The 55,589-nt window shown below is 67.9% G+C and carries 60 protein-coding genes and 1 tRNA gene (1 of these 61 running past the window's edge); 6 read left to right on the forward strand and 55 right to left on the reverse strand.

Annotated features, from left to right (window positions below; translation table 11 throughout):
* The 3 genes from O3X23_RS33650 to glmS all read right to left on the reverse strand — a co-directional run.
* Positions 1–1,401 (reverse strand): NAD(P)H-hydrate dehydratase (locus O3X23_RS33650; RefSeq protein WP_269276278.1); only part of this gene is annotated, 1,401 nt, incomplete at its 3' end.
* A 123-nt stretch (positions 1,402–1,524) separates the two neighbouring features.
* The gene (locus O3X23_RS33655; RefSeq protein WP_269276280.1) at positions 1,525–1,893 is read right to left on the reverse strand and encodes a holo-ACP synthase; all 369 of its coding nucleotides are present in this window, start codon (positions 1,891–1,893) and stop codon (positions 1,525–1,527) included.
* Positions 1,890–3,737: a glutamine--fructose-6-phosphate transaminase (isomerizing) gene (gene glmS / locus O3X23_RS33660; protein WP_269276282.1), complete on the reverse strand. Its 1,848-nt coding sequence runs from the start codon at positions 3,735–3,737 to the stop codon at positions 1,890–1,892. Before glmS ends, O3X23_RS33655 begins: the two co-directional genes overlap by 4 nt.
* A gap of 108 nt (positions 3,738–3,845) precedes the next feature.
* On the opposite strand from glmS, the gene coaA reads away from it, so the two are divergent.
* Positions 3,846–4,841 (forward strand): type I pantothenate kinase, encoded by a 996-nt coding sequence (coaA, locus tag O3X23_RS33665; protein ID WP_269276284.1) that lies wholly within the window; start codon positions 3,846–3,848, stop codon positions 4,839–4,841.
* A gap of 64 nt (positions 4,842–4,905) precedes the next feature.
* Here coaA and glmM read toward each other — a convergent pair whose 3' ends face one another.
* The 4 genes from glmM to O3X23_RS33685 form a co-directional block, all read right to left on the reverse strand.
* Positions 4,906–6,264, reverse strand: a complete 1,359-nt coding sequence (gene glmM, locus O3X23_RS33670) for a phosphoglucosamine mutase (RefSeq protein WP_269276286.1) — start codon at positions 6,262–6,264, stop codon at positions 4,906–4,908.
* A 118-nt stretch (positions 6,265–6,382) separates the two neighbouring features.
* Positions 6,383–6,931, reverse strand: coding sequence for a 30S ribosomal protein S9 (gene rpsI / locus O3X23_RS33675; RefSeq protein ID WP_138352923.1), 549 nt, complete (start codon positions 6,929–6,931; stop codon positions 6,383–6,385).
* Between the two features lie 42 nt (positions 6,932–6,973).
* Positions 6,974–7,417, reverse strand: a complete 444-nt coding sequence (gene rplM, locus O3X23_RS33680) for a 50S ribosomal protein L13 (protein WP_269276287.1) — start codon at positions 7,415–7,417, stop codon at positions 6,974–6,976.
* A gap of 265 nt (positions 7,418–7,682) precedes the next feature.
* Positions 7,683–9,302, reverse strand: a complete 1,620-nt coding sequence (locus O3X23_RS33685; RefSeq protein WP_269276289.1) for an ABC-F family ATP-binding cassette domain-containing protein — start codon at positions 9,300–9,302, stop codon at positions 7,683–7,685.
* A 124-nt stretch (positions 9,303–9,426) separates the two neighbouring features.
* On the opposite strand from O3X23_RS33685, the gene O3X23_RS33690 reads away from it, so the two are divergent.
* Complete coding sequence (locus O3X23_RS33690) at positions 9,427–10,632, forward strand: hypothetical protein (protein ID WP_269276290.1); 1,206 nt, start codon at positions 9,427–9,429, stop codon at positions 10,630–10,632.
* A 47-nt stretch (positions 10,633–10,679) separates the two neighbouring features.
* Here O3X23_RS33690 and truA read toward each other — a convergent pair whose 3' ends face one another.
* The 32 genes from truA to rpsJ form a co-directional block, all read right to left on the reverse strand.
* The gene (gene truA, locus O3X23_RS33695; RefSeq protein ID WP_269276292.1) at positions 10,680–11,525 is read right to left on the reverse strand and encodes a tRNA pseudouridine(38-40) synthase TruA; all 846 of its coding nucleotides are present in this window, start codon (positions 11,523–11,525) and stop codon (positions 10,680–10,682) included.
* 95 nt (positions 11,526–11,620) lie between these two features.
* On the reverse strand, positions 11,621–12,136 hold the full coding sequence (gene rplQ / locus O3X23_RS33700; RefSeq protein WP_269276294.1) for a 50S ribosomal protein L17: 516 nt from the start codon (positions 12,134–12,136) through the stop codon (positions 11,621–11,623).
* 152 nt (positions 12,137–12,288) lie between these two features.
* Positions 12,289–13,311, reverse strand: a complete 1,023-nt coding sequence (locus O3X23_RS33705; protein WP_033177813.1) for a DNA-directed RNA polymerase subunit alpha — start codon at positions 13,309–13,311, stop codon at positions 12,289–12,291.
* A 108-nt stretch (positions 13,312–13,419) separates the two neighbouring features.
* The gene (rpsD, locus tag O3X23_RS33710; protein ID WP_138352918.1) at positions 13,420–14,046 is read right to left on the reverse strand and encodes a 30S ribosomal protein S4; all 627 of its coding nucleotides are present in this window, start codon (positions 14,044–14,046) and stop codon (positions 13,420–13,422) included.
* Between the two features lie 26 nt (positions 14,047–14,072).
* Positions 14,073–14,477, reverse strand: coding sequence for a 30S ribosomal protein S11 (rpsK, locus tag O3X23_RS33715; RefSeq protein ID WP_138352917.1), 405 nt, complete (start codon positions 14,475–14,477; stop codon positions 14,073–14,075).
* Positions 14,478–14,576: 99 nt separating this feature from the next.
* Positions 14,577–14,957: a 30S ribosomal protein S13 gene (rpsM, locus tag O3X23_RS33720; protein ID WP_269276299.1), complete on the reverse strand. Its 381-nt coding sequence runs from the start codon at positions 14,955–14,957 to the stop codon at positions 14,577–14,579.
* Between the two features lie 172 nt (positions 14,958–15,129).
* Entirely contained in the window at positions 15,130–15,243 is a 114-nt protein-coding gene (rpmJ, locus tag O3X23_RS33725; protein WP_003956441.1) for a 50S ribosomal protein L36, read from the reverse strand.
* Between the two features lie 59 nt (positions 15,244–15,302).
* Positions 15,303–15,524 carry a translation initiation factor IF-1 gene (gene infA, locus O3X23_RS33730; RefSeq protein ID WP_014047798.1) on the reverse strand — a complete coding sequence of 74 codons (222 nt, stop codon included), beginning with the start codon at positions 15,522–15,524 and terminating at the stop codon, positions 15,303–15,305.
* Between the two features lie 148 nt (positions 15,525–15,672).
* Positions 15,673–16,509 carry a type I methionyl aminopeptidase gene (gene map, locus O3X23_RS33735; RefSeq protein ID WP_269276303.1) on the reverse strand — a complete coding sequence of 279 codons (837 nt, stop codon included), beginning with the start codon at positions 16,507–16,509 and terminating at the stop codon, positions 15,673–15,675.
* 89 nt (positions 16,510–16,598) lie between these two features.
* Positions 16,599–17,258, reverse strand: coding sequence for an adenylate kinase (locus tag O3X23_RS33740; protein ID WP_269276305.1), 660 nt, complete (start codon positions 17,256–17,258; stop codon positions 16,599–16,601).
* Positions 17,258–18,571 carry a preprotein translocase subunit SecY gene (secY, locus tag O3X23_RS33745; RefSeq protein WP_269276306.1) on the reverse strand — a complete coding sequence of 438 codons (1,314 nt, stop codon included), beginning with the start codon at positions 18,569–18,571 and terminating at the stop codon, positions 17,258–17,260. The genes O3X23_RS33740 and secY overlap by 1 nt, the downstream gene beginning before the upstream one ends.
* A gap of 316 nt (positions 18,572–18,887) precedes the next feature.
* The gene (gene rplO / locus O3X23_RS33750) at positions 18,888–19,352 is read right to left on the reverse strand and encodes a 50S ribosomal protein L15 (RefSeq protein ID WP_269276307.1); all 465 of its coding nucleotides are present in this window, start codon (positions 19,350–19,352) and stop codon (positions 18,888–18,890) included.
* Between the two features lies 1 nt (position 19,353).
* On the reverse strand, positions 19,354–19,536 hold the full coding sequence (gene rpmD, locus O3X23_RS33755; RefSeq protein ID WP_138352911.1) for a 50S ribosomal protein L30: 183 nt from the start codon (positions 19,534–19,536) through the stop codon (positions 19,354–19,356).
* Entirely contained in the window at positions 19,536–20,135 is a 600-nt protein-coding gene (rpsE, locus tag O3X23_RS33760) for a 30S ribosomal protein S5 (RefSeq protein WP_250989998.1), read from the reverse strand. Before rpsE ends, rpmD begins: the two co-directional genes overlap by 1 nt.
* A 43-nt stretch (positions 20,136–20,178) precedes the next feature.
* Positions 20,179–20,562 (reverse strand): 50S ribosomal protein L18, encoded by a 384-nt coding sequence (gene rplR / locus O3X23_RS33765; RefSeq protein WP_138352909.1) that lies wholly within the window; start codon positions 20,560–20,562, stop codon positions 20,179–20,181.
* A 2-nt stretch (positions 20,563–20,564) separates the two neighbouring features.
* Positions 20,565–21,104, reverse strand: a complete 540-nt coding sequence (gene rplF, locus O3X23_RS33770; protein WP_138352908.1) for a 50S ribosomal protein L6 — start codon at positions 21,102–21,104, stop codon at positions 20,565–20,567.
* 21 nt (positions 21,105–21,125) lie between these two features.
* Positions 21,126–21,524, reverse strand: coding sequence for a 30S ribosomal protein S8 (rpsH, locus tag O3X23_RS33775; RefSeq protein WP_138352907.1), 399 nt, complete (start codon positions 21,522–21,524; stop codon positions 21,126–21,128).
* A 220-nt stretch (positions 21,525–21,744) separates the two neighbouring features.
* Positions 21,745–21,930, reverse strand: coding sequence for a type Z 30S ribosomal protein S14 (locus O3X23_RS33780; RefSeq protein WP_073492416.1), 186 nt, complete (start codon positions 21,928–21,930; stop codon positions 21,745–21,747).
* 2 nt (positions 21,931–21,932) lie between these two features.
* Positions 21,933–22,490, reverse strand: a complete 558-nt coding sequence (rplE, locus tag O3X23_RS33785; protein ID WP_138352906.1) for a 50S ribosomal protein L5 — start codon at positions 22,488–22,490, stop codon at positions 21,933–21,935.
* Positions 22,490–22,813, reverse strand: a complete 324-nt coding sequence (gene rplX, locus O3X23_RS33790; RefSeq protein WP_138352905.1) for a 50S ribosomal protein L24 — start codon at positions 22,811–22,813, stop codon at positions 22,490–22,492. Before rplX ends, rplE begins: the two co-directional genes overlap by 1 nt.
* Before the next feature lie 3 nt (positions 22,814–22,816).
* Complete coding sequence (gene rplN / locus O3X23_RS33795; protein WP_269276314.1) at positions 22,817–23,185, reverse strand: 50S ribosomal protein L14; 369 nt, start codon at positions 23,183–23,185, stop codon at positions 22,817–22,819.
* Between the two features lie 97 nt (positions 23,186–23,282).
* A complete protein-coding gene (rpsQ, locus tag O3X23_RS33800) occupies positions 23,283–23,567 on the reverse strand; it encodes a 30S ribosomal protein S17 (RefSeq protein WP_138352904.1) in 285 nt (94 codons plus the stop codon).
* Positions 23,567–23,794: a 50S ribosomal protein L29 gene (gene rpmC, locus O3X23_RS33805; protein ID WP_138352903.1), complete on the reverse strand. Its 228-nt coding sequence runs from the start codon at positions 23,792–23,794 to the stop codon at positions 23,567–23,569. Before rpmC ends, rpsQ begins: the two co-directional genes overlap by 1 nt.
* Positions 23,794–24,213 (reverse strand): 50S ribosomal protein L16, encoded by a 420-nt coding sequence (gene rplP / locus O3X23_RS33810; RefSeq protein ID WP_138352902.1) that lies wholly within the window; start codon positions 24,211–24,213, stop codon positions 23,794–23,796. Before rplP ends, rpmC begins: the two co-directional genes overlap by 1 nt.
* 4 nt (positions 24,214–24,217) lie before the next feature.
* Entirely contained in the window at positions 24,218–25,057 is an 840-nt protein-coding gene (gene rpsC / locus O3X23_RS33815) for a 30S ribosomal protein S3 (protein ID WP_138352901.1), read from the reverse strand.
* Positions 25,057–25,404: a 50S ribosomal protein L22 gene (rplV, locus tag O3X23_RS33820; RefSeq protein WP_138352992.1), complete on the reverse strand. Its 348-nt coding sequence runs from the start codon at positions 25,402–25,404 to the stop codon at positions 25,057–25,059. The genes rpsC and rplV overlap by 1 nt, the downstream gene beginning before the upstream one ends.
* 43 nt (positions 25,405–25,447) lie before the next feature.
* Positions 25,448–25,729: a 30S ribosomal protein S19 gene (gene rpsS / locus O3X23_RS33825; protein WP_138352900.1), complete on the reverse strand. Its 282-nt coding sequence runs from the start codon at positions 25,727–25,729 to the stop codon at positions 25,448–25,450.
* Positions 25,730–25,741: 12 nt separating this feature from the next.
* Complete coding sequence (gene rplB / locus O3X23_RS33830) at positions 25,742–26,578, reverse strand: 50S ribosomal protein L2 (protein ID WP_138352899.1); 837 nt, start codon at positions 26,576–26,578, stop codon at positions 25,742–25,744.
* Between the two features lie 39 nt (positions 26,579–26,617).
* Positions 26,618–26,953 carry a 50S ribosomal protein L23 gene (gene rplW, locus O3X23_RS33835; RefSeq protein ID WP_138352898.1) on the reverse strand — a complete coding sequence of 112 codons (336 nt, stop codon included), beginning with the start codon at positions 26,951–26,953 and terminating at the stop codon, positions 26,618–26,620.
* Positions 26,953–27,630, reverse strand: coding sequence for a 50S ribosomal protein L4 (gene rplD, locus O3X23_RS33840; protein WP_269276322.1), 678 nt, complete (start codon positions 27,628–27,630; stop codon positions 26,953–26,955). The genes rplW and rplD overlap by 1 nt, the downstream gene beginning before the upstream one ends.
* Positions 27,631–27,634: 4 nt before the next feature.
* Positions 27,635–28,279 (reverse strand): 50S ribosomal protein L3, encoded by a 645-nt coding sequence (gene rplC / locus O3X23_RS33845; RefSeq protein ID WP_164297319.1) that lies wholly within the window; start codon positions 28,277–28,279, stop codon positions 27,635–27,637.
* A gap of 13 nt (positions 28,280–28,292) precedes the next feature.
* On the reverse strand, positions 28,293–28,601 hold the full coding sequence (gene rpsJ, locus O3X23_RS33850; protein ID WP_138352895.1) for a 30S ribosomal protein S10: 309 nt from the start codon (positions 28,599–28,601) through the stop codon (positions 28,293–28,295).
* Positions 28,602–29,079: 478 nt separating this feature from the next.
* On the opposite strand from rpsJ, the gene O3X23_RS33855 reads away from it, so the two are divergent.
* The gene (locus tag O3X23_RS33855; protein WP_269276327.1) at positions 29,080–30,660 is read left to right on the forward strand and encodes a N,N-dimethylformamidase beta subunit family domain-containing protein; all 1,581 of its coding nucleotides are present in this window, start codon (positions 29,080–29,082) and stop codon (positions 30,658–30,660) included.
* Between the two features lie 28 nt (positions 30,661–30,688).
* Here O3X23_RS33855 and O3X23_RS33860 read toward each other — a convergent pair whose 3' ends face one another.
* Positions 30,689–31,708, reverse strand: coding sequence for a hypothetical protein (locus O3X23_RS33860; RefSeq protein WP_269276329.1), 1,020 nt, complete (start codon positions 31,706–31,708; stop codon positions 30,689–30,691).
* Entirely contained in the window at positions 31,705–33,000 is a 1,296-nt protein-coding gene (locus O3X23_RS33865) for an MFS transporter (RefSeq protein ID WP_269276330.1), read from the reverse strand. Before O3X23_RS33865 ends, O3X23_RS33860 begins: the two co-directional genes overlap by 4 nt.
* A gap of 162 nt (positions 33,001–33,162) precedes the next feature.
* On the opposite strand from O3X23_RS33865, the gene O3X23_RS33870 reads away from it, so the two are divergent.
* The gene (locus tag O3X23_RS33870) at positions 33,163–35,217 is read left to right on the forward strand and encodes a PIG-L family deacetylase (protein ID WP_269276331.1); all 2,055 of its coding nucleotides are present in this window, start codon (positions 33,163–33,165) and stop codon (positions 35,215–35,217) included.
* A 90-nt stretch (positions 35,218–35,307) separates the two neighbouring features.
* On the opposite strand, the gene tuf is transcribed toward O3X23_RS33870, so the two are convergent.
* The 14 genes from tuf to O3X23_RS33940 form a co-directional block, all read right to left on the reverse strand.
* Positions 35,308–36,501 carry an elongation factor Tu gene (tuf, locus tag O3X23_RS33875; protein WP_269276332.1) on the reverse strand — a complete coding sequence of 398 codons (1,194 nt, stop codon included), beginning with the start codon at positions 36,499–36,501 and terminating at the stop codon, positions 35,308–35,310.
* A 182-nt stretch (positions 36,502–36,683) separates the two neighbouring features.
* Positions 36,684–38,819: an elongation factor G gene (gene fusA / locus O3X23_RS33880; RefSeq protein ID WP_269276333.1), complete on the reverse strand. Its 2,136-nt coding sequence runs from the start codon at positions 38,817–38,819 to the stop codon at positions 36,684–36,686.
* A gap of 38 nt (positions 38,820–38,857) precedes the next feature.
* On the reverse strand, positions 38,858–39,328 hold the full coding sequence (gene rpsG, locus O3X23_RS33885) for a 30S ribosomal protein S7 (protein ID WP_138352889.1): 471 nt from the start codon (positions 39,326–39,328) through the stop codon (positions 38,858–38,860).
* 2 nt (positions 39,329–39,330) lie between these two features.
* Positions 39,331–39,702, reverse strand: coding sequence for a 30S ribosomal protein S12 (gene rpsL / locus O3X23_RS33890; protein ID WP_138352888.1), 372 nt, complete (start codon positions 39,700–39,702; stop codon positions 39,331–39,333).
* Between the two features lie 289 nt (positions 39,703–39,991).
* The gene (locus O3X23_RS33895; protein ID WP_269276355.1) at positions 39,992–40,471 is read right to left on the reverse strand and encodes a DUF1707 and DUF4190 domain-containing protein; all 480 of its coding nucleotides are present in this window, start codon (positions 40,469–40,471) and stop codon (positions 39,992–39,994) included.
* Between the two features lie 197 nt (positions 40,472–40,668).
* Positions 40,669–44,568, reverse strand: coding sequence for a DNA-directed RNA polymerase subunit beta' (locus O3X23_RS33900; protein ID WP_269276334.1), 3,900 nt, complete (start codon positions 44,566–44,568; stop codon positions 40,669–40,671).
* Positions 44,569–44,725: 157 nt separating this feature from the next.
* On the reverse strand, positions 44,726–48,211 hold the full coding sequence (gene rpoB / locus O3X23_RS33905) for a DNA-directed RNA polymerase subunit beta (RefSeq protein WP_269276335.1): 3,486 nt from the start codon (positions 48,209–48,211) through the stop codon (positions 44,726–44,728).
* A gap of 535 nt (positions 48,212–48,746) precedes the next feature.
* The gene (rplL, locus tag O3X23_RS33910; protein ID WP_269276336.1) at positions 48,747–49,127 is read right to left on the reverse strand and encodes a 50S ribosomal protein L7/L12; all 381 of its coding nucleotides are present in this window, start codon (positions 49,125–49,127) and stop codon (positions 48,747–48,749) included.
* An 83-nt stretch (positions 49,128–49,210) separates the two neighbouring features.
* On the reverse strand, positions 49,211–49,771 hold the full coding sequence (gene rplJ / locus O3X23_RS33915; RefSeq protein ID WP_269276337.1) for a 50S ribosomal protein L10: 561 nt from the start codon (positions 49,769–49,771) through the stop codon (positions 49,211–49,213).
* Positions 49,772–50,201: 430 nt separating this feature from the next.
* Positions 50,202–50,924, reverse strand: coding sequence for a 50S ribosomal protein L1 (gene rplA / locus O3X23_RS33920; RefSeq protein WP_269276338.1), 723 nt, complete (start codon positions 50,922–50,924; stop codon positions 50,202–50,204).
* Between the two features lie 103 nt (positions 50,925–51,027).
* A complete protein-coding gene (gene rplK / locus O3X23_RS33925; protein ID WP_138352882.1) occupies positions 51,028–51,462 on the reverse strand; it encodes a 50S ribosomal protein L11 in 435 nt (144 codons plus the stop codon).
* A 145-nt stretch (positions 51,463–51,607) separates the two neighbouring features.
* On the reverse strand, positions 51,608–52,519 hold the full coding sequence (gene nusG / locus O3X23_RS33930; protein WP_269276339.1) for a transcription termination/antitermination protein NusG: 912 nt from the start codon (positions 52,517–52,519) through the stop codon (positions 51,608–51,610).
* A gap of 71 nt (positions 52,520–52,590) precedes the next feature.
* Positions 52,591–52,869: a preprotein translocase subunit SecE gene (gene secE, locus O3X23_RS33935; RefSeq protein WP_269276340.1), complete on the reverse strand. Its 279-nt coding sequence runs from the start codon at positions 52,867–52,869 to the stop codon at positions 52,591–52,593.
* 97 nt (positions 52,870–52,966) lie between these two features.
* Positions 52,967–53,039, reverse strand: a tRNA-Trp gene (locus tag O3X23_RS33940).
* 181 nt (positions 53,040–53,220) lie between these two features.
* Between O3X23_RS33940 and O3X23_RS33945 the strand changes: the two genes are divergently transcribed.
* Both O3X23_RS33945 and O3X23_RS33950 read left to right on the forward strand, forming a co-directional pair.
* Positions 53,221–54,459 carry a pyridoxal phosphate-dependent aminotransferase gene (locus tag O3X23_RS33945; protein WP_269276341.1) on the forward strand — a complete coding sequence of 413 codons (1,239 nt, stop codon included), beginning with the start codon at positions 53,221–53,223 and terminating at the stop codon, positions 54,457–54,459.
* A 125-nt stretch (positions 54,460–54,584) separates the two neighbouring features.
* Positions 54,585–55,589 carry the 5' portion of an adenosine deaminase gene (locus tag O3X23_RS33950; protein ID WP_269276342.1) on the forward strand. The gene runs 15 nt beyond the window's last position, so the window shows 1,005 of its 1,020 coding nt (coding positions 1–1,005); its start codon is at positions 54,585–54,587; the stop codon falls past the right edge of the window.

Consider the following 55,589-nt stretch of genomic DNA (forward strand, 5'->3'; position numbering starts at 1 on the left):
GTCCTGGGCCGAGATGGTGGCGGAGCCGGAGGCCAGACGGGCGGCGAGGCCGTGGAGGTGGGCGCCGACGGAGGCGGCGTCGCGGGGGGCGAGGCCGGCGGCCAGCAGGGAGCCGGTGAGTCCGGACAGGACGTCGCCGCTGCCGGCGGTGGCGAGCCAGGACGTGCCGGTCGGGTTCACCCGGACCGGCACCGTCCGCTCCGGGTCGGCCACCAGCGTCGTCGAGCCCTTGAGGAGCACCGTGGCACCGTACGACTCGGCCAGCTCCCGCACGGACGCCAGCCGGGCCGCCTCGACCTCCTCCCGGGACCGCCCCAGCAGCGCCGCCGCCTCCCCCGCGTGCGGGGTGAGGACGGTGGCCGCGGAGCGCGCCCGGACCTGCTCGCGGGAGAGCAGGCGCAGCCCGTCCGCGTCGACGAGGACCGGCACGTCGGACGCGAGGACGTCGTCGACCGACCGCCGCGCCTCCGAGCCGTCGCCGAGGCCCGGCCCGACCACCCAGGCCTGGACCCGGCCGGCTTCGGACGGCGGGCCCGTCGTGACGAGCGTCTCGGGGAAGCGGGCCAGCACGGCCTCCGCGCCGTGCCCGACGTACCGCACGGCGCCGGCGCCGCCGCGCAGCGCGCCCGCCACCGCGAGGACGGCCGCGCCCGGGTAGCGGGCGGACCCGGCGACGACGCCGACGACCCCCCGCCGGTACTTGTCGCTCTCGGCGGCCGGCACCGGCAGCAGCGCGGCGACATCCGCGAACTGCAGCGCTTCGAGCGCCGGGACCGGCAGATCGGGGCCGAGGCCGATGTCGATCAGGCGCTGAGCCCCGGCGTGGCCGGCCGCCGGGTCGATGAGCAGGCCCGGCTTGTAGGTGCCGAAGGTGACGGTGACGTCGGCGTGCACGACCGGTCCCTCCACCTCGCCGGTGTCGGCGTCGACACCGCTCGGCAGGTCCACGGCGACGACGGTGGCGCGCGATGCGCGCGCGGCCCGTGCGAGCGGCACGGCCGCCGGCCGCAGCCCGCCCTTCCCGCCGATCCCGACGATGCCGTCCAGGACGAGGTCGGCGCGGTCGATGAGGGGAAGCGCCGCGTCGGCGGCCACCGTGCGGCCGCCGGCCGCCCGCAGGTCCGCGAGCCCGCCGCCGTGCGTCCGGTCCGGCGCGAGCAGCACGGCGGTGACGCCGGCGCCGCGCCGGGCGAGCCGGGCCCCCGCGTACAGGGCGTCGCCGCCGTTGTCGCCGCTGCCGACGAGCAGGACGACGCGGGCGCCGTAGACCCGCCCGAGCAGCCCGGCGCAGGCGGCCGCCAGCCCGGCGGCGGCCCGCTGCATGAGCGCCCCCTCCGGCAACCGCGCCATGAGCGCGCCCTCCGCCGCCCGAACGGTCTCGGCCGTGTGTGCGTGCCGCATAAGTCGCCCTCTCTCGCCGAACCACCGCTCCCGCGCGTCACGGGCGTACCCCAGGAGCCGTACCCGCGACAGCGCCGTTGATCACCGGCCGCGGCCCGGTACCCACACCCCTACCCCGCCGCCCTACCCCTCCGCGATCACCACCGCGGACGCGATCCCCGCGTCGTGGCTGAGCGAGACGTGCCACCCCCGCACCCCCAGTTCCGCGGCCCGGCGGGCCACGGAGCCGGTGACGGTGAGCCGCGGCCGGCCGGTGTCCTCGGTCGTCACCTCGGCGTCGAGCCAGACGAGCCCGGCCGGGGCGCCGAGCGCCTTGGCCAGCGCTTCCTTGGCGGCGAAGCGCGCGGCCAGCGACGCCGTGCCGCGGGGTTCGCCGCCCGGCAGCAGCCGTTCGTTCGCGGTGAAGAGCCGGTCGGCGAGACCCGGCGTGCGCTCCAGGGACGCGGCGAAGCGCGCGATCTCGGCGACGTCGATGCCGATTCCGATGATCATTCGACGGTCACCGACTTCGCGAGGTTCCGCGGCTGGTCGACCTCGTTGCCCCGGGCGGTGGCCAGTTCGCACGCGAAGACCTGCAGCGGCACGGTGGCCACCAGCGGCTGGAGCAGCACCGGCGTGCGCGGGATGCGGATGATGTGGTCGGCGTACGGGACGACCGCCTCGTCGCCCTCCTCGGCGATGACGATGGTGCGGGCGCCGCGGGCCCGGATCTCCTGGATGTTGGAGACGATCTTGTCGTGCAGCACCGACCGGCCGCGGGGCGACGGCACCACCACGACCACCGGCAGGTCCTTCTCGATCAGCGCGATCGGCCCGTGCTTGAGCTCGCCCGCCGCGAACCCCTCGGCGTGCATGTAGGCCAGCTCCTTGAGCTTCAGGGCGCCCTCCAGGGCGACCGGGTAGCCGACGTGCCGGCCCAGGAACAGCACGGTGTTCTTGTCCTTCAGCGAGCGCGCGAGCTCCCGCACCGGCTCCATGGTCTCCAGGACCTGCCCGACCTGGGTGGAGATCTCCGACAGCTCGCGGATCACCCCGGTGATCTCGTCACCCCACTTGGTGCCGCGCACCTGCCCCAGGTACAGCGCGACGAGGTAGCAGGCGACGACCTGCGTCAGGAACGCCTTCGTCGAGGCCACGGCGACCTCGGGCCCGGCGTGCGTGTACAGCACGGCGTCGGACTCGCGCGGGATCGTGGAGCCGTTGGTGTTGCAGATGGCGAGCACCTTCGCCCCCTGCTCGCGGGCGTGCCGCAGCGCCATCAGGGTGTCCATCGTCTCGCCCGACTGGCTGATCGCGACGACGAGCGTGCGCTGGTCCAGGATCGGGTCCCGGTACCGGAACTCGCTCGCCAGCTCCACCTCGCACGGCATCCGCGTCCAGTGCTCGATGGCGTACTTGGCGATCATCCCGGCGTGGAACGCCGTCCCGCACGCGACGATCACCACCTTGTCGACCTCGCGCAGCGTCCGGTCGGGAATCCGCAGCTCGTCGAGTGTCAGCCGGCCGTCCGTGCCGATCCTCCCCAGCAGCGTGTCGGCGACCGCCTTCGGCTGCTCGGCGATCTCCTTGAGCATGAAGTAGTCGTAGCCGCCCTTCTCGGCGGCGGAGACGTCCCAGTCGACGTGGTACGGCCGCACCTCGGCCGGCTTGCCCTCGAAGTCGGTGACGGTCACGCTCTCCCGGCGCAGCTCGACGACCTGGTCCTGGCCCAGTTCGATCGCCTCACGGGTGTACTCGATGAACGCGGCGACGTCCGACGCCAGGAAGTTCTCGCCCTCCCCGACGCCCACCACCAGCGGCGAGTTGCGCCGCGCCCCGACCACCACGTCCGGCTCGTCCGCGTGCACGGCGACGAGCGTGAACGCCCCGTCCAGCTGCCGGCACACCTGCCGCATCGCCTCCGCCAGGTCCGCCGACGAGGAGAAGTACTCGGCGAGCAGGTGCGCCACGACCTCGGTGTCGGTCTCGGACTCCAGCGTGTGGCCGCGCTCGGCCAGCTCCGAACGCAGCGCGGCGAAGTTCTCGATGATGCCGTTGTGCACCACCGCGACCCGCCCCGCGTTGTCCAGGTGCGGGTGCGCGTTCACATCCGTCGGGCCGCCGTGGGTCGCCCACCGCGTGTGCCCGATCCCGGTTCCGCCGGCCGGCAGCGGCTGCTCCGCGAGCAGCGCCTCCAGGTTGGCGAGCTTGCCGGCCTTCTTGGCGGCGGCCAGACCACCGTCGGCCAGCACGGCGGTACCCGCCGAGTCGTAGCCCCGGTACTCCAGCCGCCGCAGCCCGGCGACGACGACATCGAGAGCGGACCGGCCGCCCACATACCCCACGATTCCGCACATGCCGCTCACCCTATGGCCGTAGCGCCCCGCCGTCCCAGAGGCACCTCCGACGGCCCGCCGGACGGGCCCGTGCCCCCCGAGGTGAGCCGGGCGCGGAGCGGCAGCACAATGGGGCGTGTGCCGACCACCGATCAGCAGCAGCGCCGACGCGCCGAGATCAGCCCGTACGTGGACCTCAGCCGCGCGGAGTGGAGCGCGCTGCGGGAGCGGACGCCCCTGCCGCTGACCGCCGACGAGGTGGAGCGGCTGCGGGGCCTGGGCGACGTCATCGACCTCGACGAGGTCGTCGACGTCTATCTGCCGCTGTCCCGGCTGCTCAACCTGTACGTGGCCGCCCACAGCGGTCTGCGGGGCGCCCTGAACACCTTCCTCGGCGACGCGGGCGGCGGGCACGGCGAGCAGCCGGGCACCCCGTTCGTCATCGGGGTGGCGGGGAGCGTCGCGGTCGGAAAGTCGACCACCGCCCGCATCCTGCGGGCGCTGCTGGCCCGCTGGCCCGAGCACCCGCGGGTCGAGCTGGTGACCACCGACGGCTTCCTGCTGCCCAACGCGGAACTGCACCGCCGCGACCTGATGTCGCGCAAGGGCTTCCCCGAGTCCTACGACCGGCGCGCGCTGACCCGCTTCGTCGCCGACGTGAAGGCGGGCAAGGACGAGGTGACCGCTCCCGTCTACTCGCACCTGATCTACGACATCGTCCCCGGTGAGCGCCTGACGGTGCGGCGGCCCGACATCCTCATCGTCGAGGGCCTGAACGTGCTGCAGCCGGCGCTGCCCGGCAAGGACGGCCGCACCCGCGTCGGTCTCGCCGACTTCTTCGACTTCAGCGTGTACGTCGACGCCCGCACCGAGGACATCGAGCAGTGGTACCTCGGCCGGTTCCGCAAGCTCCGGGAGACGGCCTTCCAGAACCCGTTCTCGTACTTCCGCAAGTACACGCAGGTCTCGGAGGCGGAGGCGCTGGAATACGCCCAGCTGATGTGGCGGACCGTCAACCGGCCCAACCTGCAGCAGAACGTGCTGCCGACGCGCAGCCGCGCCACGCTCGTGCTCCGCAAGGGCCCGCAGCACAAGGTCCAGCGGCTGTCGCTGCGCAAGCTCTGAACCGGCCCCGACGCAAGGGAGCGCGCCACCCGGACGGGCGGCGCGCTCCTTCACGTACGGGGTACTAGCCCAGGACGGACTTCACGACGTCGGCCAGCCGGCCCGCGACCGAGCGGGCGTGGTCGATGTCGGCGGCCTCGACCATGACGCGGACCAGCGGCTCGGTGCCGGAGGAGCGCAGCAGCACCCGTCCGGTGGTGCCCAGTTCGCGCTCGGCCTCGGCAACGGCGGCCGCCAGCTCGGGGGCGGTGTCGACCCGGCTCTTGTCGACGTCCGGCACGTTCACCAGCACCTGCGGGAGCCGCTGCATGACGCCGGCCAGGTCGGCCAGCGTGCGGCCGGTGGAGGCGACGCGGGCGGCCAGCAGGAGGCCGGTCAGCGTGCCGTCGCCGGTCGTGGCGTGGTCCAGCACGATGACGTGGCCGGACTGCTCGCCGCCCAGCGCGTAGCCGTGCTCCTTCATCGACTCCAGCACATAGCGGTCGCCGACCGCCGTCTCCACGAGGTTGATGCCCTCGCGCTCCATCGCCAGCTTGAAGCCGAGGTTGGACATCACGGTGCCGACCACGGTGTTCTCCCGCAGCCCGCCCCGCTCGCGCAGGTCCAGGGCGAGCACGGCCAGGATCTGGTCGCCGTCGACCTCGTTGCCGTCGCCGTCGATGGCCAGGCAGCGGTCCGCGTCACCGTCATGGGCGATGCCGAAGTCCGCGCCGTGCTCGACCACGGCGGCCTTGAGCAGTTCGAGGTGCGTGGAGCCGCAGCCGTCGTTGATGTTGAGGCCGTCGGGCTGGGCACCGATCGTGACGATCTCGGCTCCGGCCCGGGAGAACGCCTCGGGTGACACCCAGGCGGCGGCGCCGTGCGCCTCGTCCAGGACGATCTTCAGTCCGTCGAGGCGGTTCGGGAGCACGCCGATGAGGTGCGCGACGTACTGGTCGAAGCCCTCGGTGTAGTCCTTCACCCGGCCGACGCCTGAACCGGTCGGCCGGTCCCAGGGCTCGCCCGCGCGGTGCTCCTCGTAGATCCGCTCGATGCGGTCCTCGAGGTCGTCGTCGAGCTTGTGGCCGCCGCGGGCCAGGAACTTGACACCGTTGTCCGGCATCGCGTTGTGGCTGGCGGAGAGCATCACGCCGAGGTCGGCACCCAGCGCGCCGGTGAGATACGCCACCGCGGGGGTGGGCAGCACACCGACCCGCAGGACGTCCACACCGGCACTCGCGAGGCCCGCCACGATGGCGGCCTCCAGGAACTCCCCCGAAGCACGTGGATCGCGCCCGACCACGGCCACCGGCCGGTGACCCCGGAACGAGCCTGCCTCAGCGAGCACATGAGCCGCCGCGACGGACAGGCCGAGCGCGAGCTCGGCGGTCAGGTCCGCGTTGGCGACGCCGCGCACGCCGTCCGTGCCGAAGAGTCGTCCCACTGTTATTCCTCCGAGTATGGGAACCATGGGCGTTACCGACAGGTATACGCCCTGGGGGGTAAATAGCGAACGCCCCGGAGGCACACAAAGTGCCTCCGGGGCGAACGCCAAGCCGTGATTAGCGCTTGCTGAACTGCGGCGCCTTACGGGCCTTCTTCAGACCGGCCTTCTTGCGCTCGACCGCACGGTCGTCACGCGTCAGGAATCCGGCCTTCTTGAGGGCGGCACGGTTGTTGTCCGTGTCCGCCTCGTTCAGCGCACGGGCAACACCGAGGCGCAGCGCACCGGCCTGGCCGGAGATGCCGCCGCCACCGATACGCGCGATGACGTCGTAGCGGTTGTCCAGCTCAAGGAGCTTGAACGGCTCGTTGACTTCCTGCTGGTGCACCTTGTTCGGGAAGTAACCCTCGAGGGTGCGACCGTTGATCTTCCACTTGCCAGAGCCCGGCACGATGCGGACACGGGCGATGGACTGCTTGCGGCGGCCGGTGCCGGCTGCCGGCTGCGGGTCGCCGAAGCGGCCCGCGAGAGACTCGGAGGTGTACTCCTCCGGAGCCTCGGACTCCGAGGTGTACTCCGTAGGAGCCTCCTCGGACCCGAAGGCCTCGACGGTCTCGGTGGTGTCGTCAGCCTCGACGACGGGGGCCTCGGTAGTGGTCTCAGCCACGATTCTCCTCAGATGCTTTCTGCTGGTAGCTGGTGGCCGGGACTACTGCGAGACCTGGCTGATCACGAACGGGACCGGCTGCTGCGCAGCGTGCGGGTGGTCGGTGCCCGCGTAGACCTTCAGCTTCGAGAGCATCTGACGGCCCAGGGTGTTCTTCGGGATCATGCCCTTGATGGCCTTCTCGACGGCCTTCTCGGGGTTCTTGTCGAGCAGCTCGTCGTAGCGGACGGAGCGCAGACCACCCGGGAAGCCAGAGTGGCGGTAAGCCATCTTCTGGGACTTCTTGTTACCGGAAAGGTGAACCTTGTCGGCGTTGATGATGATGACGAAGTCACCGGTGTCAACGTGCGGGGCGTACACAGGCTTGTGCTTGCCCCGGAGAAGGTTCGCGGCCTGAGAGGCCAGACGGCCCAGGACAACGTCCTGCGCGTCGATGACGTGCCACTGGCGAGTTACATCGCCGGGCTTGGGGCTGAACGTACGCACGGTCGTAGCCTTCGCTTCTTCAGAGAGTGGAGTCCTGACAAGGCCACCCGGACGATCACGACAGTCTTGGCAGCACTCGGGGACGCAACCCGGTACTGCCGCTGGTGTTCGGCCCGGCGGACCGGCGTAAGGGCCTCTCACGTGAGAACGAGCAAGCCAATACGCATAACGAACTCGCAGAATACCCGGCTTCGACCGTACGGGTCAAAACGCGCCCCGATGCCCTGGTCAGGGCCCTTGCCGTCATCCCACCGTAACCCGGAGCTCACCGATTGCGCTCCACCCGTCGTTCATCCCAGACCGGCTCCGTCGACTCGCGGACGACACCGTCCGAGCCGAAGACCAGGTAGCGGTCGAAGGACCGGGCGAACCAGCGGTCGTGCGTCACCGCGAGCACCGTGCCGTCGTAGGCCTCCAGGCCCTCCTGGAGGGCCTCGGCGCTCTCCAGGTCCAGGTTGTCCGTCGGCTCGTCCAGCAGGAGGGCGGTGGTGCCCGCCAGCTCCATCAGCAGGATCTGGAAGCGGGCCTGCTGTCCCCCGGAGAGGCTGCCGAAGTTCTGGTCGCCCTGGCGCTCCAGCTCGTAGCGGCGCAGGACGCCCATCGCCCGGCCGCGGTCGTGCGCGTTCTCGGTCCACAGGATGTCGACCAGCGAGCGCCCCACCAGCTCCGGATGCGCGTGGGTCTGCGCGAAGTGGCCGGGCACCACCCGGGCGCCGAGCTTCCAGGAACCGGTGTGCCGGACCTCCTGGCCGGCGAGCAGCCGCAGGAAGTGTGATTTGCCCGACCCGTTGGAGCCGAGGACCGCGACCCGTTCGCCGTAGTAGATCTCCAGGTCGAAGGGCTTCATCAGACCCGTGAGCTCCAGCCCCTTGCAGGTCACCGCCCGTACCCCGGTACGGCCGCCGCGCAACCGCATCTTGATGTCCTGCTCACGCGGCGGCTCCTGCGGGGCACCGGCGTCCTCGAAGCGCTTCAGCCGGGTCTGGGCCGCGTGGTAGCGCGACGCCATGTCCGGACTGATCGCGGCCTGCTGGCGCAGCCGGAAGACCATCTGCTTGATCTTGGTGTGTTCTTCCTCCCACCGGCGCCGCAGCTCCTCGAACCGCGCGAACCGGTCCTTGCGCGCCTGGTGGTACGTGCCGAAGCCGCCGCCGTGCACCCACACGTCCGAGCCCGCGGGCCCGGGCTCCACGCTGACGATGCGCTCCGCCGAGCGGGCCAGCAGCTCCCGGTCGTGGGAGACGAACAGCACGGTCTTCTTGGTCTGCGCGAGCTGTTCCTCCAGCCAGCGCTTGCCGGGCACGTCCAGATAGTTGTCCGGCTCGTCCAGCAGCAGCACCTCGTCGGTGCCGCGCAGCAGGGCCTCCAGGACCAGGCGCTTCTGCTCACCGCCGGAGAGCGTCTTGACCTCGCGCCACTGCGCCCGCTCGTACGGGACGCCCAGCGCGGACAGGGTGCACATGTCCCACATGTTCTCGGCCTCGTAGCCGTGCGCCTCCGCCCAGTCGCTGAGCGCGTGCGCGTAGGCCATCTGCGCCGGTTCGTCGTCCTGCGCCATGATCGCCAGTTCGGCCGCGTCCACGGCCTTCGCGGCCGTCCTGATCCGCGCCCGCGACACGGAGACCAGCAGGTCCCGCACCGTCCGGTCGTCCCGGACCGAGCCGACGAACTGCGGCATGACGCCGAGCCCGCCGCTGATGGTCACCGAGCCGCCGTCCGGCTTGAGCTCTCCCGAGATCAGCCGCAGCAGGGTCGTCTTGCCCGCGCCGTTCGCCCCGACCAGAGCGACCTTGGCGCCTTCCCCCACCCGGAACGAGACGTCGCCGAGCAGCACCCGTCCATCCGGAAGGTAGTACTCCAGGTGTGCCGCCTCTACATGTCCCATAACTCTGGATTCTCGCCCCTGCCATGGCCCCGGCCCAAACCGATTTCCAGTGGCCGGACGCCGGCGACCGGAGCCACCGGGATCGGGCGTCCACCCCACCCGTTCGCCGAATATGATGCGCGTCATGACTGATGGGCCCACGCCTTCCCACGACCCGCGCCAGGGCTTGCCGGCGCCCACCCCGCCCGAGTCCGGGGGCGAGGGCCGGCGCGAGGTGCTGGAGGGACTCGTCATCCCGTCCCGGCCGCTCCCGTACCAGTCGGGCCCGCCCGCGGCGCCCGGCCCGCAGGCACCGCGGATACCCGACGGCACGGCTCCGCAGGACCCGTACGGCCAGGGCGCGCAGGGCCGGCCGGCCGCCGGCGCCCAGCAGCCCGCACAGGCCCAGCAGCAGCCCCAGCAGCCCGCACAGGGCGTCCCCGGCGCACCGCAGGCGCCCGCCTGGGCGCCGCCGACGAGCGGCCTCGCCGCCGGCACCCCGCCGTCCTTCCCCCAGCAGCCGCACGGCCCGGCGGCCGGTCCCGGCGCCTTCCCGCAGACCCCGCAGACCAACGCCCCCGACTGGGGAGCGCTCGCCGCGCAGCGCGAGGCCGCGGCGAAGCGCCGCAAGCTGTTCATGATCGGCGGCGGAGCGCTCGCCGCGGTGGCCGTCGCGGGCATCGTCGCCGCCGCCGTCGTGGCGTCCAACAAGAGCGACGGCAAGCCGAAGGCCGGCCCCACCACCACGGCGCCCTCGCAGCCCCTGCCGCCCGAGCCGTCGTTCTCCTCGGTCGCCCCGGCGCCGCCGAAGAACCCCCTCGACTACATCTCCACGGCCAAGAAGGACTCGGCCCCCATCAGCGCGGAGACCCTCTTCCCCGGCAAACTGATGACGATCGCGGGCCACACGTACACCAGGACCGCCGGCACCTCCACGACGACCTGCGCCGCGGCCGCCACCGACGGGCTCGCGGCGGCGCTGCCGCAGAACAAGTGCCGCCAGGTGGTCCGGGCGACCTACGTCCTGGGCAACTCGGCGGTCACCGTCGGCGTCGCGGTCTTCGACGGCAAGGCGCCGGCCGACAAGGCCAAGGCCACCCTGCACTTCCTGCTGCCGCTGAACGGCGGCGGCGTCACCGCGTTCTGCCACAACGTGTCCTGCTGGACGACCTCGAACTCGGTCGGCCGCTACGCCTACTACACGATCTCCGGGCCGAAGAACGGCACGACCGCCACCAACGCCGACACCGCGTCCAAGCAGGCCGGGGTCGACGCGTCGAACTTCGCCTTCGAGCGCATCGTGCAGCGCGGCAAGGACGCGGCGGCGCGCGACACGGCCGCGGGAAGCTAGGCCCCGCAGGACCCGGTGCCGATCCGGCACCGAGGCACCGGGGCACCTCAGAGGCAGCCGGGCAGCGTCCGCATATTGCGGGCCAGCAGGTTGCGGGCGGCGAGCTGGTCGTCGGCGGGGTAGCCGACCTCCTCCAGCGTCAGCCCGTGCGGCCGCACCACGTTCACCGCGGAATTGCGGACGCCCCCGGCCAGCACCTCGCCGGGGAACCCGGCCGGCCGGTGCCCGTCCCCGACCAGCAGCATGGAGCCGACCAGCGCCCGCACCATGTTGTGGCAGAACGCGTCGGCCCGGACCGTCGCGACGGCCACCCCGTCGGGCGTGCGCTCCCAGTGCAGCTCCAGCAGCCTGCGGATGGTCGTCGCGCCCTCACGCTTCTTGCAGTACGCCGCGAAGTCGTGCTCCCCGAGCAGCTTCTGCGCCGCCTCGTTCATCAGGTCCACGTCCAGCGGGCGGTCGTGCCACAGCACGTGGCCGCGCAGCAGCGGGTCGACCCCGGCCTGCTGGTCGCCGACCCGGTACGCGTAACGCCGCCAGATCGCCGAGAACCGCGCGTTGAAGGCCCGCGGCGCCACCCGGACCCGCCACACCCGCACATCCTGCGGCAGCTTCCCCGCGAGCCGCCTGAGCAGCTTCTCGCCGTGCTCGGCCCACACGTCCTCGGCCAGGTCCAGGTGCGCGACCTGACCGCGCGCGTGCACCCCCGCGTCCGTCCGGCCGGCCACCGTCAGCGAGACCGGCTCCCGCAGCCGCATGACGGTCTGCAGCGCCGCCTCCAGGTCGCCCTGCACGGTGCGCCGGGTCCGCTGCTTCGCCCAGCCGGAGAATTCGGCCCCGTCGTACGACAGGTCCAGCCGCACCCGTACGAACCCGGGCTCCACCTCGTCGCTCACCGTGCGGTCCTCTCGTGCTGAGTGCTGATCACGCGGAACGGGCCCGCCCCCAGAAGCTGGGAACGGGCCCGTCCGTAGTACGCCGAACGCCTGGATCAGGCGTCCTTCGACTCCTCGTCGGCCTTCTCGGCCGGCTTGGCGTCCTCGACGACCTCGTCGGACTTCGCCGGGGCGTCGTCCTTCTTGAGGGTGTCTTCCTTCACCGCGCGCTTCGTCGCCGCTTCGGCCTCACCAGTGGCGGCCTGGGCCACGGTCAGGGCCTCGACCAGCTCGATGACCGCCATCGGGGCGTTGTCGCCACGACGGTTGCCGATCTTGGTGATACGCGTGTAACCACCGGGGCGGTTCTCGTAGCGCGGGCCGATCTCCGTGAAGAGCGTGTGCACGATGCTCTTGTCGGTGATGGTGGCCAGCACCTGGCGACGGTTGTGGATGTCGCCCTTCTTCGCCTTGGTGATGAGGCGCTCCGCGACCGGACGCAGACGACGCGCCTTGGCCTCGGTGGTGGTGATGCGGCCGTGCTCGAACAGCGCCTTCGCAAGGTTCGCGAGCAGGTGACGCTCGTGGGCGGCGCTGCCGCCCAGACGAGCACCCTTGGCGGGCTGAGGCATGGTCTTTCTCCTTCTTTTCTGCACCGGCCGGATCAGGTACCGGTGTCAGTGTCCGACGGGCGTGTGCCTGCCAGAAGTCTTGACCGCACCGCGCGGAGGCGGCGACTCGCGGCGTGAACCGCGGTCGGGCCCGCCTCCGCGACGGAGTCGGATCAGTACTGCTCGGTCTCCACGAATCCGGCGTCCACGTCGTCGTCGGCGCCGAAGGCGTCGGCGGCGGCGGTCGGGTCGAATCCGGGCGGGCTGTCCTTGAGGGCCAGGCCCATGCCGGCCAGCTTCGCCTTGACCTCGTCGATCGACTTCGCACCGAAGTTGCGGATGTCGAGCAGGTCGGCCTCGGAGCGGGCGACGAGCTCACCCACGGAGTGGATGCCCTCGCGCTTGAGGCAGTTGTACGAACGAACGGTGAGCTCGAGCTCCTCGATCGGCAGTGCCAGATCGGCGGCCAGAGCGGCGTCCGTCGGGGACGGGCCCATGTCGATGCCCTCGGCGTCGACGTTGAGCTCGCGCGCCAGACCGAACAGCTCGACCAGGGTCTTACCGGCCGACGCCATGGCGTCGCGCGGGCGCATGGCCTGCTTGGTCTCGACGTCGACGATCAGCTTGTCGAAGTCGGTGCGCTGCTCGACACGGGTCGCCTCGACCTTGTACGTGACCTTGAGCACCGGGCTGTAGATGGAGTCGACCGGGATCCGGCCGATCTCCTGGCCCTGCTGCTTGTTCTGGACGGCGGAGACGTAGCCGCGACCGCGCTCGACGGTCAGCTCCATCTCCAGCTTGCCCTTGGCGTTCAGGGTGGCCAGAACCAGGTCGGGGTTGTGCACCTCGACACCGGCCGGGGGCGCGATGTCGGCGGCGGTGACGACACCCGGGCCCTGCTTGCGCAGGTACATCACGACGGGCTCGTCGTGCTCCGAGGAGACGACGAGCTGCTTGATGTTGAGGATGACGTCGGTCACGTCCTCCTTGACGCCCGGCACGGTGGTGAACTCGTGCAGAACGCCGTCGACCCGGATGCTGGTGACAGCGGCACCGGGGATCGAGGAGAGGAGCGTGCGGCGAAGGGAGTTTCCGAGGGTGTAGCCGAAGCCCGGCTCCAGCGGTTCGATCACGAACCGGGAGCGGAATTCGTCGACGACCTCTTCGGTCAGCGACGGACGCTGAGCGATAAGCATGATGTTCCTCCAGTCATCGGCATCCGCTATTTGATGCCGAGGGGTACTGCAAGGGTACGGGCGGTACGGCCCCATCGGGGTCGTACCGCCCGCATCGCTGAGCCGCTACTACTTGGAGTAGAGCTCCACGATCAGCTGCTCCTGGACCTGCGTGTCGATAACAGGCCGCTCGGGCAGGGAGTGCACGAGGATCCGGAGCTTCGACGGGATCGACTCGAGCCACGCGGGCACGGTCTTCTCGCCGGCCTCGGCGGCAGCGACCACGAACGGGGTCATCTGACGCGAGGACTCGCGAACCTCGACGATGTCGTTCACAGCCACGCGAGCCGACGGGATGTCGGTCTTGCGGCCGTTCACGGTGATGTGTCCGTGACGAACCAGCTGACGGGCGTGGTCGCGGGACTTGGCGAAGCCGGCCCGGTAGACCACGTTGTCGAGACGGATCTCAAGGATGCGCAGAAGGTTCTCACCGGTCTTGCCGGACTTCTGGTTCGCTTCCTTGTAGTAGTTCACGAACTGCTTCTCGAGTACACCGTAGATACGGGCACACTTCTGCTTCTCGCGAAGCTGAAGGAGGTACTCGCTGTCCTTGGTGCGCCCGCGGCCGTGCTCACCCGGGGGGTAAGGACGGATCTCGATCGGGCACTTTGCGCTCTCGCACTTGCTGCCCTTGAGGAACAGCTTCTGCTTCTCCCGACGGCATCGCTTGCAGTCGGCCCCGGTGTAACGCGCCATATTGTCTTGTCTCCTACTTCAGGTGGTCAGACGCGGCGGCGCTTGGGCGGGCGGCATCCGTTGTGCGGAGTGGGGGTGACGTCCTGAATCGAGCCGACCTCGAGGCCAGTGGCCTGGAGGGAGCGGATCGCGGTCTCACGGCCGGAGCCGGGACCCTTGACGAAGACGTCGACCTTGCGCATGCCGTGCTCCTGCGCGCGACGGGCAGCCGATTCGGCGGCCATCTGCGCGGCGAACGGAGTCGACTTGCGCGAGCCCTTGAAGCCGACATGGCCGGCAGAGGCCCAAGCGATCACGTTGCCCGAGGGGTCCGTGATCGAGACGATCGTGTTGTTGAACGTGCTCTTGATGTGGGCGTGCCCATGAGCGACGTTCTTCTTTTCCTTGCGGCGCACCTTCTTGACTGCGCCCTGACGGCCCTTCGGAGGCATGTATTACTCCCGTGGAGGTGGTCGGTCCTGAGCGAACCGCTTTCGTCTGCGGAGATCCGGGGTCGCCCCCCGGCGGCACCGCAGTTGCGTCCGCTAGGACTACTTCTTGCCCGGCTTCTTCTTACCGGCGATGGCGCGACGCGGACCCTTGCGGGTACGAGCGTTGGTGTGGGTGCGCTGACCGTGGACCGGAAGGCCACGACGGTGACGCAGACCCTGGTAGCAGCCGATCTCGACCTTGCGGCGAATGTCGGCCTGCACCTCGCGACGGAGGTCACCCTCGGTCTTGAAGTTGGCATCCACGTAGTCGCGGAGCTTGACGAGGTCTTCCTCGGCAAGGTCGCGAACGCGGGTGTCGGGGTTCACACCGGTGTTCTTCAGGGTCTCCTGGGCACGGGTGCGACCGATGCCGAAGACGTAGGTGAGGGCGATCTCCACGCGCTTCTCACGCGGGAGGTCAACGCCGGAAAGGCGTGCCATTCATGGCTCCTGTTGATTCGGAGGTCTTCCGCAGTACCGTTCCCGGCCGCCGTACAAGGTACGTTCCGGGTCCTCGGCCCCCGCCGAAGGTGTCGTCCCGGCATGCCGGGACGGGTGACTGCGTAATTACGTGTGTGCGTCGCTTGAAGAACTGCGAGTTGCGGGTCGTGCGTCAGCCCTGGCGCTGCTTGTGGCGCAGGTTGTCGCAGATGACCATGACCCGACCGTGACGGCGGATCACCTTGCACTTGTCGCAGATCTTCTTGACGCTCGGCTTGACCTTCATGTGATGTCAGGTTCTCCGGGTCGTGCCATCGCCCCACGGGAGCGGGGCAGCAGCGAGATCTACTTGTAGCGGTAGACGATCCGTCCGCGCGTCAAGTCGTAGGGAGACAACTCCACAACGACCCTGTCATCGGGAAGGATGCGGATGTAGTGCATACGCATCTTGCCGCTGATGTGCGCGAGGACCTTGTGACCGTTCTGGAGCTCTACCCGGAACATCGCGTTCGGGAGAGACTCGATCACGGTGCCCTCGATTTCGATGGCACCTTGCTTCTTGGCCACGCTTCGCCCTTCGAATCGGCTACCTTGATCGGCTCGCGTAAATCACGCAGACATGCGGGTATACATGAGCCGACGTGTCAGTCTACGGCAGGCACCCCGGAATGACGAATCCGGGGTAGATGCCCACGATGAGTGATCGTTACTCCACTCAGCCCAGCGGGTCCGGTGCCGCCTGGATACCGTACTCCGCCAGCTTCGCCTTACCGCCGTCGACGGCGGTGAGCACCAGCGGGCCCTGCTCGGTCAGCGCGATCGAGTGCTCCCAGTGGCTGGACCAGGACCCGTCGTCGCTCTTGACCGTCCAGTTGTCCTCGAGGACGTGGGTGTGCGGCGTGCCGAGGGTCACCATGGGCTCGATCGCCAGGCAGACGCCCGGCACCAGCTTGATGCCCCGGCCGCGCTTCTTGTTGACGTAGTTCAGCAGGTGCGGGTCCATGTGCATCTCGGAGCCGATGCCGTGGCCGCCGTACTCCTCGACGATGCCGTACTTGCCGGACGCCGGACGCGGCTGGCGCCGGATGTACCCCTCGATCGCCGCCGAGACGTCGGAGAGCCGGTTGCCCTTCTTCATCGCCGCGATACCGGCCCACATGGACTCCTCGGTCACCCGGCTCAGCTCGACGAGCTCCGGAGCGTGACCGGTCCCCACGAAGGCCGTGAAGGCCGCGTCGCCGTGCCAGCCGTCGATGATGGCGCCCGCGTCGATGGAGATGAGGTCGCCGTCCTTCAGGACGGTCTCCCGGTCCGGGATGCCGTGCACCACGACATCGTTGACCGACGTGCAGATGTTGCCGGTGAAGCCGCCGTATCCGAGGAAGTTCGGCTTGGCGCCGTGCTCGGCGATCACCTTCGCGGCGATCTCGTCGAGCTCCTTGGTGCTCACGCCCGGTACCGCGGCCTCGCCGCACGCCCGGTGGATGGCCGCGACGACCAACCCCGCCTCGCGCATCTTGGCGATCTGCTCCGGGGTCTTGATCTCGACCATGCCTGTGGCCCTCTCTGAAAAAGTCGTCAGTCAAACAGTACGGCCGCGGTGCCATCAGGGCACCGCGGCCGACCTGGTTACGTGGGGTACTACGCGCTCTTGTTGCTCTTCAGTGCGTCCATCGCCCGCTGGGTGACGTCCGCGACCGGACCGAGCGCCGAGATCGTCGCCACCAGGTCCTGCTGCTTGTAGTAGTCGATGATCGGCTCGGTCTCCCGGTGATAGACGGCGAGGCGGTTGCGTACGGTCGCCTCGGAGTCGTCGTCACGCTGGTAGAGCTCGCCGCCGCACTCGTCGCACACGCCCTCGACCTTGGGCTGCTTGTACGTGATGTGGAACGTGTGCGCCGAGTCGAGACGGCAGGTACGCCGGCCGGCGATCCGCTTGACGACCTCGTCCTCCGGGACCTCCAGGTCCAGGACCCCGTCGAGCGCGATGCCGCGCTCGACCAGGTAGGCGTCGAGCGCCTCGGCCTGGTGGACGTTGCGCGGGAAACCGTCGAGCAGGAAGCCGCCCTCGGTGTCCGGCCCGTCCAGCCGGTCCTTCGCCATCCCGATGGTCACTTCGTCGGGCACCAGGTTGCCGGCGTCCATGTAGGACTTCGCCTGCTTGCCCAGGGCTGTGCCCTGGCTGATGTTCGCGCGGAAGAGGTCACCCGTCGAGATGTGCGGGATCGACAGGTTCTTGGCGAGGAACGCAGCCTGCGTACCCTTGCCGGCCCCAGGCGGCCCGACGAGGACGATTCGCATCAGCGGAGGAACCCTTCGTAGTTGCGCTGCTGGAGCTGGCTCTCGATCTGCTTCACGGTCTCCAGGCCGACACCCACGATGATCAGGATGCTGGTCCCGCCGAACGGGAAGTTGGTGCTGCCGTTGAACAACGCGATGGCAACGGTGGGAACGAGAGCGATGAGCCCCAGATACAGCGATCCCGGCCACGTGATCCTGTTCAACACGTAGCTCAGGTATTCAGCAGTAGGTCGACCGGCCCGGATGCCCGGGATGAAGCCACCATACTTCTTCATATTGTCGGCGACTTCCTCGGGGTTGAAGGAGATCGCGACGTAGAAGAAGGCGAAGAACACGATCAACAGGAAGTACGCGGCCAGGTAGGCGGGGTGATCGCCCTTGGTCAGGTTGACGCTGATCCACTGGGCCCACGGTTCCGCCGACCCACTGAACTGAACCACGAGGGCCGGAATGTAGAGCAGCGAAGAGGCGAAGATGACGGGAATCACACCCGCCTGGTTCACCTTGAGCGGGATATAGGTGGACGTTCCGCCGTAGGAGCGCCGGCCGATCATGCGCTTCGCGTACTGCACCGGGATCCGGCGTTGCGCCTGTTCGACGAAGACCACAAGGGCCACCATCACCAGGCCGATCAGAATGACGACGAAGAACTCGAACCAGCCGCCCATGATCTTGCCGGAGCTCTTGATGGACCAGAGGGCACCCGGGAAGCCGGCCGCGATGGAGACGAACATCAGGATCGACATACCGTTGCCGATACCGCGGTCGGTGATGAGCTCGCCGAGCCACATGATCATCACGGTGCCGGCGGTCATGGTGATCACCATGGTGACGGTGGTGAAGATCGACTTGCTGGAGATGATGTCGTAGCGCTGGGCGCAGCTGGAGAAGAGGCTGCCGCCGCGGGCGGTGGCCACCAGGCCGGTGCCCTGCAGGATCGCCAGCGCCACCGTCAGGTATCGGGTGTACTGCGTGATCTTCGCGGTGCCCGCCTGGCCCTCCTTCTTGAGGGCTTCGAGGCGTGGGATCACCACGGTCAGCAGCTGCAGGATGATGCTCGCCGTGATGTACGGCATGATCCCGAGCGCGAAGATGGTCAGCTGGAGCAGAGCACCACCGCTGAAGAGGTTGACGAGGCTGAAGAGGCCCTGCCCGCCGCCCGCGTCCTTGATGCACGCGTTGACGACCTTGTAGTCCACCCCTGGCACCGGGACGTGTGCCCCGAGCCGGAACAGCACCATGATGCCCAGCGTGAACAGCAGCTTCTTGCGCAGGTCAGGCGTTTTGAACGCCTGGGCGAACGCGGTGAGCACGGTGCCTCCTGCACCTTCCGCGCAGCAGGGCGGAAGGGTCGGTCGAGATGGTCTGTCACGGACGGCGGATCACCGGCCGGGATGGGGCGCGAGGACAGTCTGCGGGCAGTTTCGCCAGTCGACCCAACGGACTCTAACAGCGCGTGGCGGTCCGTAAGAAGCGCGTGTCTCCCCCAGTTGGCGTTCGCCACCCGGCAATGACACCTCGGAGTCGTACTTGCGCCCTTTGTCCTCAGGGTGCACCTACCGAATCGGGCCCGTCCCTCAAACGAGGAACGGGCCCGATTCAGTCGCTGTCAGCAGCAGTCGCCGAGACTCAGATGAGCTCGGTGACGGAGCCGCCGGCAGCAGCGATCTTCTCCTTGGCGGAACCGGAGACGGCGTCAACCGAAACCTGGACCGCCACGGTGATCTCGCCGGTGCCGAGCACCTTGACGAGCTGGTTCTTACGGACCGCGCCCTTGGCGACCAGATCGGCCACCGTGACCTCTCCACCCTCGGGGTAGAGGGCGGAGAGCTTGTCCAGGTTCACGACCTGGAACTCGACGCGGAACGGGTTCTTGAAGCCCTTGAGCTTCGGCAGGCGCATGTGGAGGGGCATCTGCCCGCCCTCAAAGCGAGCCGGAACCTGGTAACGGGCCTTGGTGCCCTTGGTACCACGACCAGCGGTCTTACCCTTGGACGCCTCGCCACGACCCACACGGGTCTTGGCGGTCTTGGCTCCCGGGGCGGGACGCAGGTTGTGGACCTTCAGGGGGTTCAGCGGGTTCTCAGCACCCATGTCAGTCAACCTCCTCGACCGTGACGAGGTGGCGGACGGTCTGGACCATTCCGCGAATCTCGGGACGGTCCTCCTTGACCACCACGTCGTTCAGGCGCTTGAGCCCGAGCGAACGCAGGGTGTCACGGTGGTTCTGCTTGCTACCGATGTAGGACTTGATCTGCGTGACCTTGAGGCGGGCCATCAGGCACCCACCCCGGCACGTGCACGCAGCAGAGCTGCGGGCGCGACGTCCTCCAGCGGCAGGCCACGACGGGCGGCGATCTCCTCGGGGCGCTGAAGGCCCTGAAGAGCGGCGACCGTGGCGTGCACGATGTTGATCGCGTTGTCCGAGCCGAGGCTCTTGGACAGCACGTCGTGGATGCCGGCGCACTCGAGTACGGCGCGCACCGGGCCACCGGCGATAACACCGGTACCGGGGGAAGCGGGCTTGAGCAGAACGACGCCTGCAGCCTTCTCGCCCTGGATCGGGTGCGGGATGGTGCCCTGGATGCGGGGAACCTTGAAGAAGTTCTTCTTCGCTTCCTCGACACCCTTGGCGATGGCGGCCGGAACTTCCTTGGCCTTGCCATAACCGACACCGACGGTGCCGTCACCATCGCCCACCACGACCAGCGCGGTGAAGCTGAAGCGACGACCACCCTTGACTACCTTGGCGACGCGGTTGATCGCGACAACACGCTCGACGTAGGCGGTCTTCTCGGCCTGCGGGCCGCCCCGTCCAGACTTGCGGTCACGCTCGCCGCCACCGGCACCGCTGCCGCGGCGCTGGGGTCCAGCCATTGGAATTACCTCTCTTCGTTGATCCGCTAGCTGCGGGACGAACTCAGAACTCGAGTCCGGCTTCGCGGGCGGCATCCGCGAGGGCGGCAATGCGCCCTGCGTACTGATTGCCGCCACGGTCGAATACGACAGTCTCAATACCCGCGGCCTTGGCACGCTCGGCCACGAGCTGGCCGACCTGCTTCGCCTTGGAGGACTTGTCGCCTTCGCCGCCACGGATGGACGGGTCGAGGGTCGACGCCGACGCGAGGGTGTGCCCCGCGAGGTCGTCGATAACCTGCGCCACGATGCCGCGGTTGGACCTGGTCACGACGAGACGCGGACGCGCCTCCGTGCCCGAGATCCGCTTGCGGACGCGGATGTGGCGACGCTTGAGAGCCGCGCCCTTGTAAGCCTTGCCCTTGGCGATCTTCACACCGTATGCCATGGCTACTTACCAGCCTTTCCGACCTTGCGGCGGATGACTTCGCCCGCGTACTTAACACCCTTGCCCTTGTACGGGTCGGGCTTCCGCAGCTTGCGGATGTTCGCGGCTACCTCGCCGACCTTCTGCTTGTCGATTCCCTCGACACTCAGCTTGGTCGGCGACTCCACCTTGAACGAGATGCCCTCCGGCGGCTCGATCACGACGGGGTGGCTGTAGCCCAGGGCGAACTCCAGATTGGAGCCCTTCGCCTGGACGCGGTAGCCGACGCCGTTGATCTCGAGCGCCTTGCTGTAACCCGCGGTCACGCCAGTGATCATGTTCGCCACCAGCGTGCGGGACAGGCCGTGCAGGGCCTTCGAAACACGCTCGTCGTTAGGACGCGACACGATGAGCGTGCCGGTCTCGTCCTTGGCGACATCGATCGGAGCGGCGACGGTGTGGGAAAGGGAACCCTTGGGGCCCTTCACCGAGACCGTACGGCCGTCGATGGTGACGTCCACGCCGGCGGGAACCGGGATGGGCAGCTTGCCGATGCGCGACATTGCAATGCCTCCTGTTCCCGATTACCAGACGTAGGCGAGGACTTCCCCACCTACGCCCTTCTTGCTGGCCTGCTGGCCGGTGAGGAGACCGTGGGACGTGGAGATGATCGCCACGCCCAGGCCGCCGAGCACCTTGGGCAGATTGGTGGACTTTGCGTAGACCCGAAGGCCCGGCTTGCTGATGCGCTTGATGCCGGCGATCGAGCGCTCACGGCTCGGACCGAACTTCAGCTCGAGGATGAGGTTCTTGCCAACCTCGGCATCCTCGACCTTCCAGCCGGTGATGTAACCCTCCTGCTGGAGGATCTCCGCGATGTGCGACTTGATCTTGCTGAACGGCATCACGACATCATCGTGATACGCCGAGTTCGCATTACGCAGACGGGTCAGCATGTCTGCGATGGGGTCGGTCATGGTCATGAGTTGGCCCCTAGGCCTCTCTCGCCGGGGTTTCCATTGCGCCATCCTTCTCCCCGAACTAGGTCGGGACGGGTGCGGCGCGGGGACCTACGGCGTAGTAAGTCGGTCATGGGCGGCAGGCGCCCAACCCCTCTACCTTACGGCAGACGGGGAGGGCATCCTGCCGTCCTGATGCTTACCGAGAGTTCCTGGTCACCGGATTCCCCGAAGGGAACCGGATCTACCAGGAGCTCTTGGTCACGCCCGGCAGCTCGCCACGGTGAGCCATCTCACGAAGGCACACGCGGCACAGGCCGAACTTGCGGTAGACAGAGTGCGGCCGGCCACAGCGCTGGCAGCGGTTGTAGCCGCGCACAGCGAACTTGGGCTTGCGAGCGGCCTTAGCGATCAGAGCCTTCTTCGCCACGGTCACATCTCCTTGAACGGGAAGCCGAGGTGACGAAGCAGGGCACGACCCTCGTCGTCGTTGGTCGCCGTGGTAACCACGGTGATGTCCATGCCCCGGACCCGGTCGATCTTGTCCTGGTCGATCTCGTGGAACATGACCTGCTCCGTGAGACCGAAGGTGTAGTTGCCCCGGCCGTCGAACTGCTTCGGCGACAGGCCGCGGAAGTCACGGATACGCGGCAGTGCGAGTGACAGCACGCGGTCCAGGAACTCCCACATACGGTCACCGCGGAGGGTGACGTGGGCGCCGATCGGCTGGCCCTCACGCAGCTTGAACTGCGCGATGGACTTGCGGGCCTTGGTGACCTGCGGCTTCTGGCCGGTGATCGTGGCGAGGTCGCGGATGGCGCCCTCGATCAGCTTGGAGTCGCGGGCGGCGTCGCCCACACCCATGTTGACCACGATCTTGGTCAGACCCGGGATCTGCATGACGTTCTCGAAAGAGAACTCCTCGTGCAGCTTGCCCGAGATTTCCTCGCGGTAGCGCGTCTTCAGACGCGGCGTGGTGGTGGCAGTCATCAGATGTCCTCACCCGTCCGCTTGGCAACGCGGATCTTGTTGCCTTCGTCGTCGAAGCGGTAACCGACGCGGGTGACGACCTTCTTGCCGTCCTTCTCCACGATCAGCTGAACATTGCTGATGTGGATGGGGGCTTCGGTCGTGATGATCCCGCCGGTCTTGCTACCGCGGTCGGACTGGCCGGCCTTGGTGTGCTTCTTGACCCGGTTGACACCCTCGACGAGGACACGGCTCTCAGTGGGGTAGGCCACAATGACCTTGCCCTGCTTGCCGCGGTCCTTGCCGGTGATGACCTGGACCAGGTCGCCCTTCTTGATCTTCATCGGTTACAGCACCTCCGGCGCGAGAGAAACGATCTTCATGAACTTCTTCTCGCGCAGCTCACGGCCCACCGGGCCGAAGATGCGGGTGCCGCGGGGGTCGCCATCGTTCTTCAGAATGACGGCGGCGTTCTCGTCGAACCGGATGTACGAGCCGTCGGGACGACGGCGCTCCTTGACGGTCCGGACGATGACCGCCTTGACGACCTCGCCCTTCTTCACGTTGCCACCGGGGATCGCGTCCTTGACGGTGGCGACGATGACGTCACCGATTCCCGCGTAGCGGCGACCCGAACCACCGAGAACACGGATGCAAAGGATTTCCTTCGCACCAGTGTTGTCGGCGATCCGCAGTCGCGACTCCTGCTGGATCACGTCTATCTCCTGTTTGTCGCGTCGGTTCCCGGTGGGGGCGGGTTACCCCGCCCCCACCGAGCCTGACGGAACGGTCCTGAAGGAAAGCCTTCAGGGATTACTTGGCCTTCTCGAGGATCTCCACGACGCGCCAGCGCTTGGTGGCAGAGGTCGGCCGGGTCTCCATGAGGAGGACACGGTCGCCGATGCCGGCAGCGTTCTGCTCGTCGTGCGCCTTGAGCTTGTTGGTGCGCCGGATGACCTTGCCGTACAGGGCGTGCTTCACACGGTCCTCGACGGCGACCACTACGGTCTTGTCCATCTTGTCGCTGACCACAAGGCCCTCACGGGTCTTGCGGAAGCCGCGCTGCTCGGAGGTCTCAGTCACATTCTTCTCGCTCATCAGGCGCTCTCCACCGTCTCGATGCCCAGCTCGCGCTCGCGCATCAAGGTGTAGATCCGGGCGATGTCCTTGCGGACGACCTTGAGCCGGTTGTTGTTCTCGAGCTGTCCCGTGGCCGCTTGGAAGCGGAGGTTGAACAGCTCCTCCTTGGCTTCGCTCAGCTTGGCGAGGAGTTCCTCGTCGCCAAGCGTGCGCAGCTCGGTGGCCTTAGTGGTACCGGCCGCCATCACGATTCACCTGCCTCGCGCCGCACAATGCGGCACTTCATCGGAAGCTTGTGGGCGGCGCGGGTGAGCGCCTCCTTGGCAACCTTCTCGTTCGGGAAGGACAGCTCGAACATCACCCGACCGGGCTTGACGTTCGCGATCCACCACTCCGGCGAACCCTTACCGGAACCCATGCGGGTCTCAGCAGGCTTCTTGGTCAGCGGACGGTCCGGGTAAATGTTGATCCAGACCTTGCCGCCGCGCTTGATGTGACGGGTGATGGAGATACGAGCGGACTCGATCTGCCGGTTCGTCACATAGGCCGGGGTGACGGCCTGCAGGCCGTACTCACCGAACGCGAGTTCGGTGCCGCCCTTGGCCATGCCCGAGCGCTTCGGGTGGTGCTGCTTGCGGTGCTTGACCCTGCGGGGGATCAGCATTGGGTCAGGCCTCCGTTCCGGGAGTGTCCGCAGCCGGAGCCTCGACAGCGGCGGGGGCCTCGGCCTTGGGAGCCGAACCGCCGTCCGTCTGGGGCTTGCGGCCACGGCCGCCGCGCTCGCCACCGCGGCGCTGCGGACGGTCGGTTCCACCGGCGCCGGGACCACGCGACGGGCGGTTGCCCGCACGGGCCGCGGCGTTGTCGGCGCGAACCTCTGCGATGTTCTTGACGTTGCCCTTGTAGATCCACACCTTCACACCGATGCGGCCGAAGGTGGTCTTGGCCTCGAAGAAGCCGTAGTCCACATTGGCGCGCAGGGTGTGCAGCGGCACACGGCCTTCGCGGTAGAACTCGGAGCGGGACATCTCGGCGCCGCCGAGACGGCCACCACACTGGATCTTGATGCCCTTGGCGCCGGCCTTCATCGTGCCCTGCATGCTCTTACGCATGGCGCGACGGAAGGAGACACGCGAGGAGAGCTGCTCGGCGACGGCCTGGGCCACCAGCTGAGCGTCCATCTCGGGGTTCTTGACCTCGAGGATGTTCAGCTGCACCTGCTTGCCGGTCAGCTTCTCCAGGTCGCCGCGGATGCGGTCGGCCTCGGCACCACGACGGCCGATGACGATGCCGGGACGCGCGGTGTGGATGTCCACACGCACACGGTCACGGGTGCGCTCGATCTCAACCTTCGAGATGCCGGCGCGCTCCATGCCCTGCGTCATCATCTTGCGGATGGCGACGTCTTCCTTGACGTAGTCCTTGTACAGCTTGTCGGCGTACCAACGAGACTTGAAGTCCGTGGTAATTCCGAGCCGGAACCCGTACGGGTTAACCTTCTGGCCCATTACCGGGTCCCTTCCTTGCTGCTGACGACCACGGTGATGTGGCTGGTCCGCTTGCGGATCCGGTAAGCACGGCCCTGGGCACGCGGACGGAACCGCTTCAGGGTCGGGCCTTCGTCGACATACGCCTCAGTGATGACGAGAGACTCGGCATCGGAGTGGTCGTAGTTGTGCGCGGCGTTGGCAATGGCGCTGTCAAGCACCTTGCCTACCGGCACGCTCGCGGCCTGCGGGGCGAAACGCAGGACCGCCTGAGCCTCCGTGGCATTCATGCCACGGATGAGGTCCACCACGCGGCGGGCCTTCATGGGCGTGACGCGGATGTACCGCGCCTGGGCCCTGGCTTCCATGGTTGTCCCTTCGGTGTCAGTCATAGTCTTCGCACTCCGCCGATCAGCGACGCTTCGTCTTGCGGTCGTCCTTGACGTGGCCGCGGAACGTGCGGGTCGGCGAGAACTCGCCGAGCTTGTGGCCGACCATGGACTCGGTGACGAACACCGGGACGTGGATCTTGCCGTTGTGCACCGCGATCGTGTGGCCCAGCATCGCCGGAATGATCATGGAGCGACGGGACCAGGTCTTGATGACGTTGTGGGTGCCTGCCTCGTTCTGTACGTCCACCTTCTTGATGAGGTGGTCGTCGACGAAGGGCCCCTTCTTGAGACTGCGCGGCATCTAAACCTGCTCCTAGCGCTTCTTGTTCGTCTTGCGGCGGCGGACGATGTACTTGCTGCTTGCCTTCTTCGGCGAGCGAGTACGACCCTCCTTCTGACCCCACGGGGAGACCGGGTGGCGACCACCGGAGGTCTTACCCTCACCACCACCGTGCGGGTGGTCGACAGGGTTCATCGCGACACCGCGGACGGTCGGGCGGACGCCCTTCCAGCGCATACGGCCGGCCTTGCCCCAGTTGATGTTCGACTGCTCGGCGTTGCCGACCTCGCCAACAGTGGCGCGGCAGCGGACGTCGACCAGGCGGACCTCACCGGACGGCATACGAAGGGTGGCCATGGAGCCCTCCTTCGCCAGCAGCTGGACCGAAGCACCCGCGGAACGGGAGATCTTCGCGCCGCCGCCGGGACGCAGCTCGATAGCGTGGATGGTCGTACCCACCGGGATGTTGCGCAGCGGGAGGTTGTTGCCCGGCTTGATGTCGGCCGTGGGGCCGTTCTCAACCCGGTCGCCCTGGCTCAACTTGGCCGGGGCAATGATGTAGCGCTTCTCGCCGTCTGCGTAGTGCAGCAGCGCGATGCGTGCGGTGCGGTTCGGGTCGTACTCGATGTGAGCGACCTTCGCCGGAACGCCGTCCTTGTCATGACGACGGAAGTCGATGACTCGGTAAGCACGCTTGTGACCGCCACCCTGGTGGCGAACAGTGATGCGACCCGAGCTGTTACGCCCACCCTTGCTGTGCAAAGGGCGGACCAGCGACTTCTCCGGCGTGGACCGCGTGATCTCGACGAAGTCGGCGACGCTGGAGCCACGACGGCCCGGCGTCGTCGGCTTGTACTTGCGGATACCCATTTCTCAGTCCTCGTCCGATATCGGACGACACGGACTCCGTTAGGAGACCGGGCCGCCGAAGATGTCGATTCGGTCGCCCTCAGCGAGGGTCACGATGGCGCGCTTGGTGTCCTTGCGCTTGCCGAAACCGGTCTTGGTGCGCTTGCGCTTACCCTGCCGGTTGATCGTGTTGACCCCGGTGACCTTGACCGAGAAGACCGCCTCGACGGCCTGCTTGATCTGGGTCTTGTTGCTGCCCGGCGCGACGATGAACGTGTACTTGTTCTCGTCCAGGAGCGCGTAGCTCTTCTCGGAAACCACCGGCTTGACCAGGATGTCACGGGGGTCCGTGAAGGTCTTGCTGGTGACGACCGCGGCGGTCTTGGTCTCACTCATCAGGCGTCGTTCCCTTCGAGCTCATCCTCGGAGGCAACGGCCTTGGCGGACGCGGCGGGACCCGCCACGAAACGCTCGAAGGCATCCTTCGTGAAGACCACTTCGTCGGAGACGAGCACGTCGTAGGTGTTCAGCTGACCGGCTTCCAGGATGTGGACCTGGGGCAGGTTGCGGGCGGACAGCCACGCGGCCTCGTCAGCGCGCTCGACGACCAGGAGCACGTTCTTACGCTCCGAGATCTTGCCGAACAGCGTCCTGGCGGACTTCGTGGAAGGCGTCGTGCCCTCGATCACGCCGGAGACGACGTGAATGCGGGAGTGACGCGCCCGGTCGGTCAGGGCGCCGAGGAGGGCGGCCCGGATCATCTTCTTCGGCGTCCGCTGGGAGTAGTCACGCGGCTTCGGACCGTGGACGACGCCACCGCCCGCGAACTGCGGAGCGCGGGTCGAACCCTGGCGGGCGCGGCCGGTGCCCTTCTGGCGGTAAGGCTTGCGCCCACCACCGCGGACCTCGCCGCGACGCTTGGTGCTGTGCGTGCCCTGGCGGGCGGCAGCGAGCTGTGCCACGACGACCTGGTGGATCAGCGGAATGCTGACCTTGGCGTCGAAGATCTCGGCGGGAAGCTCAAGGCTGCCGGTCTTGTCGCCCGCGGGCGACAGGATGTCAATGGTGCTCATATCCTCAAGCCCCCTTGGCCGCGGTACGGACCAGGATGAGGCCGCCGTTCGGACCAGGTACCGCTCCCTTGATGAGGAGCAGGCCCTTCTCCGCGTCAACGGCGTGGACGGTCAGATTCTGTGTGGTCACACGCTCTCCACCCATCCGGCCGGCCATCTTCATGCCCTTGAAGACACGACCCGGGGTGGCGCAGCCACCGATGGAGCCGGGGGAGCGGTGCTTGCGCTGAACGCCGTGACCGGCGCCGAGACCCTTGAAGTTGTGACGCTTCATGACACCGGCGAAACCCTTGCCCTTGCTGGTGCCGGTCACATCGACCTTGACACCGGACTCGAAGGTCGCAGCGGTGATCTCCTGGCCCAGCGTGTACTCACTGGCGTCAGGCGTACGAAGCTCCACCAGGTGGCGGCGCGGGGTTACGTCGGCCTTGGCGAAGTGACCCTTGAGGGGCTTGTTCACCTTGCGCGGGTCAATCTCGCCGAAGGCGATCTGAACCGACTCGTAGCCGTCGACGTCGTTGGTGCGGACCTGGGTCACGACACACGGGCCGGCCTTGATGACGGTCACCGGCACAATGCGGTTGTTCTCGTCCCAGACCTGCGTCATGCCGAGCTTCTCGCCCAGGACGCCCTTAATGCTCTTAGCCATCTCGCGCGTCACCTCAGAGCTTGATCTCGATGTCGACGCCAGCCGGGAGGTCGAGACGCATCAGCGAGTCAACCGTCTTCGGCGTGGGGTCGAGAATGTCGATGAGCCGCTTGTGGGTGCGCATCTCGAAGTGCTCGCGCGCATCCTTGTACTTGTGCGGCGACTTGATGACGCAGTACACGTTCTTCTCAGTGGGCAGCGGCACCGGGCCTGCGACGTGCGCACCAGTACGCGTCACCGTCTCGACGATCTTCTTCGCCGAGGAGTCGATGACCTCGTGGTCGTACGCCTTGAGCCGGATGCGGATCTTCTGTCCCGCCATGGCTACTCCGTAGTCCTTTGTCTCGTAACGCTCTGGAACCCGGTCGGTACTGCCTCTTCGCCGACCCACGCGGTCGGGTGTGTCGCACCCCTTCTCATAAATTTCCGCAAGCGGAAATCCCTCGGAGAAGGAAGCGCGGCGCTCTCACCGCAGGATGTGGGGAAGACTCCCACCGGGTGCCTGGCCGGAACCGCACTAACGCTTCCCGGAAGATTCCCGTACGTCCGCCATGCCACCGAGGTGGATCATGACGACGAGTACTGTGGGACTCGCTTCCGGTCCTCCCGACGGGAGGCGCGCAGCATCGGCGCTCGACCGAGCAACTTGGCTAGTGTGCCATATGGGGCACACTCGACGCCAATCGAGCCGGTGACAGTACCACCTGGGCACGCGGGGCAACCAAAGGCCGCCCCGGCCCGTCCTCTTCGGCGGAGTTCCCTGACCTGACGGGGACACGTCGGACGAGAAAGAGTGTGCGTTGAAGAGGCTGCCCCGTCTGGTACTGCTCACGGCCGCTCTCGCGCTGTTCGCCGGCGCGTGCGGCGCACCGGGCGGCGGGCCGGTGTCGCCGCCCGCCAGGACCCCCAAGGCCGCTCCCCCGCTCGACATGGACAGCTGGTCGGTGACGGCGGAGAACGAGCGGCCGGGCAGCACCGCCTGGCGGCTGCGCGACCCGGGGCCGTCCGACGCGATCGAGGGCTTCGCCGACCATGTCAGCGTCACCTCAGGAGAATCGTTTCGCCTGTTCGTCTCCACCACCGCCAGGAGCTTCCACGTCGAGGCGTTCCGGATGGGCTGGTACCAGGGGAAGCAGGGCCGCAAGGTCTGGTCGTCGGCCGCCCAGCACGGTGAGCGGCAGGCCGGCCCGGCGACGGTGCCCGGCATATACATGGTCAGCGCACCGTGGAAGCCGTCCCTGACGGTGAGCACCAAGAACTGGCCGCAGGGCAGCTACCTGCTCAAGCTCGTCTCCAGCGCGGGCCACGACCGCTGGGTGACGCTGACGATCCGCTCCACCTCCACCGCCGGGCGCACCGTCTTCGTGAACGCGGTCACCACGTGGGCCGCGTACAACAAGTGGGGCGGCGGCACCAACGTCTACGGCGACTCGCGCGGCACGACGGGACCCGGCTACGCCAAGCGCTCGCGCAAGGCCAGCTTCGACCGGCCGTACGACGGCAAGGGCTCGCCCTTCAACTGGTACGAGCTGCCGATGCTGAGCGTCGCGGAGCGGATGGGCATACCGCTCGCCTACGCGACCGACACCGACCTCGACAACTCCGCGGAGCTGTTCCGCGGCGCCCGCTCGGTGATCTTCTCCGGGCACGACGAGTACTGGTCGGCGGGGATGCGCGACAACACCCTCAAGATCCGCGACTCCGGGGTGAACATCGCCTTCTTCTCCTCCAACGCCGCCTACCGGCACATACGGCTGGAGCCCAGCTCTCTGGGGAAGGACCGCGTGGTGGTCGTCTACAAGGACCCCGCGGAGGACCCGATGATCCTCAAGGACCCCAGTCAGGCCACCCAGCAGTGGCGGCTGCCGCCCGACCCGCGCCCGGAGAGCGTCCTGACCGGCGTGCTGTACGAGTGCAACCCGGTCTACGCGCCCTTCGTCGTCACCGACCCCGACGCGTGGATGTTCCGCGGCACCGGCGCCAAGGCCGGCAGCAAGTACATCGGGCTGGTCGGCGTCGAGTCGGACCGGCTGATGGCCGGGGTCCCGGTGCCGCGCCCGATCCAGGTCGTCGGGGACTCCCCGCTGACCTGCCGCGGCGCCAGGACCCGGGCCAACGCGGCCTATTACACGGTGCCTTCGGGTGCCGGGGTCTTCGCCACCGGCACCATGAGCTGGGCCTGCAGCGTCTACGGCAACACCGGCTGCCGCGAGCGGTCCGGCGGCAAGCGGGTGCCCGAGGCGTCCGCGGAGTTCGCCCGCCAGGTCTCCGAGAACATCCTGCGCGTCTTCGCCGCCGGCCCGGCCGGCCGCACGTACCCGGCACAGGACAACTACGACCGCTACGTCTCCCCGCCGAGCACGATGTCGTTCGCCCACTGAACCGGCCCCGGCCCCCTGCGCGGAGCGCTCAGCGGACGACGCTCGGGCCGTAGGCGCCCGTCACCATCAGCTGGGGCCTGCCCGAGCCGTCCGCGGGCTGGCGCCACACGTCGAAGGCGCTGCTGCCGGTCGGCAGGGAGTACGCAATGGTGCGGTTGTCCAGCCAGTCGCCCTGGTCGTCCACGCTGCGGGTCTCGGCGAGCGCCGTCTCCCGCATGGAGGCCAGGTCCAGCACGTACAGCCGCCAGGGCTTCGACGGGTCGTCGGAGACCTTCTTCTTGAAGACCAGCCGGGTGCCGTCCGGGGAGATCGACGGGCACTCCACGTTCTCCCGCAGCACCGTCATCGTGCGGGCCGCGAAGTCGCCGCGGACCAGGAACGTGCCGCCGTTGGCGGCACTGCCCAGCGTCGCGTAGAAGGTGTTGTCGTCCTTGAGGAACGACACCCCCCAGAAGTTCCGGTCCGGCGGTGTGAAGTCCTTGCCATTCCGCCGGACCTCGAACGCCTCCAGGGTCGGCACCACCGTGTCGGTGCGCGCGTCGTAGATGCCGGTGCGGGTGGAGAACCCCGCCGAGGTGTACGAGTCCCCGTAGACGAACGCCGTCCAGGCCGCCATCCGGCCGTCGGCGGAGAGCCGGGCCCGGCTGGGCAGCCCGGGCAGCTGGATCCGCTTGAGCAGCTTCATCCGGCTGTCGCGCAGCTCCGCGTAGTGGTGCACGACCAGGCCGCTCTCGCCGGCCAGGCAGAGCAGCCGGCCGGCCGCCGCGTAACTGCGCTCGCAGGCCTGCGTGTCGACCTGCCGGCCGCCCTGCGGGCTGCCCACCCGCACCTGCGCCAGCCGGCCGAAGCCAGGGCCCTTGGCGGTGTCGCGGAAGACCAGCCGGGCGCTGCCGCCCGGGGCGAGGTCGACCGCGCCGGCGACCGGGCGCACGCCCTCACCGCCCGCGGCGCGGGCCTTGTCGCGCTGCAGGGCGTACACGGTGTACCCGACGGCCACCGAGGCCAGCACGGCCACGCACACCACGAAAACTATGATCCGGTTCTTCATACGCCGGCCACCTCAGGACCGTGGGCGGCACCAGGCCGCAGCATCACCATGCAGAGCAGCACGGCGGCCGTCAGGGCGACGGTGAATCCTTGGATGGTGTTCTCCGGGCCCCAGCGCATCCAGGCGGCGCCGAACGCCACGGAGGAGACGGAGCGGCCCAGGGTCTGGGTGGTCTGCAGCACGGACAGCCCGCTGGTGCGCAGCTCCTCGGGGATCAGCGGCCCGGCGTGCGCCATCAGGACGCCGTCGGTCGCCGCGTAGAACAGCCCGTGCAGGGCCAGGACGACGAGGATCAGGGCCGTGCCCCGCAGGTCGAGGACACCGCCTGTCAGCAGGTAGGCGCCGATCAGACAGGCGTGCCCGGCCAGGAAGATCTTCCAGCGGCCTATCCGGTCGGCCAGCCCGCCCAGCGGCACCGCCGCCAGCAGGTACACGCCGGTCGTGCCGAGCGGCAGCAGCGGGAACCAGGAGATCGCCAGGTCGGTGCGGTCCTGCAGCGCCAGGTAGATGAACGCGTCGGACACCGTCGCCAGGCCCAGCAGGCAGGCCCCGACGCAGGCCCGCCGGAACGCCGCGTTGCCGAGCATCCCCAGGCCCGCGCGGAGCGAGACCGCGACCCTGGCCGTCTTCTTCCGCGTGAACGGGTCCCGGACGAACAGCACGAGGGCCACCACGCCGACCGCGCCGATGCAGAAGCTCACCACGAACACCGCGTCGTACGCGGTGCCCAGCTGCGTGCTCATCATCGACATCAGGGCGAAGGCGATGACCGGGCCGATGAAGGCGCCGACGGTGTCCATCGCCCGGTGCACACCGAACGCCCGGCCCTGCGACTCCGGCGGGGTGGACAGCGAGATCAGCGCGTCGCGCGGGGCGGTCCTGATCCCCTTGCCGGCCCGGTCGACGGCCATCATCATCCCGATACCCGGCACCGACGCGCCCACCAGGGGGAATCCGAGCTTCGTCACCGCCGACATGAGGTAGCCGGAGCCCGCCACGGCCTTGCGTGCGGTGAACTTGTCGGCGAGGTAGCCGCCGACGATGCGCAGCAGGGCCGTCGACCCCGAGTACACGCCGTCCAGGAAGCCGAACTGCAGCATGCTCAGGCCGAGTCCGGTGACCAGATACACGGGGAGGACCGCGGTGACCATCTCCGAGGAGATGTCGGTGATCAGGCTCGTCATCCCCAGGGCGAGCACGTTCGCCGACACCAGGCCGCGCCAGCCCCGACGGCGGCCCGGCCGTTCCTCGGACCGGGCCTTGTCGCCCGCCCGGGTCTCCGACAGATACACGCATCGCTCCCTTAACGCCCTGGTTGCCCGACGGACCACCCTAGGTCAGTCGCTGTGCAGGTTCTCGCACGCAACCTCGGGGCCCACTTCTCGCTCCTACCTGTTGTGAGCGTCTCTACGAGGCGAAGGTTGTCCCGCAGGGAACTCCTTGTCGCCACAGCCATGTCCACGGCGGCAGCCGCCGTGGGCTGCACCAGCACGCCGTCCGACGCGAAACCGGTCGCGGAGCCCGACCCGAGCGCGGTCCAGGCGTACCGTCCCGGTGCGAAACCGCTGCTCCTCCAGGTCCTCGCGCATCCGGACGACGACCTCTACTTCATGAACCCCGACACCCTGCACGCCGTGCGCGGCGGTGTGCCGGTGGTCTCGGTCTACGTGACGGCCGGCGAGTCCGTGGGCGTGAACCACGCGCCGCGCACCCCCAGGCCGAAGCCCGACCGGCAGGCGTACTCCTCCGCCCGCCACCAGGGGCTGCGCCAGGCGTACGCCACCATGCTCGGCCTCGACAAGTTCACCCCGTGGCGCCACTCCGCGCTGCGGCTGACCGGCGGACTCACCGTCGAGCTCGACCAGTTGGCGAACGGCGACCGCCGGGCCGATCTGGTCTTCGTGAACCTGTCGATGGGCGAGGGGAACCGGAACCTCATGGGACTCCCCCATCTGTGGGCGGTCCCCGGCATCACCCTGGACACGGTGGTGGCCACCGGCTCTCCCGTCAGGAAGTCCTCCAAGGTCGGCCACCAGACCCTGGTGGACTCGCTGGCCGCGCTGCTGGAGCGCTACCAGCCGACGCTGGTGCAGACCCTGGACCCCGATCCCGACATCCAGGTGCACGACGCGGCCCACCACCAGAACAGCGACCAGGACGGCTACTCCGACCACCGCGACCACACACCCGCCGCGCTCTTCGCCTGGAAGGCGCTCGCCCAGTGGGTCGCCGCCGGCGTCAAGGCGGACGGCGGTGAAGTACCGCGGTTCGTGACCACCGCGTACCGCGGGTACTACAACCAGCGCTGGCCCCGCAATCTCCCGCAGTCCGTGGTCCGGGAGAAGAACGCGTACCTGCTCCCCTACGGCGGGGACCCGGAGTGGGACTGCGGCAACGCCGCCGGGTGCGGGGACTACGGCGTCGGCCAGAACTCTCCGCTGACCAACCCCAAGGGCTGGGTCCGCTCCACGCACTACCGCTACCCCGGTGCCCGGCCCGCGGCCTTCGCCGGCCCGGACGGGCGGCTGGAGGCGTTCAGCGTGCTCGGCACCCGGGCCGTGCGCTGGCAGGAGAACACGCCCGGCAGCGGCCGGTGGACCGATCCGCAGGACCTCGGCGGCGGGCCGCTGGCCCCCGCGCTGGCCGCCGTGAAGGACTCCACGGGCCGCCGGCTGCTGTTCGCCCTGCGGTTCTCCTCGCTGCGGGGCCAGGGCGGGCACAACGCGCGCGAGATCGTCCTGCTGGAGCAGGGCTCCCCCGACGGCCCCTTCCGTGCCTGGAAGGGTCTGGGCAACCCGGAACCCACGGAGGACCGCGGCCGCCGGATCGGCTGCCCGGTCGCGATATCCACCCCCGACGGGCGGGTCCACCTCTTCGTCCGGAGCGCCGCCAAGGGCGTCTGGACCAAGGTCAGGGAGCCCGGCGGCACGTGGGGCGACTGGCGCGACCTCGGCGGCGACGAGGTGCAGGACGGCCTGGCGGTCGTCCTCGACGGCCGGGCGCGCATCCACGTCTTCGCCGCCGGCCGCGACACCGTGCACCACTGGACGCAGCCCGCTCCCGGGCAGCCGATGGCCTTCCAGGCCCTGCGGGACATGCCGCAGCCCGGCGAACCGCCGTCCGCGGCGCTCGCCCCCGACGGCACCCTCGCGGTGGCCTACCGGCGGCCGGTCACCGGGGAGCTGGTCCTGCGGACGGTCGACGGCACCGCGTCGCGCGACGGCGTGCTGACACCCGCGCAGCTGAGCGGGTACGGCGGCTACGCCGATGTCGCGGTGGGCGCCGCGCCGGGCCGCGGCGGGCTGCTGCTGCTCGGCAAGGAGCTGGACGGCACCGTCAAGCTCCTGGACACCGCGCAGCCGGGACGGCCGCGCGAACGGCCGCCGTTCGCGCTCCCGGTCGGCACGCCCACCCTGCTGCACGGCCCCGACGGACGGGCGTACGTGGTCGGCCTGGACTTCGCCGCCACCCCATGGGTCTGGCGGACCGAGACGCAGTCCACGGCGTAGGGCGGCGCTCCCGGGAAAGGCCGAGGGCCCTGCCCCCACCGCGAACGGTGGGGGCAGGGCCCTCGGTGTGTTGCTCGCTAGAGCGTCAGATCACTTGGTGATCTTGACGACCTGGCCGGCGCCCACGGTACGGCCACCCTCGCGGATGGCGAACTTCAGGCCCTCTTCCATGGCGATCGGCTGAATCAGCGAGACCGTCATGGCGGTGTTGTCGCCCGGCATGACCATCTCGGTGCCCTCGGGGAGGGTAACGACGCCGGTCACGTCAGTCGTCCGGAAGTAGAACTGCGGACGGTAGTTGTTGAAGAAGGGGGTGTGACGGCCACCCTCGTCCTTCGACAGGATGTAGGCCTGGGCCTCAAACTCGGTGTGCGGCGTGACCGTACCCGGCTTGATGATGACCTGGCCGCGCTCGACGTCCTCGCGCTTGATGCCACGGAGGAGCAGACCGACGTTCTCGCCCGCCTGGCCCTCGTCGAGCAGCTTGCGGAACATCTCGATGCCGGTGACCGTGGTGGTGGTCTTGGTCTCCTTGATGCCGATGATGTCGACAGTCTCGTTGACCTTGAGCACACCGCGCTCGATACGACCGGTGACGACGGTGCCACGACCGGTGATCGTGAAGACGTCCTCGATCGGCATCAGGAACGGCTTCTCGACGTCACGTGCCGGAGTCGGGATCGACTCGTCGACGGCCGCCATGAGGCCGAGGAGCTTCTCGCCCCACTCCTTGTCGCCCTCGAGTGCCTTGAGCGCCGACACGCGCACGACCGGAAGGTCGTCGCCCGCGTACTCGTACTCGGAGAGGAGCTCACGGACCTCGAGCTCGACGAGCTCCAGGATCTCCTCGTCGTCCACCATGTCGGCCTTGTTCAGGGCGACGACGATGTACGGAACGCCGACCTGGCGGGCCAGGAGCACGTGCTCCTTGGTCTGCGGCATCGGGCCGTCGGTCGCGGCGACAACGAGGATGGCGCCGTCCATCTGCGCCGCACCCGTGATCATGTTCTTGATGTAGTCCGCGTGACCGGGGCAGTCGACGTGCGCGTAGTGACGCGACTCCGTCTGGTACTCGACGTGCGCGATCGAGATCGTGATACCGCGCTGGCGCTCCTCAGGAGCCTTGTCGATCTGGTCGAAGGCCGAGGCCTCGTTCAGGTCCGGGTACGCGTCATGCAGCACCTTGGTAATCGCCGCGGTCAGCGTCGTCTTACCGTGGTCGATGTGACCGATGGTGCCGATGTTGACGTGCGGCTTAGTCCGCTCGAACTTCGCCTTCGCCACTGGGGTCCTCCTGGGAGTGGTTCTGTACGCCTTGCTTCATCGGCGCCAGGTGATCTTTGCTGGAATGCGGGCTGCCGGGGCATCCGCCACGCTACTCAGGGCCGAAGCCCCTGTGGATTGTGCCGAATGCCCCGATGCCTGCTGTCAAGCCTAAAGGGTTGAGCAGAACTGCGAATTGAGCGCTACTCGCCCTTGGCCTTCGCGATGATCTCCTCAGCGACGTTCCGCGGAACCTCGGCGTAGGAGTCGAACTGCATCGAGTAGCTTGCGCGACCCGAGGTCTTGCTGCGGAGGTCTCCGACGTAGCCGAACATCTCCGACAGGGGCACGAGACCCTTGACGACACGGGCGCCGCTGCGCTCCTCCATGGCCTGGATCTGGCCACGGCGGGAGTTCAGGTCGCCGATGACGTCGCCCATGTAGTCCTCGGGCGTGGTGACCTCAACGGCCATCATCGGCTCGAGCAGTACGGGGCTCGCCCTGCGAGCACCCTCCTTGAACGCCTGCGAACCGGCGATCTTGAAGGCGAGCTCGGAGGAGTCAACCTCGTGGTAACCACCGTCGAGAAGGGTGATGCGAACACCCACCATCTCGTAACCGGCCAGGATGCCGAACTTCATGGCTTCCTGGGCGCCCGCGTCCACCGAGGGGATGTACTCGCGGGGGATGCGGCCACCGGTGACCTTGTTCACGAATTCGTACGAGGCGTCGCCGCCCTCGATGGGCTCCATCGAGATCTGTACCTTCGCGAACTGGCCGGTGCCACCAGTCTGCTTCTTGTGCGTGTAGTCGATCCGGTCGACAGTCTTGCGGATCGTCTCGCGGTATGCGACCTGGGGCTTGCCGACGTTCGCCTCGACGCGGAACTCGCGCTTCATGCGGTCGACCAGCACCTCGAGGTGAAGCTCGCCCATACCACCGATGATGGTCTGGCCGGTCTCCTCGTCGGAGTGGACCTGGAACGAGGGGTCCTCTTCAGCGAGACGCTGAATGGCGACGCCCAGACGCTCCTGGTCACCCTTGGACTTGGGCTCGATCGCGACCTGAATGACCGGGGCCGGGAAGTCCATGGACTCCAGGATGACCGGCTTCTTCTCGTCGCACAGCGTCTCACCGGTGGTGGTCTGCTTCAGGCCCATGACGGCGATGATGTCGCCGGCGCCCACCGCCGCGATCTCCTCACGCTTGTTCGCGTGCATACGGTAGATCTTGCCGATGCGCTCCTTCTTGCCCTTCACCGAGTTCAGCACCGAGGTGCCGGTCTCGAGGCGGCCCGAGTAGACCCGGACGAAGGTGAGCTTGCCCAGGTGCGGGTCGCTCATGATCTTGAACGCAAGACCGGAGAACGGCTCGTCCTCGGACGGGCGACGCTTCACGACCACCGACGGGTCCTTGACGTCGTGGCCTTCGATGGCCTCGATGTCCAGGGGCGACGGCAGGTAGCGGACCACGGCGTCGAGCAGGGGCTGAACGCCCTTGTTCTTGAACGCGGAACCACAGAACACGGGCGTGAAGGTCGGCTTGCCCTGGTGCTCGGAGTCGGTCGAGGCGATGGTGGCGCGACGGATCGCGGCCATCAGTGCCTCTTCCGAAGGCTCTTCGCCCTCGAGGAACAGCTCCATCATCTCGTCGTCATGCTCCGCGATGGTCTCGAGGAGCTTGCCACGCCATTCCTGGGCGGCTTCGACGTGACTGGCCGGGATGTCGACGGTGTCGTACATCTCGCCCTTGGTGGCCTCGGCGGACCACACCATCGCCTTCATGGCGACGAGGTCGACAACGCCCTTGAAGTCCATCTCCGTGCCGATGGGCAGCTGCATGACGAGCGGAACCGCACCGAGGCGGTCCACGATCATGTCGACGCAGCGGTGGAACTCGGCACCGGTCCGGTCAAGCTTGTTGACGAAGCAGATGCGCGGCACGCCGTAGCGGTCCGCCTGACGCCAAACGGTCTCGGACTGCGGCTCAACACCGGCAACACCGTCGAACACCGTGACGGCACCGTCGAGGACGCGGAGCGAACGCTCCACCTCGACCGTGAAGTCGACGTGCCCCGGGGTGTCGATGATGTTGATCGTGTGATCGACATCGTTCAGCGGCCAGTGGCAGGTCGTCGCGGCCGACGTGATCGTGATGCCGCGCTCCTGCTCCTGCTCCATCCAGTCCATCGTGGCTGCGCCATCGTGGACTTCACCGATCTTGTACGAGACGCCGGTGTAGAACAGGATCCGCTCGGTGGTCGTCGTCTTGCCCGCGTCGATGTGGGCCATGATCCCAATGTTGCGGACCTTGGCCAGGTCAAGCGAAGTGGTGGCCATTAGGCTCAGTCTTCTCTCGGTTTCGATGTGGGTAGTGACTACCAGCGGTAGTGCGCGAAGGCCTTGTTCGACTCGGCCATCTTGTGCGTGTCCTCGCGACGCTTGACAGAGGCGCCGAGACCGTTGCTGGCATCCAGCAGCTCGTTCATCAGGCGCTCGGTCATGGTCTTCTCACGGCGGGCGCGGGAGTAACCCACGAGCCAGCGCAGCGCGAGCGTGGAGGCACGGGCGGGGCGAACCTCGACCGGCACCTGGTAGGTCGCACCGCCGACGCGGCGGGACTTGACCTCCAGAGTCGGCTTGATGTTCTCAAGAGCGCGCTTCAGGGTGATGACCGGGTCGGTACCGGTCTTCTCCTTGAGGCCCTCGAGGGCGCCGTAAACGATCCGCTCGGCGGTGGAGCGCTTGCCGTGCAGGAGGATCTTGTTGACCAGCGAGGTCACCAGAGGAGATCCGTAGACCGGGTCGATGATGACCGGGCGCTTCGGGGCAGGACCCTTACGAGGCATGCTTACTTCTCCTTCTTGGCGCCGTAGCGGCTGCGGGCCTGCTTGCGGTTCTTGACGCCCTGGGTGTCCAGGGAGCCGCGGATGATCTTGTAGCGAACACCCGGCAGGTCCTTCACACGACCGCCACGCACGAGCACGATGGAGTGCTCCTGGAGGTTGTGGCCCTCGCCCGGAATGTAGGCGGTGACCTCAATCCCACTGGTCAGACGCACACGGGCCACCTTGCGAAGCGCCGAGTTCGGCTTCTTCGGGGTGGTCGTGTACACACGCGTGCAAACACCGCGACGCTGAGGGGAACCCTTCAGCGCGGGTGTCATATTCTTCTTGACCTTGTCCTGCCGGCCGTTCCGGACCAGCTGCTGGATCGTAGGCACCGTTTCTCCGGTTTCTGTGTGCCGATCTCGATAAAACTAACCTGGGGCACCGACCCACGCGGTCGGGTGTGTCGCGGACCCCGCACATCCCCGTGGAGCAGGGAACGTGCGTATGTCGGGTGCCGCGGCCTCGGTGTCCCCGTGCGATATCGGTAACCTCCCAGTCGAGACTGGGGGCACGCGCAAGGACCCGGGCACACCCCAGGCACAAGGTCAGATCGTACCTATCGCATCGGCTCCGGTCAAAACAAATGCATCAGCGCAGGACACGCCGCCCGTCCGGGACGCGCTATCCACCGGATCCGGCCACCGCGGCGAACATCACGAAGAACATGATCAGCGCGAAGAAGCCGGACACGATCCAGCCCAGCACCAGGCCGGCGACCGCGAAGCCGTCGCCCGACTCCCCCGTCCTGCGGATCTCCCTGCGCGCCTTGTGGCCGAGGACCACCGCCGGGATCGCCGTCACGAGCGTGAAGGTGCCCGCCAGCCCGCAGACGAACGACGCGACGGCGGAGGTGTTGGTGCGCGGCGGGGGCGGCAGGAACGTCTGCGGCACATAGCCCATCGGCTGGGACGGCTGCATGGACATCATCGGCGAGGGACCCTGCGGCAGGTCCCGCACCAGCAGCTGCAACTCACCGTAGGTACGCGCCTGGTAGGCGGTGGATATCCGCTGCTCGTACTCCGGCTGCTGCAGGCGGCCCTCGGCGAACGCGGCCTTCAGCACGTCCACCGTGCGTTCCCGGTCGGCGTTGGCCGCCAGCATGCCGGGTACCTGACCGGACTGTGGCAGCCGCCCGTTGCCCCACGGATCGATCGACACGCGCGACACCTCCCCGCCTCCGAATGTTCTCTCCATACTGACGGACGCACGGCGACCGTGCGAAGTTCCGCGAAAAGCCGCAAGGCGGCCGTCCCGGGAGGGGACGGCCGCCTTGCCGATCAGACTCTGCGGGACACGACTCAGCCGTTGTAGGGGCCGTAGTCGTAGTCCTCCAGGGGAACGGCCTGGCCGGAGCCGGTGCCGAAGGGCGAGTAGTCGATGTCGTCGTAACCGACGGCCGAGTACATCGCTGCCTTCGCCTCTTCGGTGGGCTCCACCCGGATGTTCCGGTAACGGGCGAGACCCGTACCGGCCGGGATGAGCTTACCGATGATGACGTTCTCCTTCAGGCCGAGCAGCGAGTCCGACTTGGCGTGGATCGCCGCGTCGGTCAGCACTCGGGTCGTCTCCTGGAAGGAGGCGGCCGACAGCCAGGACTCGGTCGCCAGCGAGGCCTTGGTGATACCCATCAGCTGCGGACGGCCGGAGGCGGGGTGACCGCCCTCGGAGACCACACGACGGTTCTCGGTCTCGAAGCGGCCGCGCTCGACGAGCTCGCCCGGAAGCAGCTCGGCGTCGCCCGACTCGATGATCGTCACGCGGCGGAGCATCTGCCGGATGATGATCTCGATGTGCTTGTCGTGGATCGACACGCCCTGGTTGTTGTAGACCTTCTGCACTTCGGCCACCAGGTGGATCTGAACCTGGCGCTGGCCGAGGATGCGCAGCACGTCGTGCGGGTTGGTGGCACCCACGGTCAGCTTCTGGCCGACCTCGACGTGGTCGCCCTCGCCCACCAGCAGACGGGACCGCTTGGAGATCGGGTAGGGGATCTCCTCGCTGCCGTCGTCCGGGGTGACGACGAGCTTCTTCGTCTTCTCGGTCTCCTCGATGCGGACCCGACCGACAGCCTCGGAGATCGGGGCGACACCCTTGGGGACACGGGCCTCGAAGAGCTCGACGACACGCGGCAGACCCTGCGTGATGTCGTCACCCGCCACACCACCGGTGTGGAAGGTACGCATCGTCAGCTGGGTACCGGGCTCACCGATCGACTGGGCCGCGATGATACCGACGGCCTCACCGATGTCCACCAGCTTGCCGGTGGCCAGCGAGCGTCCGTAGCAGAAGGCACAGGTGCCGACCGTGGACTCGCAGGTGAGGATCGAGCGGGTCTTGACCTGCTCGACACCGTGCTGGATCAGCTGGTCGATGAGCACGTCGCCCAGGTCGACGTTGGCCGGCGCGATCACCTTGCCGTCGATGACGACGTCCTCGGCGAGCATGCGGGCGTAGACGCTGGTCTCGACGTCGTCCGTCTTGCGAAGGACGCCGTCCTCGCCGCGCGCACCGATCTGCAGCTTGAGGCCGCGCTCGGTACCGCAGTCCTCCTCGCGGATGATGACGTCCTGCGAGACGTCCACCAGACGACGGGTGAGGTAACCCGAGTCGGCGGTACGCAGGGCGGTGTCCGCGAGACCCTTACGGGCACCGTGGGTGGAGATGAAGTACTCCAGCACGGACAGGCCCTCACGGAACGAGGCCTTGATGGGACGCGGGATGGTCTCGTTCTTCGCGTTCGACACCAGACCACGCATACCGGCGATCTGACGCATCTGCATCATGTTTCCTCGGGCACCCGAGTCAACCATCATGAAGATGGGGTTCGTCTTGGGGAAGTTCGCGTTCATCGCCTCGGCAACCTCGTTGGTCGCCTTGGTCCAGATCGCGATGAGCTCCTGCGTGCGCTCGTCCTTGGTGATCAGGCCGCGCTCGTACTGCTTCTGGACCTTCTCGTCCTGGTCCTCGTACCCCTTGACGATGGCCTTCTTGGCCTCGGGGACGACGATGTCCGTGACGGCGACGGTGACGCCGGAACGGGTGGCCCAGTGGAAGCCGGCCGCCTTCAGGTTGTCGAGCGTCGCCGCCACGATGACCTTCGGGTACCGCTCGGCGAGGTCGTTGACGATCTCGGAGAGCTGCTTCTTGCCGACCGCGTAGTCGACGAACGGGTAGTCCTCGGGCAGCAGCTCGTTGAAGAGCGCGCGTCCCAGGGACGTCCGCAGCCGGAACGTGTCGCCGACCTGGTAGCCCTGCTCGCCCTCTTCCTGGGCGGGCGGGGTCCAGCCGCGCGGCGGGACGGTGCCGACCGGGAAGCGGATGTCGACCTTCGACTGCAGCGAGAGCTCGCGGTTGTCGAACGCCATGATCGCTTCGGCGGTGGAACCGAACGCGCGGCCCTCGCCGATGAGCACGCGCTCTTCCGGCTCGGTGGTGAGGAAGAACAGACCCAGCACCATGTCCTGGGTCGGCATGGTGACGGGACGACCGTCGGCCGGCTTCAGGATGTTGTTCGAGGACAGCATCAGGATGCGGGCCTCGGCCTGCGCCTCTGCCGACAGCGGCAGGTGCACGGCCATCTGGTCACCGTCGAAGTCCGCGTTGAACGCGGTGCAGACGAGCGGGTGGATCTGGATGGCCTTGCCCTCGACCAACTGGGGCTCGAAGGCCTGGATGCCGAGGCGGTGCAGGGTCGGTGCACGGTTCAGCAGCACCGGGTGCTCTGCGATGACCTCTTCGAGGACGTCGTAGACGACGGTGCGACCGCGCTCGACCATGCGCTTGGCCGACTTGATGTTCTGCGCGTGGTTCAGGTCCACCAGGCGCTTCATCACGAACGGCTTGAAGAGCTCCAGCGCCATGGCCTTCGGCAGACCGCACTGGTGCAGCTTGAGCTGCGGGCCGACGACGATGACCGAACGGGCCGAGTAGTCGACTCGCTTGCCGAGGAGGTTCTGACGGAAACGACCCTGCTTGCCCTTGAGCATGTCGCTCAGGGACTTCAGCGGGCGGTTGCCGGGACCGGTGACCGGGCGACCACGGCGGCCGTTGTCGAACAGCGCGTCGACGGCCTCCTGCAGCATCCGCTTCTCGTTGTTCACGATGATCTCGGGGGCACCGAGGTCAAGGAGCCGCTTGAGGCGGTTGTTGCGGTTGATCACGCGGCGGTACAGGTCGTTCAGGTCGGAGGTCGCGAAGCGGCCACCGTCCAGCTGCACCATCGGACGCAGGTCCGGCGGGATGACCGGGACGCAGTCCAGCACCATGCCGTTGGGCTTGTTGGTGGTCTGCAGGAACGCCGAGACGACCTTGAGGCGCTTGAGCGCACGGGTCTTCTTCTGGCCCTTGCCGGTACGGATGATCTCGCGCAGACGCTCGGCCTCTTCTTCGAGGTCGAAGGTCTCCAGGCGCTTCTGCAGCGCCGCGGCACCCATCGAACCCGAGAAGTACGTACCGAAGCGCTCGCGCAGCTCGCGGTAGAGCAGCTCGTCGCCCTCGAGGTCCTGGACCTTGAGGTTCTTGAAGCGGGCCCACACCTCGTCGAGGCGGTCGATCTCGCGCTGGGCGCGGTCACGGAGCTGCTTCATCTCACGCTCGGCACCTTCGCGCACCTTGCGGCGCACGTCGGCCTTGGCGCCCTCGGCCTCCAGCTCGCCGAGGTCCGCTTCGAGCTTCTTCTGCCGGTTCTCGACATCGGAGTCCCGACGGTTCTCGACCTGCTGGCGCTCGACGGAGACCTGCGCCTCGAGGGAGGGCAGATCACGCGTCCGGCGCTCGTCGTCGACCCACGTGATCATGTAGGCCGCGAAGTAGATGACCTTCTCGAGGTCCTTCGGGGCGAGGTCGAGCAGGTAGCCCAGCCGCGACGGAACGCCCTTGAAGTACCAGATGTGGGTCACGGGAGCGGCCAGCTCGATGTGGCCCATCCGCTCACGACGCACCTTGGCGCGAGTTACCTCGACGCCGCAGCGCTCGCAGATGATGCCCTTGAAGCGGACACGCTTGTACTTACCGCAGTAGCACTCCCAGTCCCGGGTGGGGCCGAAGATCTTCTCGCAGAAGAGCCCGTCCTTTTCCGGCTTGAGGGTGCGGTAGTTGATGGTCTCCGGCTTCTTCACTTCGCCGTGCGACCAGGTACGAATGTCGTCCGCGGTGGCAAGGCCGATCCGCAGCTCGTCGAAGAAGTTGACGTCGAGCACTTGTCGTCAATCCCGCCTTCGGGTTTTACCCGACTAGTGACACTGCCGGGGTCGAGTGTCAAACATGGTCTGAACAGTCCGTGGGGTCACTCCGGGGCCGTGTTACCGACGCCCGGAGCGGCCGGGAAGCCGCGAGTGCGACTTCCCGGCCGGCCCGTCAGACCTCTTCGACGCTGCTCGGCTCACGCCGGGACAGGTCGATTCCGAGCTCTTCCGCGGCACGGAAGACGTCCTCGTCCGTGTCGCGCATCTCGATGGACATACCGTCCGAGGACAGCACCTCCACGTTGAGACACAGCGACTGCATTTCCTTGATGAGCACCTTGAAGGACTCGGGAATGCCGGGTTCGGGGATGTTCTCGCCCTTGACGATGGCCTCGTAGACCTTCACGCGGCCGAGCACGTCGTCGGACTTGATCGTCAGCAGCTCCTGGAGGGCGTAGGCGGCACCGTATGCCTCAAGGGCCCACACCTCCATTTCGCCGAATCGCTGGCCACCGAACTGCGCCTTACCACCCAGCGGCTGCTGCGTGATCATGGAGTACGGGCCGGTGGAGCGGGCGTGGAGCTTGTCGTCCACCAGGTGGTGGAGCTTCAGGATGTACATGTAGCCGACCGAGATCGGGTCCGGGAACGGCTCGCCGGAGCGGCCGTCGAACATCCGGGCCTTACCCGAGGGCAGCACCATCCGGTCGCCGTCGCGGTTCGGGATCGTGGCCTCGAAGAGGCCGGTGATCTCGTCCTCGCGCGCACCGTCGAACACCGGGGTGGCGACGTTGGAGCCGGCCGGCACCTTGTCGGCGCCGATGGACTCCAGCCGGCGGGCCCACTCGGTGGTGATCCCGGAGGTGTCCCAACCCTGCTGGGCGAGCCAGCCGAGGTGGATCTCCAGGACCTGTCCCGGGTTCATTCGGGACGGGACACCCAGCGGGTTGAGGATGATGTCGACCGGGGTGCCGTCCTCCAGGAACGGCATGTCCTCGACCGGCAGGATCTTCGAGATGACGCCCTTGTTGCCGTGACGGCCGGCAAGCTTGTCACCGTTGTTGATCTTGCGCTTCTGCGCGACGTAGACGCGGACCAGCTGGTTCACGCCCGGCGGCAGCTCGTCGCCCTCTTCGCGGTCGAAGACGCGGACGCCGATGACCTTGCCGGTCTCGCCGTGCGGCACCTTCAGCGAGGTGTCGCGCACTTCGCGCGCCTTCTCGCCGAAGATCGCGCGGAGCAGGCGCTCCTCCGGGGTCAGCTCGGTCTCGCCCTTGGGCGTGACCTTTCCGACCAGGATGTCGCCGGCGACGACGTCGGCACCGATGCGGATGATCCCGCGCTCGTCGAGGTCCGCGAGGACCTCTTCGGAGACGTTCGGGATGTCCCGGGTGATCTCCTCCGGGCCGAGCTTGGTGTCACGGGCGTCGACCTCGTGCTCCTCGATGTGGATCGAGGAGAGGACGTCGTCCTGGACCAGCCGCTGGCTGAGGATGATCGCGTCTTCGTAGTTGTGGCCCTCCCACGGCATGAATGCCACGAGGAGGTTCTTGCCGAGGGCCATCTCGCCCTCGTCGGTGGAGGGGCCGTCGGCCAGGACCTGGTTGGCGACGACGCGAGCGCCCTCGTCGACGACGACCTTCTGGTTGAAGGAGGTGCCCTGGTTCGAGCGGCTGAACTTCGCCACGCGGTACGTGGTGTAGGTGCCGTCGTCGTTGGCGACCGTGACGTAGTCCGCGGAGACCTCCTGGACCACACCGTCCTTCTCGGCCTTGATGACGTCACCGGCGTCGACCGCGCAGCGGTACTCCATGCCGGTGCCGACCAGCGGGGCCTCGCTCTTGATGAGCGGCACCGCCTGGCGCATCATGTTCGATCCCATGAGCGCGCGGTTGGCGTCGTCGTGCTCGAGGAACGGGATCATCGCGGTCGCGACCGACACCATCTGGCGCGGCGAGACGTCCATGTAGTCGACGTCGGCGCCGGGGATGTAGTCGATCTCGCCGCCACGGCGGCGGACCAGGACACGGGCCTCTTCGAAGTGGTTGTCGTCCGTCAGCGGCGCGTTTGCCTGCGCGATGACGAAGCGGTCCTCCTCGTCGGCCGTCAGGTAGTCGACGTCATCGGTGACGATGCCCTCGACGACCTTGCGGTACGGGGTCTCCACGAAGCCGAAGGCGTTGACCCGGCCGTAGGAGGCGAGCGAGCCGATCAGGCCGATGTTCGGGCCTTCGGGGGTCTCGATCGGACACATGCGGCCGTAGTGCGACGGGTGAACGTCACGGACCTCGAAGCCGGCGCGCTCACGGGACAGACCACCCGGGCCCAGCGCGGACAGACGACGCTTGTGGGTCAGACCCGACAGCGGGTTCGTCTGGTCCATGAACTGGGACAGCTGGCTGGTGCCGAAGAACTCCTTGATGGAGGCGACGACCGGCCGGATGTTGATCAGGGTCTGCGGCGTGATCGCCTCGACGTCCTGGGTGGTCATCCGCTCGCGGACGACGCGCTCCATACGAGCCAGGCCGGTACGGACCTGGTTCTGGATGAGCTCGCCGACGTTGCGCAGACGACGGTTGCCGAAGTGGTCGATGTCGTCGGTCTCGACGACGATGTTGCGGCCGTCCTCGCCCACGGTCTCGGTCTCACCGGCGTGCAGCTTGACCAGGTACTTGATGGTCGCGAGAACGTCGGCCGTGGTCAGCACGCCGGCGTCGAGCGGCTTGTCGCTGCCGAGCTTCTTGTTCACCTTGTAGCGGCCGACCTTCGCGAGGTCGTAGCGCTTCGGGTTGAAGTAGAGGTTCTCGAGCAGCGTCTGCGCGGCCTCGCGGGTCGGCGGTTCGCCCGGACGCAGCTTGCGGTAGATGTCGAGCAGCGCGTCGTCCTGGCCCTGGGTGTGGTCCTTCTCCAGGGTGGCGCGCATGGACTCGTACTCGCCGAACTCCTCGAGGATCTGCTCGGTCGTCCAACCGAGGGCCTTGAGGAGCACGGTGACCGACTGCTTGCGCTTGCGGTCGATGCGGACACCGACCATGTCGCGCTTGTCGATCTCGAGCTCGAGCCAGGCACCGCGGGACGGGATGACCTTCGCCGAGAAGATGTCCTTGTCGGACGTCTTGTCGATCGAGGAGTCGAAGTAGACGCCCGGCGAGCGGACCAGCTGCGAGACGACGACACGCTCGGTGCCGTTGATGCAGAAGGTGCCCTTGTTGGTCATGAGCGGGAAGTCGCCCATGAAGACCGTCTGAGACTTGATCTCGCCGGTCTCGTTGTTGGTGAACTCGGCGGTGACGAAGAGCGGAGCGCCGTACGTGAAGTCGCGCTCCTTGCACTCGTCGATCGAGTTCTTCGGAGGCTCAAAACGGTGGTCGCGGAAGGTGAGCGACATCGACCCGGAGAAGTCTTCGATCGGAGAGATCTCCTCGAAGATCTCTTCCAGACCCGACTTCCTGGGGACGTCCTGGCCACTTTCCAGAGCCGCCTCGACACGAGCCTTCCACGCGGCGTTGCCGAGCAGCCAGTCAAAGCTCTCGGTCTGCAGCGCGAGGAGGTTCGGTACCTCGAGGGGTTCCTTGATCTTCGCAAAAGAGATGCGCAGCGGTGAAGTGCTGGCACCGTTGTTCGTATTGGCAGTCGAGGCGTTGCGCGAGGCGGCCAAGAGGGGGTCCTTCCGAGGGCTCGGACTCACTACGCGCATACCGGTGTCCGCCCCCGAGCACACGGGGATGTCCACAAACGGGACATCTCTTCATTCCGTGCTCAGGCTTGGGGCTGTCCCTGGTGACGGGCCAGGCTACAGCTAACAGGCAGCGCAAAGGGTCAGTGTAGCCATTCGGCACACTGATGTCCAGGCAGAGATTCGGAGTACCGAATCATTGCCCCCTCGCCACTGTTGTCGACCCGGTCTCGGCACCGGATCTGTGCTCGACGCTAGGCATTCCCGCATCGCGGCCGATCCATGCCTCGGACCCCGGATCGAACTTACGACGCGTCCTGAGAATTGCGCGCCGCGTGCGGTTCGTCAAGGCCTCAGCCCCCCGGAGATCCGTGCGGCGCCCCCCGCCCGGCGGGGATGATCACCTTACCCCCGAGCGGCTACAGGCCCCCTGGGGGACCCGTGGAACGACCGAGGGCGGCCACCCTTACGGGTGGCCGCCCTGCGGCTGTTCAGCCCCTCGTGGAGGGGCTGGGAACTACTTGACCTCGACGGACGCGCCAGCGGCCTTGAGGGAGTCCGCGGCCTTCTCGGCAACGTCCTTGGCGACCTTCTCGAGGACCGACTTCGGAGCGCCGTCGACGAGGTCCTTGGCCTCCTTCAGACCCAGCGAGGTGAGCTCACGCACAACCTTGATGACCTGGATCTTCTTCTCGCCGGCACCGGTGAGGACGACGTCGAACTCGTCCTGCTCCTCGGGGGCGTCGGCGACGGCGGCAGCGCCACCGGCGGCGACGGCGACCGGGGCGGCAGCCTTGACGTCGAACTTCTCTTCGAACGCCTTGACGAACTCAGAGAGCTCGATGAGGGTCAGGGTCTCGAACTGCGCGAGCAGCTCTTCCTGGGACAGCTTCGCCATGATGGCGTCCTTCCACTATTCGGCAGGTGCCGGGTGTACATGAAGGCGGGCGTGAGGCGCCCGCTGCGACCAGGGGCGGAGGGTTACTCCGCCACCTCGGCCTCGGCGGGAGCCGGCGTACCGGCACCGCCCTGCTCGACCTTGGCGCGAAGCGCGTCCGCGGTGCGGACGAACTCCGTGAGCGGGGCCTGGAAAGTCGCCGCGGCCTTCGCCATCGACGCCTTGATGCCACCGGCCACCTTGGCGAGCAGAACCTCGCGGGACTCGAGGTCCGCGAGCTTCTTGATCTCATCAGCGGACAGCGCCTTACCGTCAAGGACACCGCCCTTGATGATGAGGTTGGGGTTGTCCTTGGCGAAGTCACGCAGACTCTTCGCCGACTCCACCGGGTCACCGGTGACGAAGGCAACCGCCGTCGGACCTGAGAACAGGTCGTCCAGCGTGCTGATCCCGGCCTCGTTGGCCGCGATCTTGGTCAGCGTGTTCTTCACCACGGCGTACTGAGCGTTCTCACCGAGCGAACGGCGCAGCGTCTTGAGCTGCGCCACGGTGAGACCGCGGTACTCGGTCAGCATTGCGGCATTGGAGCTGCGGAACTTGTCCGTCAGCTCGGCAACCGCAGCAGCCTTATCGGGCCTCGCCATGAGTCTCGGCCTCCTTCCGGGTGATTCGGACCGCACGGAAGGGGCTGGGCAACACGAACGCCCCGGCGCAGGCGCACGGGGCGTTACTCAACCAGAATGAATTCCAGGAGTTCTTCCACAGCAACCTGAGCGGGTCGTCCGCAGCTAGCGGATCCTTCGGCCGCCGCGCTCCTCAACGAGGGCACAGCAGCGACCAGCGGTCTTTGGCTTCTTCGGTAGCGTACGCGAACGGGTCGCGATCCGGCAAATCGCCTCACGGGCCGCTCAGCGGCCGCGTTCGGGCCCGAACGCCGACAGGGGCGCCAGCGGGTCCGGCCGGGCCGGACGGGGGCGTACAGGGCCGGGACAGCCGACAGGCCGGGCCCCGCTCCGAGAAGGGAGCGGGGCCCGGCCCGAGTCGCGTACGCGGCGCTGTCGGATCCGAGTCGGATCAGACGGCGGCCGGGTCCTCCTCGACGAGGAGGTTGCGGGTACGGCTCTGGTCCACGGGGATACCGGGGCCCATCGTCGTGCTGATGACGGCCTTCTTGATGTACCGGCCCTTGGAGGCGGACGGCTTCAGACGAAGGAGCTCGTCCAGGGCCGCGCCGTAGTTCTCGACCAGCTGCGCGTCATCGAACGACACCTTGCCGATGATGAAGTGCATGTTCGAGTGCTTGTCGACGCGGAACTCGATCTTGCCGCCCTTGATCTCGGTCACGGCCTTGGCCACGTCCGGGGTCACGGTGCCGGTCTTCGGGTTCGGCATCAGGCCACGGGGACCGAGCACGCGGCCGAGGCGGCCGACCTTGCCCATGAGGTCCGGGGTGGCGACGACGGCGTCGAAGTCGAGGCGGCCCTTGGCCACCTCGTCGATGAGCTCGTCGGAGCCGACGATGTCGGCACCGGCGGCACGCGCGGCCTCGGCACGGTCACCGGTCGCGAAGACCAGGACCCGGGCGGTCTTGCCGGTGCCGTGGGGGAGGTTCACGGTGCCGCGGACCATCTGGTCGGCCTTGCGCGGGTCCACACCCAGGCACATGGCGACCTCGACGGTCGAGTCGAACTTCGTCGCTGCGGTCTCCTTGGCGAGACGGACGGCCTCGAGCGGGGCGTAGAGCTTGTCCCGGTCGATCTTCGCGTCCGCAGCGCGGAGAGTCTTGCTGCGCTTCACTGCTGCTCCTCAATGGTGAGTGGAGTCGTGGTACGGACCGCGCGCGGCCCTTCCACAGACGTGCTTCGGGGTGGGCGTCGGCCCACCCCACTTTCTCGGGGCGTCAGCCCTCGACCGTGATGCCCATGGAACGGGCCGTGCCGGCGATGATCTTCGACGCGGCGTCCAGGTCGTTGGCGTTCAGGTCCGGCATCTTGACGGTGGCGATGTCACGCACCTGAGCGGCGGTGAGCTTCGCGACCTTCTTGACGTGCGGCTCGCCGGAGCCCTTCTCCACGCCCGCGGCCTTGAGGATCAGCTTCGCGGCCGGCGGAGTCTTGGTGATGAAGGTGAAGGAGCGGTCGTCGTAGACCGTGATCTCCACCGGCACGACCATGCCACGCTGCGACTCGGTCGCGGCGTTGTAGGCCTTGCAGAACTCCATGATGTTGACGCCGTGCTGGCCCAGTGCGGGGCCGACGGGCGGGGCGGGGTTGGCCGCGCCCGCGTTGATCTGGAGCTTGATAAGCCCCGTGATCTTCTTCTTCTTGGGAGGCATTGCTCTCTCCGGGTCCTAGTGAGAGTTGTTTCGCCTGCTAACAGGCATACCGCACCACGATAACGGGTATCGAGGCATGGCCTGAAACCAAACAGGTCAGACCAGCTGAAAAAGCCGGTCTGACCTGGTCGGACGTGTAAAAAACTCAGTTCTTCTGGATCTGGTCGAAGCTGAGCTCGACCGGGGTCTCGCGGCCGAAGATCTCGACGAGGCCCTTGATCTTCTTCGAATCCGGGTTGATCTCGTTGATCGTCGCCTGCAGCGTCGCGAACGGGCCGTCGGTGACGGTGACCGAGTCGCCGACCTCGAAGTCCAGTACCTGGACCTCGATCTTGCGGGCCGGACCCGTGCCGTCCGCCGCAGCGGCGGCCTCGGCGGCCGCCTCGACCTCGGGAGCGAGCATCTTGAGGATCTCGTCCAGCGTCAGCGGGTACGGGTCGTACGCGTTGCCCACGAAGCCGGTGACGCCGGGCGTGTTGCGGACGACGCCCCACGACTCGTTGGTCAGGTCCATACGGACGAGCACGTAGCCGGGAAGCTTGTTCTGCTTGACCGTCTTGCGCTCGCCGTTCTTGATCTGGGCTACTTCTTCCTGCGGCACTTCTGCCTGGTAGATGTAGTCCTCGACGTTCAGCGAGACGGCGCGCTGCTCCAGGTTGGACTTCACGCGGTTCTCGTAGCCGGCGTACGTGTGGATGACGTACCACTCGCCCGGAAGAGTGCGGAGTTCCTCGCGGAAGGCGGCGACGGGGTCGATCGGCTCGGGCTCCTCGACGGCCTCGGCGTCGTCCTCGGCCAGCTCGGCGTCGGCCTCGGCGAGTACGGCGTCGGCCTCTTCGTCGACAGCGGCGGCTTCAGTTTCGGGCTCGTCCTCGGCGTCCGCCGCGTCATCGGTCTCGTCGATGGCGTGGACGGCGGCCTGCTCGGCGGCTTCGCCCGCGGCTTCATCGGCAGCCTCGGCCTGGTCGATGTCGCCGTCGGCTGCCTCGACGATGTCGAGCGCAGTGTCGTCGCCCTCGACGGACTCGTCGGCGTCGTACACGTTCGGGTCAGACACGGTGACTGCTTCTTCCTGACTTCAAGGGGTGGAACATGCGGAAAGGCGCCCCAGGGGCGTCGTCCGCAGGATCATCCGAAGACGTACGAGACGAGCTTCGCGAAGCCAAAGTCAATCACGGACACCAGCCCGATGACGACGACAACGAAGACAATTACGACGCTCGTGTACGTCGTGAGGTCGCCACGCGTAGGCCAGACGACCTTGCGGAGCTCCGCGACGATCTGCCGGTAGAAGAGGCCGAGACGGGCCAGGGGGCCCTTCTTTCCGCGCTTACCGCCGCGGCGGGCCTTCTTGTCCTGGGATGCGTCAGGCTCAGGGACCTCGATGGAGTCCGTGATTTCAGTCACTCGTCTTCACCTGACTCCGGGTCGTGGCCATACCGCGCCCGTCGCGCGGTACGGCGAGTGCAATTACCTGCCCGCATCCTGGTGAGGACGCGTGTAGCAGGGCCGGAGGGACTTGAACCCCCAACCGCTGGTTTTGGAGACCAGTGCTCTACCAATTGAGCTACGACCCTTTGAAGACGCCCCTCAACGTACCGCAGTTCGCGAGAGGGCCATCGACGGATGAGTGTACGTGTTCACAGGCCGGTCGTCGAACGGCTCCGCCGCAGCCCCGCCGTCCACTCCGTAAACACGGGGGTGTCCACTCCGCAAACCGCGGTGCCGGGGCGGTACGCCGTCTGGGAGCATGCAGTCATGACCGCTGCCACTCCCCCCGTACAGTCCCCCTCCGGCCGACGGGTGTCGGCCCGCATCGGGTCGATCTCCGAGTCCGCGACACTCGCTGTGGACGCCAAGGCGAAGGCCCTCAAGGCCGCCGGGCGCCCGGTCATCGGCTTCGGTGCCGGCGAGCCGGACTTCCCGACCCCCGACTACATCGTCGAGGCCGCGGTGGAGGCGTGCCGCAACCCCAAGTTCCACCGCTACACCCCGGCCGGCGGGCTGCCGGAGCTCAAGGCCGCCATCGCCGCCAAGACGCTGCGCGACTCGGGCTACGAGGTCGACGCCTCCCAGGTGCTGGTCACCAACGGCGGCAAGCAGGCCATCTACGAGGCCTTCGCCGCGATCCTCGACCCGGGCGACGAAGTCATCGTCCCGGCGCCGTACTGGACCACCTACCCCGAGTCGATCCGCCTCGCGGGCGGCGTGCCCGTCGACGTCGTCGCGGACGAGACGACCGGCTACCGGGTCACGGTCGAGCAGCTGGAGGCGGCCCGCACCCCGCGCACCAAGGTCGTCCTGTTCGTCTCGCCGTCCAACCCGACGGGCGCCGTCTACAACGAGGCCGACGCCGAGGCGATCGGCCGCTGGGCCGTCGAGCACGGCCTGTGGGTGCTCACCGACGAGATCTACGAGCACCTCGTCTACGGCGACGCGACGTTCACCTCGCTGCCGGCGGTCCTCCCCGAGCTGCGCGACAAGTGCATCGTGGTCAACGGCGTCGCCAAGACGTACGCCATGACCGGCTGGCGCGTCGGGTGGATGATCGCCCCCAAGGACGTCATCAAGGCCGCGACGAACCTGCAGTCGCACGCCACCTCAAACGTCAGCAACGTCGCCCAGATCGCCGCGCTGGCCGCGGTCTCCGGGAACCTGGACGCGGTCGCCGAGATGCGGGTGGCCTTCGACCGGCGGCGGCAGACCATCGTGCGGATGCTGAACGAGATCGACGGTGTGGTGTGCCCCACTCCCGAAGGCGCGTTCTACGTCTACCCGTCGGTGAAGAAGCTGCTCGGCAAGGAGATCCGCGGCAAGCGCCCGCAGACCTCGGTCGAGCTCGCGGCCCTCGTCCTGGACGAGGTCGAGGTCGCCGTCGTTCCGGGCGAGGCCTTCGGCACCCCCGGCTACCTGCGGCTTTCCTACGCACTGGGTGACGAGGACCTGGTCGAGGGCGTCTCCCGGATCCAGAAGCTCTTCGGCGAGGCCCGCGACTGACCGCTCCGACCGCTCTCCTGTGACGGGCTCCCGGCTGCTGCCGGGGGCCCGTTCCTGCTTTCGGGCAAACCCCCGTTCGGTGAAAGCGGTACCGGACAGCGTCACCCGTACGGCAGGATCTTGGGATGGCACGTGATGTCCGTCTGCTCCCCAAGGCCCATCTCCATCTGCACTTCACCGGCTCCATGCGGTCCGAGACCCTGCTGGAGCTCGCGGACCTGCACGGTGTGCACCTCCCCGAGGCGCTGACCTCGGGCGAGCCGCCGAAACTGCGGGCCACCGACGAGCGGGGCTGGTTCCGCTTCCAGCGGCTCTACGACAGCGCGCGCTCATGTCTGCGCACCGCCGAGGACATCCAGCGGCTGGTCCACGAGGCCGCCGAGGAGGATGCCAGGGACGGCTCCGGGTGGCTGGAGATCCAGGTCGACCCGACGTCGTACGCGCCCCGGCTCGGCGGCCTCATCCCGACCATGGAGATCATCCTGGACGCGGTGGCGACCGCCTCCCGGGACACCGGGGTCGGGATGGCCGTCATCGTCGCCGCCAACCGCATGAAACACCCGCTCGACGCCCGCACCCTCGCCCGGCTCGCGGTGCGCTACGCCGACCAGGGCGTCGTCGGCTTCGGCCTGTCCAACGACGAGCGCCGCGGACTCGCCCGCGACTTCGACCGCGCCTTCGCCATCGCCCGTGAGGGCGGGCTGCTCGCCGCGCCGCACGGCGGTGAGCTCGCCGGCCCCAGCAGCGTCCGCGACTGCCTGGACGACCTGCACGCGGGGCGGGTGGGGCACGGCGTACGGGCCGCGGAGGACCCGCGGCTGCTGAGGAAGCTCGCCGAGCGGCAGATCACCTGCGAGGTCTGCCCGGCGTCCAACGTCGCGCTGGGCGTCTATGAGAAGCCGGAGGACGTGCCGCTGCGCACGCTCTTCGACGCGGGCGTGCCGATGGCGCTGGGCGCCGACGACCCGCTGCTCTTCGGCTCCCGGCTCGCCGCGCAGTACGAGATCGCCCGGGACTCGCACGCCTTCACCGACGAGGAACTGGCGGAACTGGCCCGGCAGTCGGTACGCGGCTCGGCGGCGCCCACGGAGGTGCGGGAGCGGCTGCTGTCCGGCATCGAGGACTGGCTG

It is taken from the genome of Streptomyces sp. H39-S7 (assembly GCF_027158205.1).
GTDB lineage: Bacteria > Actinomycetota > Actinomycetes > Streptomycetales > Streptomycetaceae > Actinacidiphila.

Bases quoted from the DNA above. Each gene is read 5' to 3' on its own strand.
- rplO (WP_269276307.1), bottom strand. From the start codon at position 19,352: ATGGGTGCTGAGAACCCGCTGAACCCCCTGAAGGTCCACAACCTGCGT.
- glmS (WP_269276282.1), bottom strand. From the start codon at position 3,737: ATGTGCGGAATCGTGGGGTATGTGGGCGGCCGGTCCGCTCTCGATGTC.
- rplX (WP_138352905.1), bottom strand. From the start codon at position 22,813: ATGAAGATCAAGAAGGGCGACCTGGTCCAGGTCATCACCGGCAAGGAC.
- rpsQ (WP_138352904.1), bottom strand. From the start codon at position 23,567: ATGAGCGAGAAGAATGTGACTGAGACCTCCGAGCAGCGCGGCTTCCGC.
- O3X23_RS33870 (WP_269276331.1), top strand. From the start codon at position 33,163: ATGTCCACGGCGGCAGCCGCCGTGGGCTGCACCAGCACGCCGTCCGAC.
- rpsS (WP_138352900.1), bottom strand. From the start codon at position 25,729: ATGCCGCGCAGTCTCAAGAAGGGGCCCTTCGTCGACGACCACCTCATC.
- O3X23_RS33685 (WP_269276289.1), bottom strand. From the start codon at position 9,302: ATGGGACATGTAGAGGCGGCACACCTGGAGTACTACCTTCCGGATGGA.
- map (WP_269276303.1), bottom strand. From the start codon at position 16,509: ATGGTCGAGATCAAGACCCCGGAGCAGATCGCCAAGATGCGCGAGGCG.
- rpmD (WP_138352911.1), bottom strand. From the start codon at position 19,536: ATGGCCCGCCTCAAGGTCACGCAGATCAAGTCCTACATCGGTAGCAAG.
- O3X23_RS33655 (WP_269276280.1), bottom strand. From the start codon at position 1,893: ATGATCATCGGAATCGGCATCGACGTCGCCGAGATCGCGCGCTTCGCC.
- O3X23_RS33690 (WP_269276290.1), top strand. From the start codon at position 9,427: ATGACTGATGGGCCCACGCCTTCCCACGACCCGCGCCAGGGCTTGCCG.
- fusA (WP_269276333.1), bottom strand. From the start codon at position 38,819: ATGGCCACCACTTCGCTTGACCTGGCCAAGGTCCGCAACATTGGGATC.
- rpsJ (WP_138352895.1), bottom strand. From the start codon at position 28,601: ATGGCGGGACAGAAGATCCGCATCCGGCTCAAGGCGTACGACCACGAG.
- rpsG (WP_138352889.1), bottom strand. From the start codon at position 39,328: ATGCCTCGTAAGGGTCCTGCCCCGAAGCGCCCGGTCATCATCGACCCG.
- rpsC (WP_138352901.1), bottom strand. From the start codon at position 25,057: ATGGGCCAGAAGGTTAACCCGTACGGGTTCCGGCTCGGAATTACCACG.
- O3X23_RS33705 (WP_033177813.1), bottom strand. From the start codon at position 13,311: ATGCTTATCGCTCAGCGTCCGTCGCTGACCGAAGAGGTCGTCGACGAA.
- rpsK (WP_138352917.1), bottom strand. From the start codon at position 14,477: ATGCCTCCGAAGGGCCGTCAGGGCGCAGTCAAGAAGGTGCGCCGCAAG.
- O3X23_RS33945 (WP_269276341.1), top strand. From the start codon at position 53,221: ATGACCGCTGCCACTCCCCCCGTACAGTCCCCCTCCGGCCGACGGGTG.
- rplD (WP_269276322.1), bottom strand. From the start codon at position 27,630: ATGAGCACCATTGACATCCTGTCGCCCGCGGGCGACAAGACCGGCAGC.
- rplP (WP_138352902.1), bottom strand. From the start codon at position 24,213: ATGCTGATCCCCCGCAGGGTCAAGCACCGCAAGCAGCACCACCCGAAG.
- rplR (WP_138352909.1), bottom strand. From the start codon at position 20,562: ATGGCATACGGTGTGAAGATCGCCAAGGGCAAGGCTTACAAGGGCGCG.
- rplQ (WP_269276294.1), bottom strand. From the start codon at position 12,136: ATGCCTCAGCCCGCCAAGGGTGCTCGTCTGGGCGGCAGCGCCGCCCAC.
- rpsE (WP_250989998.1), bottom strand. From the start codon at position 20,135: ATGGCTGGACCCCAGCGCCGCGGCAGCGGTGCCGGTGGCGGCGAGCGT.
- rpsM (WP_269276299.1), bottom strand. From the start codon at position 14,957: ATGGCACGCCTTTCCGGCGTTGACCTCCCGCGTGAGAAGCGCGTGGAG.
- rpmJ (WP_003956441.1), bottom strand. From the start codon at position 15,243: ATGAAGGTCAAGCCGAGCGTCAAGAAGATCTGCGACAAGTGCAAGGTG.
- rpsD (WP_138352918.1), bottom strand. From the start codon at position 14,046: ATGGCGCGTTACACCGGGGCCGACTGCAAGCGATGCCGTCGGGAGAAG.
- rplC (WP_164297319.1), bottom strand. From the start codon at position 28,279: ATGGCTAAGAGCATTAAGGGCGTCCTGGGCGAGAAGCTCGGCATGACG.
- rplJ (WP_269276337.1), bottom strand. From the start codon at position 49,771: ATGGCGAGGCCCGATAAGGCTGCTGCGGTTGCCGAGCTGACGGACAAG.
- rplB (WP_138352899.1), bottom strand. From the start codon at position 26,578: ATGGGTATCCGCAAGTACAAGCCGACGACGCCGGGCCGTCGTGGCTCC.
- O3X23_RS33860 (WP_269276329.1), bottom strand. From the start codon at position 31,708: ATGAAGAACCGGATCATAGTTTTCGTGGTGTGCGTGGCCGTGCTGGCC.
- coaA (WP_269276284.1), top strand. From the start codon at position 3,846: ATGGGGCGTGTGCCGACCACCGATCAGCAGCAGCGCCGACGCGCCGAG.
- rplL (WP_269276336.1), bottom strand. From the start codon at position 49,127: ATGGCGAAGCTGTCCCAGGAAGAGCTGCTCGCGCAGTTCGAGACCCTG.
- rplE (WP_138352906.1), bottom strand. From the start codon at position 22,490: ATGACTGCCACCACCACGCCGCGTCTGAAGACGCGCTACCGCGAGGAA.
- O3X23_RS33740 (WP_269276305.1), bottom strand. From the start codon at position 17,258: ATGCGAATCGTCCTCGTCGGGCCGCCTGGGGCCGGCAAGGGTACGCAG.
- O3X23_RS33895 (WP_269276355.1), bottom strand. From the start codon at position 40,471: ATGCTGGCGGCCAACGCCGACCGGGAACGCACGGTGGACGTGCTGAAG.
- rpmC (WP_138352903.1), bottom strand. From the start codon at position 23,794: ATGGCGGCCGGTACCACTAAGGCCACCGAGCTGCGCACGCTTGGCGAC.
- rpsH (WP_138352907.1), bottom strand. From the start codon at position 21,524: ATGACCATGACCGACCCCATCGCAGACATGCTGACCCGTCTGCGTAAT.
- rplK (WP_138352882.1), bottom strand. From the start codon at position 51,462: ATGCCTCCCAAGAAGAAGAAGATCACGGGGCTTATCAAGCTCCAGATC.
- rplF (WP_138352908.1), bottom strand. From the start codon at position 21,104: ATGTCGCGCATCGGCAAGCTGCCCATCCCGGTTCCCGCCGGCGTGGAC.
- rplW (WP_138352898.1), bottom strand. From the start codon at position 26,953: ATGAGTGAGACCAAGACCGCCGCGGTCGTCACCAGCAAGACCTTCACG.
- rplV (WP_138352992.1), bottom strand. From the start codon at position 25,404: ATGGAAGCCAGGGCCCAGGCGCGGTACATCCGCGTCACGCCCATGAAG.